The organism is Agrobacterium genomosp. 2 str. CFBP 5494 (assembly GCF_900013495.1).
In the GTDB taxonomy this organism is placed as follows: Bacteria; Pseudomonadota; Alphaproteobacteria; order Rhizobiales; family Rhizobiaceae; genus Agrobacterium; species Agrobacterium pusense.
In genome coordinates this window covers 165,904-223,574 of the sequence record NZ_LT009719.1, presented here as the reverse complement: position 1 = coordinate 223,574, position 57,671 = coordinate 165,904, and the positions used below count along the sequence as shown (strand labels likewise).

Here is a 57,671-nt window from a genome sequence, read left to right as displayed (position 1 = left end):
ACGATGAGGCGCAGATGCCTTTCGGCGGGGTCAAGGCCTCCGGTTACGGCCGCTTCGGCGGCACGGCGGGCATTGCGGAATTCACCGAATTACGCTGGGTCACGCTGCAGGACGGGCCGCTGCATTATCCGATCTGAACCGGACGCCGGGGGCGGCTGCGGCGGCCTCACCGCCGCTCGTCGATCAGCCAGCCGGTGAGTTTTCTCACCGCGCTGTCGCTGCTTTTCGGCCGCATCAACCAGTAGCCGCGCCCCGGTGCATCGAGGCTGGGGCCTGCCGTGACCAGTACGCCAGCCTCGAGCAGTGGATCGACGAGCCCGGCCCAGCCGAGCGCAAAGCCCTGTTCTCCAATGGTCGCCTGAACCACCATGGTGTAATTGTTGAAGCTGATGTCGCCGCCGTCGTTTTCGGGGCCTCTCTGAACGCCGAAATGCTTGAAATAGGAAGGCCAGTCGAACCAGTGCGCTGATGAGGTATTTTCGAGGTGGATGAGTTTCCGCCGCGAAAAATCAGCAACGCCTGCGGGCGCCGGCGTTGCTGCCAAAAACGCAGGTGAACAGACCGGCGTGACTTTTTCCGAAAGCAGCAGTACGGCCCCGTCACCCGCCTCTTGCCGGGTGCCGAAAATGATCATCACGTCGCTGTCATGCTTGCCCTGACCCAACGGGTCCTGCGTGGCGACGATCTGGATGTTGATGTCAGGGTTGAGCGCTCGAAATCCGTGCATCCGCGGAATGAGCCACAATGACGAAAAGGCATAGTCGGTATGCAGGCGGATGGTCTGGCGTTCCTCCGTTCGCCGAAGCTGCTGCGCGAGGAGATCAATGGCATCGACATTGCGGGAGACGATCTCGAACAGCCTTTGTCCCTCTGCCGTCAGATCGATGCCGCGATGTTTGCGGCGGATGAGCGCCACCCCAAGCTCCTCTTCGAGCCTGCGCATCTGATAGCTGACGGCAGGCTGGGTGAGCCGCAGGGAGCCCGCCGCCGCCGTCAGGCTGCCTTGGCGGGCAACCTCGGTAAAGATGCGCATCCATCCGAGATCGAGCGGCCGGTCTGACATCAAATTTCCTTATATCCCTTATCGAAAAATACCTGCTTCACAGGCAAAAACAATGTGGTGTTCAATAAACTGGACTAATACAAGGGGAGCCGCAATGAAAACCGTTTCTCATCTGCACCGCATCGCCGCCGGCCTGTTCCTGTCCGTGGCGGCCTTCTCCACCCCGCTTCAGGCGGCCGATGACGCGTCCTGCAAGCTCGTACGTCTAAGCGATCCCGGCTGGACGGATATTACCGCAACCAATGGCGTCGCCTCGGTACTGCTCGATGCATTGGGTTATGAAGCCGACGTCAAGACGCTTTCCGTGCCCATTGGCTATCAGGCGATGAAGAACGGCGAAATCGACGTTTTCCTCGGGAACTGGATGCCGGCGCAGAAATCCTTCGTAGATGACCTCAATTCGGCGAAAGCTGCCGAGGTCTTGACGAAGAATCTCGAGGGCGCCAAGTTCACGCTGGCGGTGCCTTCCTACATGGCGGAGAAGGGCGTGAAGGATTTCGCCGATCTCGCCAAACATGCCGATGAATTCGAGAGCAAGATTTACGGCATCGAGCCCGGCGCACCCGCCAACCAGAATATCCAGAAGATCATAGACGCCAATGATTTCGGCCTTAAAGGCTGGCAGCTCGTCGAATCCGGTGAGCAGGCCATGCTGGCGCAGGTGGAACGGGCGGGCCGGGATAAGAAGGCCGTGGTCTTCCTTGCCTGGGCGCCGCATCCGATGAACGAGAAGATCGATATCGCCTATCTCTCCGGCGGTGACGCCTATTTCGGCCCGAATTTCGGCGGCGCAGAGGTTTATACGCTTGCCCGCACCGGCTGGCCGGAAAAATGCCCCAACGCGGCGGCGCTCTTCAAAAACCTGAAGTTCGATATCGGCATGGAAAATACCCTCATGGGTTCGATTCTCGGCGGAGAGGATTCCAAAGCCGCGGCAGCGGCCTGGGTGAAGGCCAACCCCAAAGCGCTGGATGGCTGGCTGCAGGGCGTTACCACGCTGGATGGAAAACCGGGTGCGGATGCCGTTAAGGGCAAGCTTGGTCTCTGAGCCGGAAAGTGGAAATGCCGCGTCCCAATATCCTCATTCTGATGGTCGACCAGTTCAACGGGACGTTGTTTCCCGATGGACCGGCCGATTTTCTCCATGCGCCGCATCTGAAAGCCTTGGCGGAGCGGTCTGTACGCTTCGCCAATACCTATACGGCCAGCCCGCTTTGTGCGCCGGCCCGCGCCTCCCTGATGTCCGGGCAATTGCCAAGCCGGACGCGGGTTTACGACAATGCCGCCGAGTTCGCCTCCGACATTCCGACCTATGCGCACCATCTGCGGGCAGCCGGTTATTACACCGGTCTCTCAGGCAAGATGCATTTCGTCGGGCCTGACCAGCTGCACGGCTTCGAAGAGCGCCTGACGACCGACATCTATCCCGCGGATTTTGGCTGGACGCCCGATTATGCCAAGCCGGGCGAGCGGATCGACTGGTGGTATCACAATCTGGGTTCGGTGACGGGTGCAGGGGTTGCCGAAATCACCAACCAGATGGAGTATGACGACGAGGTAGCCTACCACGCCACCCGCAAGCTCTATGACCTGTCTCGTCGGCTCGATGACCGGCCGTGGTGTCTGACGGTCAGCTTCACCCATCCGCACGATCCCTATGTGGCGCGGCGGAAATTCTGGGATCTCTATGAGGATTGCCCGGCGCTCGATCCGCAGTCGGAGGCCATTGCTTTCGATCAGCAGGACCCGCATTCGAAACGGTTGCTGGAAGCCTGTGACCACAATGCCTTCGATATTTCGCCGGAGCAGATACGCCGGGCACGCCGCGGTTACTTCGCCAACGTCTCCTATATCGACGAGAAGGTCGGCGAAATCCTTGGCGTCCTGAAGGCGACGCGGATGGAGGAGGACACCATCGTCCTCTTCCTTTCAGACCATGGCGATATGTTGGGTGAGCGCGGCCTGTGGTTCAAGATGTGCTTCTTCGAGGGCTCGGCCCGCGTACCGCTGATGATCGCCGCGCCAGGATGGCAGCCGGCATTGATCGATACGCCGACCTCGACACTGGATGTGACGCCGACGCTGTGCGGTCTGGCAGGGCTTGATATCACCTCGCTTAAACGCTGGACGGATGGCGAGGATCTGGCGCCGTTGGCTGCTGGCACCGGCGGGCGCGGCCAGGTGCCGATGGAATATGCGGCCGAAGGCTCGATCTCGCCGCTCGTCGCCATCAGGGACGGTCGATACAAATTGTCCGTCTGTGAGGCCGATCCGCCGCTGCTTTACGATCTGGATGCCGATCCCGAAGAGCGCACGAATCTCGCTGGCGATCCCGCTTTCAGCGACGTGCTCTCGTCGCTTTCCGCCGAAATTGGCCGGCGGTGGCAGTTGCCGGTGTTCGACGCCGCCGTTCGCGAAAGTCAGGCGCGGCGCTGGGTGGTCTACAAGGCGCTGCGCAACGGCGCCTATTACCCGTGGGACTACCAACCCTTGCAGAAGGCTTCGGAACGCTACATGCGTAACCACATGGACCTCAACGTGCTGGAAGAAAACCAGCGTTTTCCGCGCGGCGAGTGAGGCGGGCAAGGTGCCTCAAGCGGTGGTCGACACCCTCGGCGCGCCGCCCGCCGCCTGCACGGCAAGACTGCCCGCGGCAACCCCGGCTGTGAGGCATTGCTGTTCGTCCCTGCCTTGAAGCCAGGCATCAAGAAAACCGGCATTAAAGGCGTCGCCGGCGCCGGTCGTATCGACGACGGGTACGTCCTGGGCTGCCAGATGCTGCAAGCCCCTTCGACAAGATATCCACGCGCCCTGCGCGCCGCCTTTCAGCGCCACGACGGGAAAGGCCTCTGACAGGGCGTGGATGGCTCGTTCCGGGTCAGAATGCCCCGTGATTGCTTCCGCCTCTTCGAGATTGGGCAAAAACACGTCGACACCGGCACAGGCCTTCAGCAGCCCCTTGTCGTAAATCAGCGAAGCATCCCAGCTTGGATCGAGCGATACTGACAATCCGCTTGCCTTGGCGCGTGAAACCAGATCAGGCATCTCATGCAGCGTGGCGAATTCGGCGATGTGCAGATGCCGGGCGTTATCCCACGCGAAGGCGGCATCGAGCGTCGAGGGACGGGCGGCACCGGCGCGTCGCGTCAAAAATGCCCGGTCCTGGCCAACCACCGTCGCCACCGTCACCTGCGGTCCGGCATCTGCTGCATGTTCCAGAAACCGCAGGTCGACGCCGCTTTGCGCCATTTTCTCACCGATATCGCGCGAAAATGTATCGGTGCCGAGCCTTGCGAGCAGAGCAACCGGGCGTCCGACGTGGGCAAAATGGGCGGCGGCAATGAAGGCTCCGCCGCCGGGGGCGATTTCCATGTCTCGGGCAAACAGTTCCCGGCCGAGCACTGGCAGTTCATTAAGACCGGTGAAAATGAGGTCACAATAGATCCGGCCGATGCTGATGACGGCAGTTTTTTCCGTTGTCATCATGCGCGGCCCAGAAGCTTTTCCGTCTTGGCGTCAAAAAGATAAAGCGAACCTCGCGCCGCCTGGCATTGCAGCCTGCCGCCGACGGCCGGAATGGTTTTGCTTCTCGCCGTGGCGATTACCGAACTGGTGTCGGTGTCCAGATGGACAAGCGTCTCCGGCCCGAGCGGCTCGACTGCCGTTACCGTTCCTTCCAGGGTAAACGTCCCCTGAGCGGACCCAGACTCGCCAACAAGCAGATCATGCGGCCGGACGCCGATCAGAAGCTCACCCGTGGCGGACGGCGCGACGCTGTCGCCGGCTCTGGTTCCGCGCAGCAGGTTCATCGAGGGGCTGCCGATGAAGCGTGCGGTCAAGATATTGACGGGTGTTTCATAAAGTTCCGTTGGCGTGCCGACCTGCAGGATGTGGCCGTCCTTCATGACGACGATCCTGTCGGCCATGGTCATGGCTTCCACCTGATCGTGGGTGACATAAACGGTTGTCGTCTTAAGACGCTGATGCAAGCGCTTGATTTCAATACGCATCTGTGCGCGCAGCTGGGCGTCTAGGTTAGACAGTGGCTCATCGAACAGGAAGGCGGCGGGATCGCGCACCATGGCGCGGCCGATGGCGACACGCTGCCGCTGGCCGCCTGACAGGGCCGCCGGCCGCCGGTCGAGCAGGGCCTCCAGACCGAGCACCCGGCCGGCCTCCTCGATGCGGCGGTTCTTTTCCTCGCGGTCAAGCTTCGAGGTGTAGAGGCCAAAGCCGATGTTCTGGCGAACCGTCATATGCGGATAGATCGCATAGTTCTGGAAGACCATCGCGATGTTGCGCTGTTTCGGTTCCTTCTCATTGACGATGTCGCCGCCGATCTTCAGCGCTCCGTCGGAGATTTCTTCCAGCCCGGCGATCATTCTGAGGGTGGTGGATTTGCCGCAGCCGGACGGGCCGACAAAAACGACGAACTCGCCGTCTTCAATGGCAAGATCGATGCCCTTGACCGCCTCGACCTTGCCATAGCGCTTCACGAGTTTATTGAGTTCGATTGTCGCCATCATCGGGCTCCCGTCAGGGCGGTGAATTTCTCTGTGAGTTCCGCGGCCTTTGCCGCTTCGTGATCGGCGGATCGCCGTGCTTCCGCCTCGAATGCAGCAAGCCTGTTGCGATAGGTGGCAATCGCCTCCCGCATCGGTTCGGGGGCAGGGCCGCCGAAACGGCTGCGTACGGCAACGAAGTGCTCGGGCGAAACGATCTGCCTGAATTTTTCCTCATCGATCCCGGTTTGCCGCCCTGTCAGCTCATGGAACGCCTTGAGGAACGGCTGGTAACCGTCGTTCGGCAGATCGCCTTTCAGCGCGACGACGCTCTTGGCAACAGTCGCGGCAATCTCATGGGCCTGGCGGAAAGACAGGTCTTCGATGCGGACAAGCGAATCCGCCAGTTCCGTGATGGTGATACACGACCGGCGGATGTTCTGGTCGACCCTTTCGGGATCGATGCTGATCTGGCCAACGAGGCTGGCAAGAAGATCGAGAACCCGGCCGGCAGAGGCGAAGGCTTCGTAACCCATGCCCTGCGTTTCGCCCTCACTGTCATTCATGTCGGTGAAGGGCGTATTATGCATCACATCCAGCACCGTGCGCGCCCGCCCGAATGTCTGGCTGGCGAGGTGGCGCAGATGTTCAATCGGCACCGGGTTTCGCTTCTGCGGCATGATCGAGGAAATCTGCACCAGCGCATTCGGCACGTAGATCTGGCCAACCTCGAAACTCGTCCAGAACTGGAAATCCTGGATGAGCCGTCCGAGATGCAGGAACATCAGCTCGATCGCGCCATAGGTCGCGGTCGTGTAATCCACGGCGGCGATGCAGGAATAGGAATTGCGTAAGGGTGCAGCAAAGCCCAGCAATTCGGCGACCCGCGCCCGATCGATGGGAAAGCCCGAGGTGGTGATGGCGGCAGCGCCCATCGGCGAAAGATCGACGATGCGGCGCGCCTCCGCAAAACGTTCGATATCCCGGATCAGCACCTCGATCGCTGCCGAAAGGTAGTGGCCGAAGGTGGTGGGCTGGGCCGGCTGCCCATGGGTGTAAGCCACGATCAGCGTGGCTTGATTGCGTTCGGCGGCATCGATCAGCGCTTTCAGCAGGACACGCGCCTTGACGGTGAGCGTGTCGATCTTTTCCTTGAGGCCGATCTTGAACAGCGTGTGATCGATATCGTTGCGCGAACGGGCCGTGTGCAGGCGGCCGGCGACGTCAACGCCGATGCGGGCTTTCAGCTCTTTCTCGATCAGGAAGAAGAAATCCTCGACTTCGCCGGTATAAACAAGCTCCGCGGGTTCGATGGTTTTGTCGATGTCTTCGAGTGCGCCGGCGATCTTGGCCGCCGTCTCGGCATCAAGAATGCCGGTTTCGCGCAGCATGACGAGGTGGGCGCGGTCTATGCGGCGGAACCCATCTACGTGGTGGTTCTTGGCGCCGTCGAAAAGCGGGCGCAGCACGGTTTCCTTGTAGACGGGGTCGGGAAACTTGCTGGTATCCGACTGGCGCGGGTTGATATCGGTCATGATGTTATCCTTTCAGACCCGCCAGCATCACACCGCGAACGATGTAGCGTTGCAGGACGATGAAGACGATGAGGGTGGGGATGGTCGCAATCGCTGCGCCCGTCATGATCATTTCCCACTGGATCTGCTGTTCCACGGCAAAGCTCGAAAGGCCGACCGGCAGGGTGTAGAGCTCCTTGCTTGTCGTGACGATCAATGGCCAGAAGAATGCTGTCCAGTTCCCGAGGAAGGTGAAGATCGCGAGTGCGGAGAGTGCAGGCGTCACCAGCGGCAGGGCGACTTTCCACCAGATCTGGAATTCGTTCAGCCCGTCGACGCGCGCGGCCTCGATAAAGTCGTTGGGGACTGTCTCGAAGAACTGCTTCATCAGGAAGGTGCCGAAGGCCGTCATCATGCCCGGGAACATGATGCCCCAGTAGCTGTCGAGCCAGCCCAGCTGGCTGGACATCAGATACCAGGGAATGACGAGCATTTCGGTCGGGATCATCAGCGTCGACAGGATGGCGAGGAAAATGAAATAGCGGCCGCGAAACTCGAACTTCGCCAGCGTGTACCCGACCAGACTGTCAAAGAAGCAGTTGGAGACGGTAACGATGACCGCAACCAGCATGGAGTTGAAGAACCAGCGCAGGAAACGGCCGTCGGCCATGACCGTGATATAGTTGGCAAGCGTCGGTGCTGCGGGAATGAGCCTGAGATCATAGACTTGGTCCGCCGTCTTGAACGAGGTCGAGAACATGAATAGTAGCGGCGAAACCATGATCAGACCGCCGATGAACAGCAACGTCCAGGCGAGAATGCGACCGGGGCGGATACGGGCGTGGGAAAGTGGCTTTGCTTCGCTCATTTCTTTTCCCTCAGGACCCAGAGCTGGATCAGCGATACGACGAGAAGAATGGTAAACAGGACGACCGTCTGCGCTGCGGCATAACCCATGGCATAGGAATTGAACGCCGTCTGATAGATCATCAGCACAAGCGGTTTGGTTGAGCCGAGCGGTCCGCCCGGATCATTGGTCGTCATGTTGTAGACCTGGTCGAAGATGCGCAGGAAACCGATGGACGAGAAGACCACGAGGAAGACCGTGGTGGGTTTCAGAAGCGGAAGCGTGATCTTGCGCAGGATCGCCCATTCGCCCAGCCCGTCGATGCGGGCGGCTTCGTAAAATGTCGTTGGAATGGCGCGCAGCCCGGCCATGAAGATGATGATCTGGAAGCCAAGGCCTGCCCAGATGGCTGTCACCATGATCGAATAAAGCGCCTGGTCCGTAGAGCGGATGAAGGGTTGCTGCGGAATGCCGAGAATTGCGAAGACGTCGTTGATGATGCCGATGGGCGGCGGTTGATAGAACCAGCGCCAGACCCAGGCCATCGCGGCCGCCGTCGTCAGATAGGGCAGGAAATAAAGCGCGCGGATGAAACCGTGCAGGATGCGTACGCGGTCGAGATAAAAGGCGATGACGAAGGCGAGCACGAGGCTGATCGGCGTGCCGACGATGAGATACGCAAAGGTGTTCTTGAACACCTTCCAGAATTGCGGGTCCTTGAAGAGCTTGACGTAATTGGTGACGCCAATGAACTTTGCCGGCCTCAGCAGGTCCCAGTTGGTGAAGGACAGGTAGAAGGCCTGCAGCGTCGGGTAAAAACGGATGATGCTGTAAAACAGGATAGGGATCGCCAGAAAGCTCCATATCCATAAGAGCCGTTTCGTGCGCATGGAAAGACGGTCCCCAAAGGAGCCGCCGGGGCGGCCGGATACCGCCCCCTGTTGATCTGTCGCTGTCATGGTTGGACCTGCGGTTTTCAGGGTTTCGCCGCGTCGATGATTTCCTGCTCGGCCTCGGCGGCCTGCTTGATGGAATCTTCAACCGACTGGCCCTCGAGCAGGACCCGGTTGGTCATGTCAATGGCGTTCTGGCGCTGGGCGGCCTCATCCATGAACAGTGTCGTGTGGGCATATTCCAGACCCTTCAGGAACGGCGCGTAGATCGGATCCTTAAGGTTTTCTTCGGTCAGCGCTGCGGAGCGTCGCGCCGGCAGTTCGCCGACTGTCTTCAGCCAGATCGCCATGGCTTCCGGTGAAGAGATATAGGCGAGGAACTTCTTGGACGCCTCAAGCTCTTCACCCGTTGTCTTGGCGCTGATGCCGTTGGCGAAATAGCTCGCATAGTTGGAGCGGATATTCTTGTCATTGGTCGGAAGTTCGGTCACGCCCCACTCGAAATCCTTGATGGTGCGGAACGAGCCCAGCCGGAAAGTGCCGTCGATGGTCATGCCCGCCTTGCCCGCACGGAAGGCGGCCTGGCCCTCATCCATGAAACCCGCCTGACCGATCTTTTTTTCGAGCTGCAGACTGGTGTAGAATTTCAGAGCCTGGATGCCGGGCTCGCTATTATATGCGACCTTCTGGTCGTTGTCGGTATAGGGCTCGCCACCATATTGGCGGATGAGCACCTCACGCCACCACTGGTGATCCTGTCCGCCCATATCGAGCGTGGAACCGGCGACGGTGAGATTGCCGGCGGCATCGTGCTTGGCGATCTTTTGCGCGGCGGCGACGAATTCATCGAGCGTCTTCGGCGGATTTGCGGGATCGAGACCCGCCTCGGTAAAGAGCTTCTTGTTGTAGAACAGTGCAAGCGAACGAACCGCGGTCGGCAGGCCGTAATAGTCCTCGCCGCGTTTCATGGCGCTGACGATCGGGAAAAATTCGCTTTCGATCTTGTCATGCGGGAAAGCGTCTGTTGGCAATGGCTGCAAAATCCCGCCCGCTGCGAACTTGTCGAGCCAGCCGTAAAACAGCTGCATCACGTCCGGGCCCTTGCCGGACATATTGGCGGCAATCACGCGCGTCTGGTAATCGGCATAAGGGAAGGTTACCTGCTTGACGGTGATGTCGGGATTGGCCTTCTGGAACTGTGCGATCAGCTCGTCCATGGCCTTCACGCGGGTGTCGAAGACATATTGCCAATATTCGATTTCAACCGCGTGCGCGGCGTTGAATGCAAATGTGCTGAAACCGGCAACCAAGCCGGCGAACAGAGTTGCCCTGCGCATGTAAGCCTCCTTTTCCTCCGCCCGGTCTTCCGGATGCGGAGCGATCGTTCCCTTTTCCGCGCTTTCGCGCGCGCTCATCGATTTGCCGGTGGCGGAGTTTCCTCTTCCGCCCGGGCAAGCCTGACCCCCGGTCGCTCTTACGGTTCTCTGAAGGCAGGCATTTGTCAATAAGATAATTTACTTGAATTATTATATTGCGCTTATCGTCGGTTCGACGCTATTAATTTTCTAACAGACGGGAAGTTGAAGAGATGACGGTGCACACGGTGGACGCTTATCCCGTAGCAATCGGAAAAAACCCTGAGCGGAGCCGCGAACATAACAGGCGAGTCGTCCTCGATATTGTCCGGCGGCACGGCTCCCTCGGCCGCGCCGAGATCGCCAAGATCACGCATCTGACGCCGCAGGCGGTCGCCAATATCGTCGATGAACTCATGGGCGAGGAGTTGCTGAAGGAGCTCGGCCGTCGTCGCTCCGGTCGCGGCCAGCCGCCGATCCAGTTTTCGGTCAACCCGGATGGCGGGGCGACGATCGGCGTGGAAATCGCCGCCGACCATATGGTCACCGTCGGTCTTGATCTCGCCGGCGTTCTTCGCACGCAGCGCATCACGCCGCTCTCGGACACGACACCGGAAGCCATATTCAAGACCTTTGCCGCCGAGCATGACGCCGTTGCCAAAAATCTAGGCTGCAGGCTGCTCGGCACCGGGGTCGTCATGCCCGGTCCCTTCGAGATCGATGGCATGACTTCGGTGGGACCGACGACGCTTTCCGGCTGGGGCGGCATTGATGCCCGGCAGATGCTGGGCGAAGCCTGCGGCCAGCCGGTCGTGGTTGAAAACGATGCCACGGCCGCAGCAGTCGGGGAACGGCTGTTTGGTGCTGGTCTGGCGATCCCGATTTTCTGCATGATCTATTTCGGCGTCGGTATCGGCCTCGGCATCATCCAGGATGGCGCGCCCTATCGCGGTGCATTCGGGAATGCCGGCGAAATCGGCCATGTGACTGTTTCGCCGAGGGGAAGGCCTTGTCCTTCCTGCGGGCAGAGAGGGTGCCTGGAGGCTTATGCCTCAGTCTATGTACTGAAGGAAAAGCTTGTATGCGCCGGTGTTGCGGATACGGAACTTGATGATCTGGAGGCCCTGTTCAAGGCAGGCCATCCCGTGGTGAGGGAATGGATCGACGAAGCTGCGGCGCATCTGGCGCCCATGGTGGCGATGCTCGAGAATATTCTCGATCCGCAGACAGTCATTCTCGGCGGCGCTCTGCCTGAGGTCATCATCAGTGAAATCATTGCACGGATGGGGCCTTTGCCGACCTCGGTCGCAAGTCGCAGGCAGCGGGAACTTCCGCGTGTCATCCATGGCAAGTCCGGGCAGTTGACTGCTGCCCTCGGCGCTGCCGCCTTGCCGCTTTTCGATATCGTCACGCCAAAACTTGAGACATCCATGGGAGCCGCAGCGCAGGCACCCGGCTGAATATTGGAGGAGACCGCCCATGCTTACCCCCCGGGAGCGCATCGAACGGCAAATGGCCGATCCGTGGCTCATACGCCTGCATCGCAGGCTGAGCGCGCTGAAGTCCACGGTGACCGTCATGCATACCGGCGCGCATCCGGACGACGAGCAGAACGGGTTGCTTGCCTATTTCCGCATGGAGCTTGGCATGCGTACCATCATCGCCTGCTCGACACGTGGCGAGGGCGGTCAGAATGCGCTGGGGCCGGAAAGGCTTGGCGCGCTCGGCGTCATCCGCTCGCGGGAGCTGGAGGAGGCGGCCCGCGTCATCGATGCGGATATCAGCTGGCTCGGCCATGGGCCGGCGGATCTCATTCATGACTTCGGGTTCTCCAAGGATGGCGACCAGACCTTTGGCCGCTGGGGGCAGCAGCGCATCATTGAGCGGCTGGTGCGCGCCTATCGCAAGGAGCGGCCGGATATCGTCATCCCGACCTTTCTCGATGTGCCGGGACAACATGGGCACCACCGCGCCATGACGCGTGCGGCAAAGAGCGCCATCGCGCTGGCGGCGGACCCTGCGGCCTATCCTGAACATCTTGCAGAGGGGCTGAAGCCGTGGCAGGTGGCGAAATATTACCTTCCCGCGTGGTCGGGCGGTGGTGACACCTATGATGACGAAGTGCCGCCGCCGGAGACGACCGTAACGGTAAACGCTCGCGGCAGGGAGCAGGCGACCGGCGCGCAATATGACCGGATCGGCGAATGGTCGCGTTATTATCACGCTTCTCAGGGAATGGGACATTGGCCTAAGCTGGCGCAGGAGGTCTGGCCGCTGCATCTCGAACTCGCCAGTGATGCAAGGGGCCAAGAACACTCGATCCTCGACGGGCTGCCGTCTTCGTTGTCAGACCTTGCGGTGTTCCCGGGCCTGGATACCGAATTGGCAAGGGCGCTGGTCAAGGCGGAACAGGCGATAAGCGAAGCGATATCAGCCTTTCCCGACAGGCAGCGGATCACGGCGTCACTTCTTGCGGCGGCAGCGCTTTTGCAGACGGTGGACGAATCCGCCACTGCGGATTTCAGGGAAGTGCACGGACATCGGATCGGGCGCAAGCGGGCGCAGGTCGATGCCGCCATCCTGACGGCGCTTGATGTTTTCGAGCGGGCCTACGCCGAGCCGGCGGAGATCGTTCCGGGCGGAACGTCGGTTCTTTCCGTGGAGCTTTCAGATAAGGCGGCTCACATTGACGTTGAGGTCACCCCGGTCCTGCCATCAGGTGTATCGTCATCCATCCAGTCGCTTGGCGAGAGGCGGGTCTTTACGCTTGTCGCGGATCAGGATGCACCTGTTTCCGGGCTGTATCAGCCTGACTGGAAAGCCATGGGCGGCAATGGCCATGCCTCAGTGCGGCTTTCCGCAAAGGTTGAAGGCAGAACGGTTTCGGCCGCCTTCGACCTTGGGGAACCGTTTTTTGTGACGCCGGCGCAGTCGCTGACGATTGCGCCGGACGCTCTTCTGGTTCCCCTCGGACAGCGGCAGGAGGCGCATGTCTTTCAGGCGCATATAAAGGGCGCCGATGCGTTGCTGTCGTTCAGTAATTCGGGCGGCTGGAACCTGCGCAAGAACGGCGGCGACTGGATTGCCGAACGTAACGGCGAGGCTCGGGTGGGCCTTGCCCAGATCGAGGCGCTTGTCGGTGCGCAACCCGCTTTTCAGATAACGCCGATCGCTTATCCGCACATCGGTCGGGCAAGATTTCTGGCGCCGTCCGTTCTGAAGATCCTCTCGCTGGACCTGAAGCTGCCCGAGAAGGCGCGGATCGGCTATGTCGGTGGTGGTGCTGACAGGGTGGGTCTTTGGCTGTCGCGAATGGGACTCGATGTCACCGACCTCGACGCTCAGGCGCTTGGCGGGGACCTGTCTTCCTTTACGACGATCGTTATTGGCATCTTCGCCTTCGGCATCCGCAGGGATCTCGCTGCCGAGACGGAGAAACTTCACCGCTTCGTCGAAAACGGCGGTCATCTGGTCACGCTCTATCACCGGCCGACTGACGGATGGAATCCGGAAACGACACCAGTCCGGCGTCTTGAGATCGGCAAGCCTTCCCTGCGCTGGCGTGTGACCGATCCGCAGGCGGAGGTAACGGTGCTCTTGCCCGACCATCCGCTGCTTGCCGGGCCCAACAGGATTGATGCCGCCGACTGGGGGGGCTGGGACAAGGAGCGCGGGCTTTATTTCGCCTCGCGCTGGGATGATGTCTACGAGCCATTGCTCGCCATGCATGATGTCGATGAGCAGCCGCTGAAGGGTGCGCTGGTTTCGGGCGTCATCGGCAAGGGTAGGCATACCCATACCAGCCTCGTGCTGCATCACCAGATGGACAAGCTTGTGCCTGGCGCTTTCCGCCTCATGGCCAATCTTGTGCAACCGGCGTGAATGGCGACGATCAAAGCGAAGAACAGCAAGGCCCTCGCGAAACGGACACCCGCGCGGGCATAGGCTGGCTGTTGCTGGACATGACCCTTGTTGCGGGCGGTATGACCGCGCTCGTCAAGGCGCAAGGCGTCACCTATCCCGCCTTCCAGCTCGTCTTCATCAGGGCGATGATTGGCCTGATGTTCATCCTGCCACTCATCTGGCGGCACCGGGGAGAAATGGCGCGCATCCAATATCCCTGGCGTAACATTTTCCGCATCTGCTGCAATGCCATCGCACTCACCAGCAATTTCATCGCCATCACCCTGTTGCCGCTTGCGACCGTCAATGCCGTTGGTTTTTCCCGGCCATTGGTGACGATGGCGATGGCTGTCGCCTTTCTTGACGAAAGCGTGAGCCGCTTTCGCTGGGCGGGAGCCTGTCTTGCATTTGTCGGCGTTCTGGTCGTCATTGGGCCGGGCGGCGCGGAATTTGGCGTGGGCGTGATCGTTGTGCTGATATCGGTGGCGTTCGGTGCGCTTGCGGTTATCCAGACACGAGCGCTGCGGCGGGAGAACACCACTGTCATGATGGTGTTCTATACGGTGGGCCTCGCCGTCATCACCGCCATTCCGGCAATCTGGACATGGAAGCCGGTTGCGTCATTTGACTGGGTTCCGTTGCTCGGCATCGGATTGCTGGCGCAGATCGGACAATATTGCTTTCTGCGGGCCTATCGTATCGCGGATGCAAGCGTCCTTGCGCCGGTCAGCTATCTGTCGATCCTGTTTGTGACTGCGGTCGGATATTTTCTGTTCGACGAAGTGCCTGAAGCCCGCGTTGTGTTCGGCATCGTCATCATTCTCGTGTCGCTGCAATCGACTGCGCTTGCGGAATATCTCTTGAAAAGGCTGCGCCGCAAAAGATGACGGGCAGGTTCTATCGCGATTGTGCAAGGACCCGAAGCTTAATCCAGCTCAGCGCCGCAAGTTTCAAACGGTCGTAAAACGAACGGGCAAAACGCACATAGCGCATGATCCAGGCGAGCCAGCCATAGGTGAGAAGCTTTTCCCGGCCGGCATGGTAGATGCGTTCGACAATCAGGAAGGTCGAAAGATGGGCAATGATCGTCAGAACCACCCCCGACTTGAAAGCCCCATGGGCGAAGAGGACGAGGCCTATGATCTTCATCGGTTCCGCAATCGCGAAGGGAACGGCGAGACAGAGTAGAATGGCAAGGCGCGGCAGCTGCGCTATCCGGCTTTCCAGCCGCTGGATGATTTTCAGGTTCGACAGGGCCCTGATGACCGGCCGGTAGAGCGGGCGGAAAATGCCGTCGAGGACCATGGCGAAAACGATGATCGCCCTGAGCGGAAAGACGAGAATCGTCCGGATTTTGCTGTTCACCTCTGCCAGCCTCCAAAGAAGGTGTAACGCCTATTCTTAATCGCCTGAAACATGTCAAAACCAAGTCCTGTTTCGCGTCAGCCCTGCCTGACACTGGCATACATGCCGGTGGTGCGGAATTCGCTCGGATTGGTGCCGTAAAGCCTGCGGAACACCTTCGAGAAATAGTTCGGATCCTCGAAACCGCACAGCACCGAGACTTCCTTGATTGGAATGTTGGCTGCAGTCGTCAATAGCTTGGCTGCCCGTCTCAGGCGTCTTTGCAAGACGAATTCCGCCGGCGGCAGGCCTTCGCTTGCGGTGAAGATTCGGGAAAAATGCGCGCGGCTGAGACCCGCCACGGCGGCCAGGTCGCTGACGGAAAGTCGATCGCCAAGGTGGCTGTCTATATAGCTCAGCACCTGCTGCATCGTGCGATATTCGCCGCCAAAGGAAGGATGCGAGCCGAAACCATCGTCATAAAGCGTCATCGCCGCCTCATAGGCGACAGCCGACGCCGCCCCCGGTGTCTCGGCACCGTTGACGAGACGTGAGCAGCATCCGGCGAGATGATCCACCGTTTCCGGCTGCAGCTTGAGGATCGGGCCGGTGACGGAAAGAATGTTGCGGTGGATGCGGAGCGCTTCCTCGCCATTCATTGAAATCCAGAAGAACTCCCACTCCTTGCCATCTTCCAGCCAGTAGCGGTGATTGTGGGGGATGAGCAGCAGCAGGGTTTCGCCGGGCCTCACCACGTAATGACGGTTCTCATAGCGCAGGTTGCCCTGACCGCCGATGCAATATTGCAGGACGGTAAAGGGCGTCTGGCCGCGCTTGCGACCATCCCAATCATAATTGCCGCCACGGCGGATTTCATAACCGCTGCTGGTCGGCATGGTGTGCAGCGTCTGGCGGCCGCGCGGCAGCGAGACGGTTCGCATGCCGGGTCCCTGATCGATCAAATCCTGCAGCACAAAATTACCCATGAAAGCATAATCCTTCTCTGGTCCTCGCCGGTATTATACGCATAATCCCGATCCGAGGAGACAGCCAGCAGGATATTGTTGCTGAAAAATTGGAGAGGAAGGCCGGTTTTCCGGGATTCTCACGGGTATTTTTCTGCAATGCCATTTTACGATCCGTAGGCCCGTTTCACCCGTTCGATTTGCAACAGAGGTGGCGTTATGAGTTTCAAAATCGCTATTATTGGCGCAGGCAGCGTCGGTTTCACGAAAAAACTGTTCACGGATCTCCTGTGTGTGCCGGAGTTTCACGATATTGAAGTCGCGCTCACGGATATCAGCCAGCACAATCTCGATATGATCAGGGCGATCCTTGACAAGATCGTTGAGGCAAATGGTTTCCCCGTGAAGGTGACCGCCCATACCGACCGCCGCCGGGCGCTGGAGGGCGCGAAATACATCATCAGCTGCGTGCGGGTCGGCGGGCTCGAAGCCTATGCGGACGATATCCGCATTCCGCTGAAATACGGCATCGACCAGTGCGTAGGCGATACAATCTGCGCCGGCGGAATTCTCTACGGTCAGCGCAACATTCCCGTCATTCTCGATTTCTGCAAGGATATCCGCGAGGTCGCGGCACCCGGCGCAAAGTTCCTGAACTATGCCAACCCGATGGCCATGAACACTTGGGCAGCCATCGAATATGGCAAGGTGGATACGGTCGGTCTCTGCCATGGCGTTCAGCACGGGGCGGAACAGATTGCCGAAATCCTCGGTGCGAAATCCCCGGCAGAACTCGATTACATCTGCTCCGGCATCAACCACCAGACATGGTTCATCGATCTGCGGCTCAATGGCCGCAAGATCGGTAAGGAGGAGCTGGTTGCCGCGTTTGAGGCGCATCCGGTCTTCTCGCAGCAGGAGAAGCTTCGCATCGACGTGCTGAAGCGCTTCGGCGTCTATTCGACCGAAAGCAACGGCCATCTCTCTGAATATCTGCCGTGGTATCGTAAGCGGCCAGAGGAAATCGTCCGCTGGATCGACATGTCCGACTGGATTCACGGGGAAACCGGCGGTTATCTCCGCCACTCCACCGAAACGCGCAACTGGTTCGAAACGGAATTCCCGCAGTTTCTCGCCTCGGCCGACAAGCCGATCGATCCGGCAAAACGCTCCAACGAACATGCAAGCCATATTCTTGAGGCGCTGGAGACCGGGCGTGTCTATCGCGGCCACTTCAACGTCAAGAACAATGGCGTCATCAGCAATCTGCCGGCGGACGCCATCATCGAATCGCCCGGTTTTGTCGACCGTTTCGGCATCAACATGGTTTCCGGCATCACGTTGCCGGAAGCCTGCGCGGCCACCTGCATGGCGTCCATCAACGTGCAGCGCATGTCGGTCCATGCGGCAGTCACTGGCGATATCGATCTTTTGAAACTCGCCGTGCTGCATGATCCGCTGGTCGGCGCCGTCGCCACGCCGGAGGAGGTCTGGCAGATGGTTGACGAGATGGTTGTCGCTCAGGCGCGCTGGCTGCCGCAATATGCCGATGCCGTTCCGGCGGCGAAGGAGCGACTTGCGAAGTCCAGCGTCAAGACCCGTGACTGGGCGGGTGCCCTGCGCCGCAACGTGCGTTCCATCGAGGAATTGCGGGCCGAGAAATCGGCACTGAAAAAGGCCGTTTGAAGGAAAAGACATGGGAAAAGGCCGGCGGCGGAAGGGAGTTCGCCGTCCGGTCTCAACGATGAGAGAGGGTCGGCGGTCGAAGAGCTGCCATTTGGGAGGAATGACGATGTTACTTCAACGCAGGATTGGTATCATCTCGGCACTGGGGTTCGGTGTTTCGATGATCGCACTCAATGCGAATGCCTTCGAGACCACGACGCCGCCCGAGCCGCCGCAATTTCCGGCCGAAGGCAAGATCAACTATGTGGCGCGCGAGTCGATCCTCGAATTCAAGGCGCTGCCAAGCTACAGCGAACCCGGCTGGATTACCGAGAAATTCGAAAAGACCGGCAAGCTGCCGCCGCTGAAAGAGCGCCTGCCCGAGGAGCCGCTAGTCTACAAAACAGGCAATATGCCCGACGGCATGGGCGTCTACGGCGATACGATGCGCCATGTGGTCGGCGGCAGGCCGGAGGGCTGGAACTATATTGCCGGCCAGAGCCAGGGCTGGGGCGGCATCGATATCGCCCTTTCCGAGTGCCTGACGCGCACGGCGCCACTGTTCCAGGTAGATGCCAAGGATACCGAGCCGCTGCCCAATCTGGCGAAAAGCTGGGAGTGGTCGGAAGATGGCCACAAGCTGACGATGCATCTCGTCAAGGGTGCGAAATGGTCGGATGGCGAGCCCTTCAACGCCGATGACGTGATGTTCTACTGGGAAGACGCCGTCATCGATCCCAATGTCTCACCGCTTGGCGGTGGTGCATCGCCTGAGGCTTTCGGTGAAGGAACGACGCTGAAGAAGATCGATGACTATACCGTCGAATGGACCTTCAAGGCGGCGTTCCCCAAGCAATATCTCTACACCATGGCCTATCCGAGCTTCTGCCCCGGGCCGTCGCATATTCTGAAACCCCAGCATCCGAAATATTCCAAGAACACCTATAACCAGTTCAAAAACGCGTTCCCGCCTGAGTATATGAACATGCCGGTCATGGGCGCATGGGTTCCGGTTTCTTATCGGCCGGATGATCTCATCGTGCTGCGGCGCAACCCCTATTACTGGAAAGTGGACGAGAAAGGCCAGCAGTTGCCCTATCTCAATGAAGTCCATTACAAGCTTTCTACCTGGGCGGACCGCGATGTGCAGGCCGTAGCGGGATCTGGCGATTTCTCCAATCTCGAGCAGCCGGAGAATTTCGTCGCCTCGCTGAAACGCGCCGCTGACCCCAATGCGCCAGCCCGCCTTGCCTTTGGACCACGCCTTATCGGCTATAATCTGCAGATGAACTTTTCCGCCAATGGCTGGGGCAATCCGGATGAGCGCGGACAGGCCATTCGTGAGCTGAACCGTAACGAGGTGTTCCGCCAGGCCGTCACCTCTGCTCTTGATCGCAAAGCGATCGGTGACTCGCTCGTCAAGGGGCCTTTCACGGCGATCTATCCGGGTGGCATTTCGTCCGGGATAAGCTTCTATGATCGTGCTTCGACGGTCTATTACCCCTTCAACCTCGAGGCTGCCAAGGCTGCACTGGCTTCGATTGGCCTGAAAGACACTGACGGCGACGGTTTCCTGAATTTCCCCAAGGAAACGCTTGGCGGCCGTAATGTCGAGATTACCCTTCTCGTCAACAACGGTTACGCGACAGACAAGAGCCTTGCGGAAGGTCTCGTCGGCCAGATGGCGAAACTTGGGCTTCGCGTCGTCATCAATAGCCTCGATTCAAACCAGCGTGACGCTGCCCATTATGGCGGGCAGTTTGACTGGCTGGTGCGGCGCAATTCCACCGAGCTTTCATCCGTGGTGCAGAATACCGAGCAACTGGCCCCTGTCGGGCCGCGCACCAGCTGGAACCATCGTGCACCCGAAGGCAAGGAACTGGACCTGATGCCGTTCGAGAAGGACATGGCCGACATTGTGCGCAAGTTCATATCTTCGCAGGACAATGCCGAGCGGGCCGAGCTGATGAAGCAATACCAGAAGGTCTACACGCAGAACCTCTACACGATTGGCCTCACCGAATATCCCGGTGCGCTCATCGTCAACAAACGGTTCTCCAATGTGCCGCAGGGTACGCCGATCTTCATGTTCAACTGGGCCGAAGACGCCATCATCCGCGAACGCCTGTGGGTCGCGGCCGACAGGCAGGGCAAATATGAACTTTTCCCTGAGCAGCTTCCCGGCAAGCCGGGCGAGGGCGGGCCGATCAACTGAAGCTTCCGGTAAAGGTGCGTAACGCCATTATGTCCGGAAGTACAAAAACCTGAAGAACTCCTCCCGGAGCACACCCGGTACCGGTCGCGCGTGAAGCGCGGCCGGCAACACACGGCCAATCCAAACCGAGGAAGACCGTTCGATGCTGAGATTTCTGACGATACGCGTGGCATCCGCCATTCCGGTGCTGTTGATCCTGAGCGTGGTGACTTTCGCCATCATCCAGGCGCCGCCCGGCGACTATGCCGACTACATCCGCTCGCAGCTGATGAACCAGGGCGGAGCATCCTTCGAGCAGGCGGAAGCGCAGGCGCAGGCATACCGTATCGAACACGGACTCGATAAGCCGCTCGTTATTCAATATTTCAACTGGATCGGCGGCATCTTCGCCCGCGGCGATTTCGGCTACAGCTTTTATTACAACAAGCCGGTCGCCGATGTGGTTGGCGAACGCCTGCCGCGCACTATCGCTCTGGCGCTGGTCTGCCACATCTTCGCATCGGTACTTGGCATCGCCTTCGGCATATGGGCCGCCACACGGCAATATTCCTGGGTCGACAACCTGCTCTCCACCATTGCCTTCCTCGGCATGACGATCCCGCGCTTCCTGATGGCGCTGATCCTCGTTTATCTCATGGTATTTCATTTCGATGTGTCGGAGATCGGAAGCTTCTTTTCACCGCAATATGGCGGCGCGCCGTGGTCGTGGGCGAAATTCGTCGATCTGGTCAGCCACGTCTGGCCGGTGGTCGCTATCGCCGTCTTCGGGGGGCTGGCCTACAATATGCGGGTGATGCGTGGCAATCTGCTCGATACGCTGAATGCGCAATATGTCGAGACGGCGCGTGCCAAGGGCCTTTCGGAAGGCGCTGTCATCATGCGCCATGCGGTGCCGAATGCCGTGCACCCGCTCGTCATGTATCAGGGCGTGGTGCTGCCCTACATGCTGAGCGGCGAGATCGAGACCGCGATCATCTTCGCGTTGCCGACCGTCGGCCCGGCCATCGTCGGCTCCATGGCGGTGGGGGACGTCTATGTCACCGCGACCTTCATGATGGTGCTGGCTGCCACGCTGATCGTCGGCAACATCATCGCCGATATGCTGCTCGCCATGCTCGACCCGCGCGTCCGCGAATTCGGGAGGGCCTGAGATGATGGCGTTTGACGAGATGAAAACCGAAACGGCCGCCGCGGCAAAACCCGACCGCTCCGCCAATGGCAACGAGACCTATCTGGCGCTTGTCTGGCGGCGTCTCAGACGATCCTTCACGGGTATGGTCGGGCTAGTACTGGTGGTGCTGCTGATCCTCATCTCCATTTTTGCGGACTTCTTCGCGCCGATGAACCCGCTCGAAACCCATGGCAGCTTTTCACCGCCGCAGGTGGTCCGGTTCACCGACAAGGACGGCAATTTAAGCCTGGCGCCACGGGTCTATGCCATTGCGGAGACGGAAGAGCTCGATCCGGTCACCTTCCAGCCGATCGTCGGCCCGGATTACGACAATCCCGTCTATCTCGGCTTCTTCGTGAAGGGTGCGGAATACAAACTTCTGGGTCTCATTCCGATGAACCGGCATTTCTTCGGCTCTACCGATAGCCAGCCCGTGCATTTTCTCGGAACAGACAAGTTCGGGCGCGACGTGCTGTCGCGCGCCATCTACGGCTCGCGCATCTCGCTTGCCATCGCATTGAGTGTCGTCGCCATCGTTACCGTCATCGGCACCAGCGTCGGGCTGATTTCCGGCTATTTCGGCGGGCCGCTGGATGCCTGGGTGCAGCGTTTCGTGGAGGTGGTGCTCGCTTTCCCGCAATTGCCTCTCTATCTCGCGCTGACTTCTCTTATTCCGGTCACCGCACCAACCACCGTGTTCCTCGTCTTTGTGGTCGGCGTCATGTCGGCGCTGGGCTGGGCGCAGATGTCGAGGGAGGTGCGCGGCAAGACGCTGGCACTGGCGCGGATCGATTATGTCCGGGCGGCGATCGCTGTTGGCGCCACCGACAGGCGCATCATCTTCCAGCACATCCTGCCGAATGTGATGAGCCATGTGATCGTCGCGGTGACCTTGCATATTCCAAGCGTCGTGCTGCTCGAATCCTTCCTCGGTTTCCTCGGCTTTGCGGTAAAGCCGCCGCTGATCTCCTGGGGGCTGATGCTGCAGGATACCGCTACCTATTCGGTCATAGGTTCCTATCCCTGGATTCTTGCACCGGTCGGTTTCGTGCTGGTCACCGTCTTTGCCTTCAACGCACTGGGCGACGGCCTGCGCGATGCCGTCGATCCCTATTGAGAGGAGCGTGACATGGTAGCTGCCCTGAACAACACCTTCGCCCCCGCCATCCGCTTCGACGCGGATGATCGTCAGGATAACGCCATCATCGATGCCCGCAACATCGCCGTGACCTTCAAGGTGGAGCACGGAATGGTGGAGGCCGTGAAGGACATTTCCTTCCAGCTTTACCGGGGTGAGACCATCGCCATCGTCGGCGAATCCGGTTCGGGAAAATCGGTCACCGCCCGCACCGTCATGGGCTTGTTGACCAAGCGCGCCACAGTCGCGAAATCGGCAGTCGTCCGGTTCAACGGCGACGACATCCTGAAATTCTCGTCGCGCCAGCGCCGGGCGCTGCGCGGCAATCGCATCTCGATGATCTTTCAAGAGCCGATGAGTTCGCTGAACCCGATCTATACGATCGGCAGCCAGATTGTAGAGGCAATCCGCGTCCACTCGAAATTGAGCAAGAAGCAGGCAGAGGCGAGGGCGCTCGATCTGCTGCGTCAGGTGCAGATACCGGAGCCGGAAGCGCGGCTCAAACAATACCCGCACCAGCTTTCCGGCGGCCAGCGCCAACGCGTTATGATCGCCATGGCGCTCTCCAATGATCCTGACGTGCTGATTGCCGATGAACCCACCACTGCGCTGGATGTGACGGTACAGGCGCAGATACTCAACCTCATCCGGGATCTCCAGAAGAAGCGCGGCATGGCCGTGGTCCTCATCACCCATGATCTGACGATCGTGAAGCAGTTTTCCGATTACGTCTATGTCATGCAGCATGGCGAGATGCGTGAGCACAATACCACGGAGCGGCTGTTTGCAGCGCCGCAGCATCCCTACACGAAAAGGCTGCTTGCTTCCGAACCTCGGGGCAAAGCAAAGCCGCTGCCGGAGAACTCCGGCGTCCTCCTGACGGCAAGCGGCGTGCGCGTTTCCTTCATGATGCGATATGGCGGCCTGTTCAAACCAGAACTCAAGGAGCTGATAGCGGTCGACAGTCTCGGCTTGACGCTCAGGCGGCACGAGACACTGGGGCTCGTGGGTGAATCCGGCTCCGGCAAGACGACCTTCGGCCAGTCCCTGCTCCGGTTGAACGAGCCTGTCGGAGGCGAGGTTGTTTTTGACGGTCAGAGGGTCGATGGCCGTTCCCGGGCTGAAATGCGGCCTCTGCGGTCGCGTATGCAGATCGTCTTCCAGGATCCGTTTGCCTCGCTAAACCCGCGCATGACCATTGGCCAGATCATCGAGGAAGGTCTCATCATCAACGGTCTTGGCAAGACAAAGGCCGAGAGGCTGGACCGGGTGCGTGACGCGCTGGAGGCGGCGGGCATGCCCGGCAACATCCTCTCGCGTTTCCCGCATGAGTTCTCCGGCGGCCAAAGACAGCGCATCGCGATTGCGCGTGCCGTCGCGCTGGAGCCGGAATTCATCCTGCTCGATGAGCCGACCTCCGCACTCGATCTTTCCGTGCAGGCGCAGATCATCGATCTCCTGCGCAAGCTGCAGGATGAGCGTGGCTTGAGCTACCTGTTCATCTCCCACGACCTGAAAGTGGTCCGCGCTCTCTGCCACCGCGTCATCGTCATGCAGCGCGGGCGGATTGTCGAAGAGGGGCCTGTCGAGGACGTGCTCAGTCAGCCAAAAACTGAATATACACAGCGGCTTGTGCGAGCCGCCTTCGAAATCGCTTGAATTCCCAATTGCCGGAGGTAGACATGGCAAGAGATCCCAAGATTGCATTCATCGGCGCAGGTTCCACGGTGTTCATGAAGAACATCATCGGTGACGTGCTGCAGCGTCCGGCCCTTTCCGGCGCCACAATTGCGCTGATGGATATCAACCGTGAAAGGCTGGAAGAAAGCGCCATCGTCGTCAACAAGCTGATTTCGACGCTCGGAGCAAAGGCGAAGGCCGAGACCTATACCGACCAGAAAAAGGCGCTTTCCGGCGCGGATTTTGTTGTCGTGGCGTTCCAGATCGGCGGATACGAGCCGTGCACGGTCACTGATTTCGAAGTGCCGCGTAAGTATGGGCTGCGCCAGACCATTGCTGACACACTTGGCGTCGGCGGCATCATGCGCGGCTTGCGCACCGTGCCTCACCTCTGGAAGATTTGCGAGGACATGCTGGCCGTCTGCCCGAATGCCATCATGCTGCAATATGTGAATCCCATGGCGATAAACACCTGGGCGATTGCCGAAAAATACCCGACGATCCGGCAGGTGGGTCTTTGCCATTCCGTGCAGGGCACGGCGATGGAACTCGTCCATGATCTCGATATTCCCTATGAGGAAATCCGCTACCGTTCGGCCGGTATCAACCATATGGCGTTTTTCCTGGAATTCGAGCATCGCCAGCCCGATGGCAGCTACAGGAGCCTCTACCCCGATCTCGTGCGCGCCTATCGCGAAGGCCGCGCGCCAAAACCCGGCTGGAACCCACGCTGCCCCAACAAGGTGCGGTACGAGATGCTGACGAGGCTCGGTTATTTCGTCACCGAAAGCTCCGAGCATTTCGCCGAATACACGCCCTATTTCATCAAGGAGGGGCGCGAAGACCTGATCGAGAAATTCGGCATTCCGCTCGATGAATATCCCAAGCGCTGCATCGAACAGATCGAGCGCTGGAAGGGCCAGGCGGCCGCCTATCGCTCGGCCGAAAAGATCGAGGTCAAGCAGTCGAAGGAATATGCCTCCTCGATCATCAATTCGGTCTGGACCGGCGAACCCTCCGTCATCTACGGCAACCAGCGCAATAATGGATGCATCACCTCGCTGCCATCGGATTGCGCGGCGGAAGTGCCGTGCCTGGTCGATCATAACGGCGTGCAGCCCACCTTCATCGGCGAGTTGCCACCGCAGCTCACTGCGCTGATGCGCACCAACATCAATGTTCAGGAGCTGACCGTGCGGGCGTTGATGAGCGAAAACCGCGACCACATCTTTCACGCTGCGATGATGGACCCGCATACTGCGGCGGAACTCGATCTCGATCAGATTTGGTCGCTGGTGGACGATCTGCTGCTGGCCCATAGTGACTGGCTGCCGGAATGGACGCAGGCGGAGGTGAAACGGGCGCGGGCTGTGTAAACATCATCGCCCTCAATAACGGATCGGAGGTGTGCAGCGAGCCCACATCATCCTTTCGCAAGCGCTATCGAAGACCCTACTCTGTCATCCTCGGGACAAGCTCGAGGATGACGTCCGATTGTCGAGGGGATGGCGCGGCATCGGTATGATCGCTTGGTGCCGTCGGTGTTCTCAAAGATGAGCCGGTCTGCCGGCGAACGGTGGGCGCCTTGATGACGCTCTCCATTAAATCCTTTCGCCGCTTGACTTGTGTCAAGGTTGCAGGCCGCTCTCTGGCGTAGACAGTCCCCGAAACCGGTTATTCCGCTTTCAGTGCGGGAAATACCAGGTACGAATTATGAACGTGATCGTGGCTGGCTTCTTCGGTTTTATCGTACTACGGTTGAAACCTGAAGGGTTCATGGGGAAGACGGATGTCTAAAAAGGGCTTGCTCATTGGTCTGGCGGTTGTGGTTCTGGCCGTGGCCGCCTATTTCGCCTGGTCGAAGCTGACGGCCGAGGGCCTGCCTTCGGGTTTCGCGGCCAGTAACGGCCGCATCGAGGCCGTCGAGATCGATATCTCCACCAAGACCGCCGGCCGCCTTCAGGATATTATGGTCCGTGAGGGTGATTTCGTGAAGGCCGGACAGGTTCTGGCGCAGATGGATACGGCCCAGCTGGAGGCGAGGAAACGCCAGGCGGAAGCACAGCTTCGCCGTGCGAAAATAGCAATCGACACGGCCCACAGCCTTGTCGCCCAGCGTGAAGCCGAAAAGACGTCGGCGCTTGCGGTGGTGGAACAGCGCAAGGCCCAGCTCGATTCCGCCTCCAAGACCAATGCACGCTCGAAACAATTGCTGACGGGCAATGCGGTCTCGCAGCAGATCGTCGATGACAGCGAGGCTGCCGAGCAGTCCGCCCGCGCAACGCTCGCCTCTGCGCAGGCCTCGCTTGCGGCTTCCGACGCCGCGATCAACGCCGCCAAGGCGCAGATCGTCGACGCCGAAGCGGCGGTAGACGCCGCACAGGCTGACATCGAGAGCATCGAGACTGACATAGCCGATGCGACGCTGAAATCGCCCCGCGACGGTCGCGTGCAATATCGCATCGCCCAGCCCGGAGAAGTGCTTTCCGCCGGTGGACGGGTTCTGAACCTCGTCGATCTCGGCGACGTCTATATGACGTTTTTCCTGCCGACGGCCGAGGCTGGCCGCACGTCCATGGGGTCTGATGTTCGACTGATACTGGATGCCGCCCCCCAATACACCATTCCGGCAAAAGTGTCCTTCGTCGCGGATGTCGCGCAGTTCACGCCGAAAACGGTGGAGACCGAAGAGGAACGCCAGAAGCTGACATTCCGGGTAAGGGCGCAAATCCCCCAGGAACTTCTGCAGAAATATATTCAATATGTGAAAACCGGGCTGCCCGGCATGGCCTATGTCCGGCTTGATCCGGAGGCCGCCTGGCCGGAGAATCTCGAACGCAATCTCGTCAAGTGAGGGTGGCCGCTATGGTCGCGCCTCCAGAAACGAATGACAGGAACGCACCCGTTGCGCGATTGACCGATGTGCGGTTGACCTTCGGAAGCACGGTTGCGCTGGACGACATATCGGTCGAGATACCCGCCGGGCTGATGATAGGGCTCATCGGGCCTGACGGCGTCGGCAAATCGAGCCTGTTGTCGCTGGTCTCGGGCGCGCGCGCCATCCAGAAGGGCAAGGTGGAGGTTCTGGGCGGCGACATGTCCGATCCGCGCCACCGCGAGGATACCTGCCCGCGTATCGCCTATATGCCGCAGGGCCTTGGCAAGAACCTCTATCCCACCCTGTCGGTCTTTGAAAACATCGACTTTTTTGGCCGGCTGTTCGGACAGGACGGAAGGGAACGGCAGGCGCGTATCGCCGAATTGCTCAAGAGCACCGGCCTCGAACCTTTTGCCGATCGTCCCGCGATGAAGCTCTCCGGCGGCATGAAACAGAAGCTGGGGCTCTGCTGCGCGCTCATCCACGACCCGGACCTGCTGATCCTGGACGAGCCGACGACAGGCGTTGATCCTTTATCGCGGCGGCAGTTCTGGGAACTGATCGACTCTATCCGTGCCGGGCGTCCGGGCATGAGCGTCATCGTCGCAACGGCTTATATGGAGGAGGCCGCCGGTTTTGACTGGCTGGTTGCCATGGATGGCGGCAAGATTCTTGCCACCGGCTCGCCCGCCGAACTTCTCGACCGCACCGCGGCACCCAATCTCGACGCCGCCTTCATCGCGCTTCTTCCCGAAGAAAAGCGCAAGGATTACCACGAAGTCCATATCGCGCCACGAAAGCCGACCGGTGAGGGTGATTATGCCATAGAGGCATCGCACCTTAGCATGCGTTTCGGCGATTTCACCGCCGTCGACAATGTCAGCTTCAAGATTCCGCGCGGCGAGATTTTTGGCTTTCTCGGCTCCAATGGCTGCGGAAAATCCACCACCATGAAGATGCTGACGGGCCTTCTGGCCGCCAGCGAAGGAGAGGCGAAGCTCTTCGGACACAAGGTGGATGCGAGCGACATGGCGATCCGCCACCGCGTCGGTTACATGAGCCAGGCCTTCTCGCTCTATTCCGAACTGACGGTGCGGCAGAACCTTGATCTGCACGCCCGCCTGTTCAAGCTGCCTGAAGAGGCAATTCAACCGAGTATCGCCGAAATGGCGGAGCGTTTCGATCTTGGCGCGGTCATGGACACGCTGCCGGACGACCTGCCGCTTGGCATCCGGCAGAGGCTGTCGCTGGCGGTGGCGATGATCCATTCGCCCGATATTCTCATCCTCGATGAGCCGACCTCTGGTGTCGACCCGGTGGCGCGGGACGGCTTCTGGCAAATCCTCGCCGATCTCTCGCGCAACGATAACGTCACCATCTTCATCTCCACCCATTTCATGAACGAGGCGGAGCGCTGCGACCGGATTTCGCTGATGCACGCCGGCAAGGTGTTGATCAGCGATACGCCCGAGGCGATCACCAGAAGCCGTAATGCCGCAACACTTGAAGAGGCTTTCGTCGCCTATCTGGAAGATGCTTCCGGGGTTACGAGGGACGCGCCTGCGACAGCATCTGTGGCAGCAGCGGACGTGCAGGTGACGCAACATGCGGCGCCCACCCGCAAGAGATTTTTCGATTTCAGGCGCATGTTCAGCTATACGCGCCGCGAGGCACTGGAACTGCAGCGCGATCCCATTCGCGGCACGCTGGCCGTGCTCGGCAGCGTCATCCTGATGTTCGTCATCGGATACGGCATCAATCTCGATGTCGAGGACCTGACTTTCGCGGTGCTGGATCGCGACGATTCCACTATCAGCCGCGATTACGTGCTCGACATTGCCGGCTCCCGTTATTTCATCGAGAAGAAACCTATCCGGGACTATGCCGATATGGACCGGCGGATGCGTGATGGCGAACTGAGCCTTGCCATAGAAATTCCTCCTGGCTTTGGCCGCGATGTCTTGCGCGGCAAGACTGTGGAGGTAGGGGCCTGGATAGACGGCGCCATGCCGCAGCGGGCGGAGACCGTTCGCGGTTACGTGCAGGGCATGCATCAGACATGGCTGGCGCGGAAGGCCGCCGAGATTTACGGCAGCGCGGCCACGCAAAGCAGCTTCAGCATCGAAACGCGCTATCGTTACAATCCCGACGTCAAGAGCCTTGTCGCCATGGTGCCGGCGGTCATTCCGCTGCTTCTCATGCTCATCCCCGCAATGCTGGCGGCCCTCAGCGTCGTCAGGGAAAAAGAGCTCGGTTCGATCGTCAATCTATACGTGACGCCGACCACGCGGCTGGAATTCCTGATCGGCAAGCAGCTTCCCTATGTCGCCCTTGGCATGCTCAATTTCGTGCTTCTGACGGCATTTGCGGTCTTCATCTTTCAGGTGCCGTTCACCGGAAGTTATCTCGCTTATGCGACGGGCGCGCTGCTCTATGTCATCATCGCCACATCCATCGGCCTCCTCATGTCTTCCTTCATGAAGAGCCAGATTGCGGCAATCTTCGGCACGGCTCTTCTGACGCTCATTCCGGCGACGCAATATTCGGGCATGATCGATCCCGTCTCGTCGCTGCAAGGGGCGGGCGCCTTTATCGGCAACGTCTATCCTGCCACCTATTTCATGACCATTTCACGCGGAACTTTCTCCAAGGGCCTGGATTTCGCCGGACTTTCCGGCTCGTTTCTACCGCTTCTCATCGCCATTCCACTGCTCCTCATTGCCGGCGCTGCACTTTTGAGAAAGCAGGCGTCATGAGGCTTTTTTCGTCCAACATCTTCCAGCTCGGCATCAAGGAACTGCGCGGTCTCGCGCGAGACGGAATGCTGATGCTGCTTATCGTCTATGCCTTCACGCTGCAGATCTATACCGGTTCCAGCGCGCTGCCGGAGACGCTGAACAACGCGGCCATCGCCATTGTCGATGAGGATCAGTCGCCGCTTTCCAGCCGCATCAGCACGGCGTTTTATCCGCCCTATTTCTCCCCGCCGAAGCAGATTTCCATCGCTGAAATGGACAAGCGCATGGATGCGGGCCTCGATACCTTCGCGCTCAACATTCCCCCGGATTTCCAGCGCCGGCTGATGGCCGGACAGCAGCCGGCCATCCAGCTCAATATCGACGCTACCCGCATGAGCCAGGCTTTCAGCGGTGGCGGTTATGTGCAGAGCATCGTGACGAGCGAAATACAGGAGTATGTCGACCGCTATCGCGGCGCGACCTCGGTGCCGGTGGACCTCACGCTACGTTCCCGCTTCAATCCGGAACTGGACAAGTCCTGGTTCGGCTCGATCAACAACATCATCACCGCCATTACCATGCTATCCATCGTACTGACGGGGGCGGCGCTCATTCGCGAGCGAGAACACGGAACGGTCGAGCATCTGCTGGTCATGCCAGTGACGCCGCTGGAAATCATGCTCAGCAAGGTGTGGTCCATGGGGCTGGTCGTGCTGGTGGCCTCTGCATTTTCGCTGTTCGTGGTGGTGAGGGGCCTGCTTGCCATTCCCATCGAAGGCTCGCTTTCTCTTTTCCTGCTCGGAACGGCATTGCAACTCTTCGCCATGACTTCCATGGGAATTTTTCTCGCGACAGTCGCCGGGTCCATGCCGCAATTCGGCATGTTGCTGATCCTGTTTTTGTTGCCGTTGCAGGTGCTTTCCGGCGCCATGACGCCTCGCGAAAGCATGCCTGATATCATCCAGTACATCATGCTTCTTGCGCCGAACACCCATTTCATCATCCTGGCGCAATCGGTGCTTTTCAGAGGGGCGGGGCTGGATGTGGTCTGGCCGCAACTGCTGGCGCTGCTGGCCATCGGCTCGGCTCTTTTCGTTCTTGCGCTTCGCCGGTTCAGGCGTTTCCTGCGCTGACAGCATCGGGATCACGCGCATGTTTCAGCCGATTCCGCGCAAGTTGAATTAATTGTGTTCGGTAACGGTATGTTCGCCCTCCGCGTTTATGCCTATGAGGACGGCTGGGTAAAGCGGGCTTTGTTCAGGAGTAGCACGATGAATATTGCAGCACGTCTGTCGACGGCAGCCATGGTCGCACTGGCTGCCACGTCATCTTTCGCGTCTGAGGATATGACCTCTGAGACGAGTGAGGCGATATTCGGCTTCGCTGGCGCCATGACAAAAGAAGACATGCTGAAAAGCGCGGCGCTTATTCCCGTGGACTATGAGAGCAACGCTGTCATCGGCGGCGGCTATCAGTTCTATCCTTACCGTATCGGCAATATAAAACTGGGCGGTGAGGTCGGCATGGCCGTCAGGTTCGGCAAGGGCTTCACCGGCGAGGTGTGGGCGGGCCCGGTCGCGCGTTATGAACAGATCAGGCTTGGAGAGCGACTGTTCATCACCCCAAGTTTTACAGCAGGGCTCAGCCTTGTTACGGATGCGCAGCCGGGCCGCGAGCGCGAACAGGAAATCAAGGACGACGGCAACGCCAATGTCCTGTTTTATCTGGGGCCGGAAATAAACGTGTCATTCAGCGAGGGTTCCTCGACGGAATTCTTCTGGCGCGTCCACCACCGTTCCGGTGGCGGCAAAACACTTGGCAACATGAAGGGCGCCACAAACGCCAACGTGTTCGGAGTCCGCTACAAGTTCTGAGCCGCCGCGACTTTATAAGGTCCTGCGAACTGTCTGAATCTCAGCCACGTTGCTGTTTCAACGCAAACCGGCGCCGGCAACCCTTGCGTCTGATGCATGGGTGGATTGCCTTATTCTGCCTGTTAAATCCCCATTGGAAAGCGCATATAGAGGTCATCGAAAGACGCCGGAACGAAAACGTTACTGACGTCACCTAAACCTCAGAAAGGGTAATGTCATGAACGTAGCACGCAGCTTCAACAATTGGCGCAAATATCGTCAGACCATCACCGAACTCGGCCGCATGAGCACCCGTGAACTGCACGATCTCGGTATCGATCGCAGCCAGATCACCAGTGTCGCTCGCGCCGCTGTTGGCAAGTAAATAGGGCGATACCGCCACATTCTGAATGCTTCAACGCCCGCTTTGCGGGCGTTTTTGTTTGGTTTGAAAATGAAGGCACTTCATTGGGGGTGTCTGACAGCGAGGCGGCGCTCCCACCGGATGCGCCGCATTCTTCTCGATTGCTGTCGAGGTTCCGTGCAGGTTGGGAAATCGGAAAGGCCGGGTCCGCGAGAAGCGGGTAGTTGCCCGGTATCGTCCTTTGTGACGGACGCCATGCGCTCAGCGCATATCTGTGCTGCAACCTTGTGCCTGTCAAATGCGCAGGGAAATGGTATGTTCCTCTCATCGAAACGGATGTACCTCCTCCCACATCCTTTTCGTAAAGCGGGTGATCCTACTCCTCCTCCCAAAGGATTGCCCCGGGGACAGCGGTTTTCCTCCTCCCATATCGCTGTTCATCTTTTCAGAAAGCCTGCCGCACCTCCTCCCGCGGCAGGCTTTTTTGTTTTTGGCCGTTTTCCTTGTTGGTATATCTCAGTCGAAAGCCATCATGCCGATGGGCGTCACGGCACGGGTGCCTGCGCGTCTGGCGAGCGCATAAGTGAGGCATTGTTCGACTGCATCCTGCGGAACGGGCTTGGCGATGACTCCGGCGCCGATGCCGAGATTAACCACGACCTCGGGGTTTGCGGTCATGAAGATGACCACCACACCGTGCTCTTCGGAAAGCCGTCGCCCGATTTCCGGCCCGGTTTGTCCATCGGCAAGATTGACGTCGACAAAGGCAATATCGGCGCGGCGGCCAAGTGCCACGGCATCATCCAGCTTGTTGGCGATGCCGATGACGTCTGCCTCTTCATCCGCCTGAAGAATGGAATCCTCTATGTCCATGGCGATGAGGAACTCGTCTTCCACGATCAGTACCCGCGGCTGCTCCATGCGGAAGCCGGGTTCACTCTGCAAAACGTCTGCCAACATATGCCTGCCTCCATTGGGTACGCTACCAAGCACCGAACTGAAAAAATACGCCGCGGTCTGGGGTCGTCTGGTGCTTCGACAATATCTGGAGCGTCGGGACTGTTTGATCTTATCACCCGCCGCCTCAGCACGGTCGGCAAGCAAACACCCGGCGGGCCAACTCGTTCCAAAGTGAGATAAACATAGTGAATGGAGTGTAAACAACGTGCCTTTTGGGCTATCACCTCTTGATAGCGAAGCAGTTGATTCGGTTTGGTTTTCATCCGGGGGAAGGGTGGAGGAACGTCGCCGTAGCGCATCTTTCGCCGCTGGAGCACCAGTCTTTTGGCCGCAATCGGTCCTTAAGGCTTACATGGAAATTCAAGACGTTACGGCCTCCTTCGCGCGCCAGGAAGGAAGAGCGGGAACGCCACCGATCAATCGCGTGCCGCGGTCAAAACCGGCGCGGGACCCTATGAATTTGGAAAGAGAATTAGACGATGACACAGTCTCCGCGCGCCACCATTGCCCGCAACACTCCCAACATCGCCGTCGTCGGAGTTGGTGGCGGTGGCGGAAACGCGATCAACAACATGATTGCCGAGGGTATTGGCGGCGTCGATTTCATCGCGGCCAATACGGATGCGCAGGCGCTGAAGAAGACCAATGCGCCACGGCTCGTGCAGCTCAGCTCAGAACTGACGGGGGGGCTTGGAGCGGGTGCTGATCCCGAGGTTGGCCGGCAGGCTGCGATCGATTCCCTCGACGAGATCATGGATCACCTGAGCGGCTATGATATGTGTTTCATCACCGCCGGCATGGGCGGAGGCACCGGGACGGGTGCGGCACCCGTTATTGCCGAAGCCTGCCGTGCAAAGAACATTCTCACAGTTGGTGTCGTCACGCTTCCTTTCAGCTTTGAGGGCGTGCGCCGCATGCGGGCTGCTGAGTACGGTTTCGCCAATCTGCTCAACACGGCCGATACCGTCATCGTCATTCCCAACCAGAACCTGCTGCGCATTGCCGATGCCGGCACCACCTTCGAAAATGCGCTCAAAACCGCCGACAAGGTGCTGTCGCTCGGCGTGCGCTGCATCACCGATCTCATTTTGCGTGAAGGTCTGGTCAATCTCGATTTCGCCGATGTGCGATACGTCATGAAGAATGGCGGCCGGGCGCTCATGGGCACCGCACAGGCCAAGGGCGAAAAGCGTGCTTCGGAAGCAGCGGCAGCGGCCATTGCCAATCCGCTGCTCGGTGAGCCCTCGCTGAAGGAAGCCCGTGGCGCGCTGGTCTCCATTTCCGGCGGCAACGACCTGACGCTTTACGAGATTGATGAAGCGATGACGCTGGTACGTGAGGCTGTCAGCGAGGAAACCGATGTTGTGATGGGCGCTTCGTTCGACCCAACGCTGGACGGCGCTTTCAAGATTTCCGTCGTGGCCACCGGCCTGCGGAACTGATCTCCGACTAAGGCGTCGCGCCGTCGTTGGAAGCCGCTACTCGCCGCTTCGGCCGTGAAAGCGCGATGAAGACGTCTGCGCCACAAACCGAACGATCGAAAGCCGTCGCGGGCAATTTTCGCGACGGCTTTTTGTTGTTTTTGAACAATTATTCCGTCATGCAAGCCAGCGACCCGGTGACACGTCGTTGATAACGAAAAAATATAATAGTACTCTTTATGTCGACAAGAAGGATTTGATTATGACGGATATAATTGCTTCTGCCGAGCGCAAGCGCGGCTCCGGTGTGAAGATGGTCTACGATCTGCTGCGCGACGAGATTCTTGATCTCGTCCTGCCACCCGGCAGTCCAATCGATGAAGTGCAGCTTGCCGAACGATTCAAGATGTCGCGAACGCCGATCCGTGAGGCGCTGGTACGGCTTTCGGGCGAGGGGCTGATCGATACGCTGCCGAACCGCTCCACCATGGTGTCGAACATCGATTTCCTCAACATGCACACCTATTTCGATGCGCTGGTCTTGATGTACCGGGTAACGACCCAGCTTGCCGCGCAATATCACCGTCCGGAAGATCTGGCTGGCATTCGCGCCCATAATGCGGAATTCGCCGTTGCGGTGGAGGAGCAGGATGCGCTGGCGATGATTTCCACCAACGCCGCCCTTCATCTTTCCATCGCGGAGGCCGGGCGCAACCCCTATTTCACCAGCCTGTTCAAGCGGCTGCTGGACGAGGGGCGGCGCATTCTCAGGCTTTATTACCAGTCCTATGACGATCGTCTGCCGAAGCGCTTTGTCGATGATCATGAAGAGATGATCGAGGCGATTGCCGCACGCGATATCGCTCTTTCCGAAAGGCTGGCGCGGGAGCACGCTGAACAGATCGTCCGGCAGGTGCAGAAACTGCTGGTGCGAAACGAACGGCTGGAAATAAATCTGTAGCTTGTCGATTTCTTGTCGACAAATAAAATACAAGATAGTAATGTCCCTCTCGAAAGGGTGGCGCGGACGTGCGTCCATTCCCGAAAAACATGTCCCTTAGGAGCTAGTAATGACGGCCAGCATTTTTTCCGGCGTGATTCCCGCCTTGATGACCCCCTGCAAGGATGATCGCACCCCCGATTTCGATGCGCTTGTTCGCAAGGGCAAGGAACTGATCGCCGATGGCATGTCCGCCGTGGTCTATTGCGGCTCCATGGGCGACTGGCCGCTCCTGACGGACGAGCAGCGCATGGAAGGCGTGGAGCGTCTGGTGAAGGCCGGTGTTCCCGTCATCGTCGGTACCGGAGCGGTCAACACGGCGTCTGCCGTTGCCCATGCCGCCCACGCCCAAAAGGTTGGCGCCAAGGGCCTGATGGTCATTCCCCGCGTTCTGTCGCGCGGTTCGGTCATCGCCGCCCAGAAGGCTCACTTCAAGGCAATCCTCTCGGCTGCACCGGAAATCCCTGCTGTCATCTATAACAGCCCCTATTATGGTTTTGCGACCCGCGCCGATCTCTTCTTCGCGCTGCGCGCCGAGCACAAGAACCTCGTTGGTTTCAAGGAATTCGGCGGCCCGGCGGATATGCGTTATGCGGCTGAAAACATCACCAGCCGTGACGATGAAGTCACGCTGATGATCGGTGTCGACACCGCTGTCTTCCACGGCTTCGTCAATTGCGGCGCAACCGGCGCCATCACCGGCATCGGCAACGTGCTGCCGAAGGAAGTCATCCACCTCTGCAAGCTGTCGCAGGCTGCCGCCAAGGGCGACGCCGATGCCCGCGCACGCGCCTTGGAACTGGAACAGGCGCTGGCCGTTCTTTCGTCCTTCGACGAGGGCCCGGATCTGGTTCTCTATTTCAAGCACATGATGGTGCTGAAGGGCGACAAGGAATACACGCTGCACTTCAACGAAACAGATGCACTGACGGACAGCCAGCGCGGTTATGTCGAAGCACAGTTCAAGCTGTTCAACAGCTGGTACGCCGACTGGAGCGAGCTGCCGGGCGCAGTGCAGGCCTGCAAGGCCGCCTGAGATATTGCTGCTGTGAAAAAAGGCCCGCAACTGCGGGCCTTTTTTGCATGCGATGAGGTTTGATGTCTCTCCTCCGTCATGCCGGACTAGATCCGGCATCCAGCCACGGCGCGTCTGCGCCGTGAAAGGTCTCTTCCGCGATCAAGGACTTGATCGTGCTGGACCCCGGATCTAGTCCCGGCTGACAGGGCGGGGATGCTATGCAGTCGCAAAAAAACGCTGAGTGACGTTGTCGTTATGAAGGCCCGCGATTGCGGGCCTTTTTTCCATTGCCCCATCCAAATGGTCAGGAAACCGCGTCCAGCCCCTTTTCCAGCAGCCGGTCGAGCCCGGCCATTTCGGCGGCGGTAAGCGTGATGCCTTCGCTTTCGGATTTGGCGCGGGCAGTGAAGCGGCGGCCCGACGGCAGGCGGGCGCCCTGGCCGATAATTGCGTCGAACAGCACTTCCGCGCGCTGGAAGGGGTCGCCGGGGCGGCCCTTGGCAAAGGCTTCAGGTGAAAAAGCGACGATCAATTCGCCATGGGTGGGGGCAAGCGTGGTGGTGCCGAGAAATTCGAGCGCTTCGGGGCTGGTGAGATCGCCGATCATGATGCCGGCGAGAAGCTCGATCATGGTGCCGATGGCCGATCCCTTGTGGCCGCCAAATGGCAGCATGGAACCGGCGAGGGCCGCCTCTGGGTCGGTCGTCGGCTTGCCTTCAGCGTCCAGAGCCCAGCCTTCCGGCAGGGGCTTTCCGGCCCGCCGGTGTAGTTCGATTTCACCGCGGGCCGCAACCGACGTCGCAAAATCGAAGACATAAGGGGAGGTGCCCTTGCGCGGCCAGCCGAAGGCGAAGGGGTTGGTGCCAAGCAGAGGCTTGGTTCCGCCGGTGGGCGCGACGGTGGAATAGCTCGGGCACATGACCAGCCCGGCGAGACCGTTTTCGGTCAGCCCTTCGACTTCCGGCCAGAGCGCCGAGAAATGCGTGCAGTCATTGACGACGAGTGCTGCGATGCCCGAGCGTCTCGCCCGCTCCACCAGAACCGGCAGACCAAGTTCGAAGGCGGGGTTTGCAAAGCCGCCATGGGCATTGACCTTGACGACGGCCGTGCCGTCGTCTTCGGCCACTTCAGGTATCGCATCCGGATTCACCTTGCCGGCCTTGACGGTGCGGAGCGCGCCTTCGATACGGTAAATGCCGTGCGATTTGCAGGCATCGCGCTCACCGGCGGTGATGACGCGTGCCAATGCTCCCGACTGCACCTTATTGAGGCCCGCCTTGCTGAAAATCGCCTCGACCCGCGTCGAAAGCTCTTCAATGGTCAAGGTGGTGGTGTCGCTCATAATTATCCTCCGATGTCGGGCTCGCACATTTTGAATACATAAAGTATACAAAGGTGCGAGTATTGCAACGTGTCTTTTCGATGAAGCTCAGTCACAGCAGAAGGCCACCGTCTCAAACACGAAGATACCTTAAGCCCTCATTCCTGTGCTTGTCACAGGATTGCAGTCGACGCGCGTCTGCGAGTCTGAAAGCCTCTTTCAGCCCAAAGACTTGGGCTGGCTAGATTCCTGTGACAAGCACAGGCATGAAGGAGGCTGAATGTTTCGCCCACCTTGTCCGCTCCCCGCGCGCCGGCTGGCGTAATCATCCGCGACACCTCATCAGTTCGCAGATGCAAAAAATTCTTTTTGTATACTCATTGTATTTTTCTATTGATTTCTCAGGCCCACAGGGAAATAGTGACCGCGCCTTCAAGGGCAGACCAATTCTGGGAGCAAATCAAGAATGAAAAAATCGGTCATTTTCGCCGGCCTGCTGGCCGCCACTTCCGCTATCACCCCGGCCAAGGCCGACAAGCTTGACGACATCATCTCGTCTGGCACGCTGCGTTGCGCGGTTGTGCTCGACTTCCCGCCCATGGGCGCGCGCGATGACGCCAACAATCCTATCGGTTTCGACGTCGATTATTGCAACGACCTCGCCAAGGCGCTCGGCGTCACGGCTGAAATCGTCGAGACGCCGTTCCCCGAGCGTATTCCGGCACTGATGTCCGGCCGCGTCGACGTTGGTGTCGCTTCGACCTCCGATACGCTGGAGCGCGCCAAAACGGTTGGCATGACCGTGCCTTACTTTGCGTTCGAAATGGCCGTTACCGCCAACGACAAGTCCGGCGTCAAGTCCTTCGAGGACATGAAGGGCAAGACGGTCGGCGCAACCGCCGGCACGTTCGAAGCCATTGCGCTTGAAAAGTCGGTCAAGGAGTGGGGCGTCGGCGAATTCCGTCCTTACCAGACCCAGGCTGATGTATTCCTTGCCCTGAGCCAGGGGCAGATCGATGCCACCGTTTCCACGTCGACCGTTGCGCAGTCCAACGTCAAGAGCGGCAAGTTCGCCGGTATCTCGGTGGTCGGCAAGGCGCCTTACGACATCGATTACGTCGCGCTCTTCACCAACCGGGATGAATACGGCTTCATCAACTACCTGAACCTCTTCATCAATCAGCAGGTTCGCACCGGCCGCTACGCCGAGCTCTACAAAAAATGGGTTGGCGGCGAAGTGCCTTCGCTCACCGTCAACGGCGTTTATCGCTGATCAGGACTTTTCGGAAACGGCGCGGTCGAATGATCGCGCCGTCGATCGTTTCTGAAAGGTGAGACGGTTATGTTCAACTACACATTTCACTGGAATCAGGCGCTGAAGGCTTTGCCGCAGCTTCTGGACGGTGCGGTGGTGACGCTGCAGATCGCCATCCTGTCGATGGTCATCGGCGTGTCCTGCGCCATCGTGCTGACGTTGTTCCGGCTTTCGGGCAACCGTATCCTCGGCGCCTTCGCCTCGGTCTGGGTGGAAATAGCCCGCAATACGCCGGCGCTGTTCCAGATCTACATGGCCCATTTCGGGCTCGGCAATTTCGGCATTCATCTGAGCCCCTATACCGCGCTTCTCGTTGGCATCGCCTTCAATAATGCCGGTTATCTCGCGGAAAATTTCCGTGGCGCGCTGAAGGCCATTCCGGATACGCAGACGCGTTCGGGCCGCTCGCTCGGCATGACCTCGATGCAGACCTTCAGGCTGATCATCCTGCCGCAGATGCTGCGGGTTGCTTTCCTGCCGGCCACGAACCAGATGGTCTGGGCAATCCTCATGACCTCGCTCGGCGTCACGGTCGGCATGAACACGGACCTCGCCGGTGTCACGCAGGCCTTGAACGCCCGTTCGTTCCGCACCTTCGAATTTTTCGCGCTCGCCGCGGTCATCTATTACGTGATCGCCAAGATCGTCACGCTCGCCGCCAGATTGCTGGCCGCGCGTCTGTTCCGTTACTGAGAGAGGTGAGTCATGTTTGAAACCGCTCTCACCTGGAGTGATCTTGCCTTCCTGGCCAAGGGTGCCGGCATGACGCTTGCCGTCACCGCCGTCGCCGTCACGGCAGGCACCATCATGGGGATCATCTTCGGCGTCCTCCGCTTCCAGCTCGGGCCTTACTGGGCCCTGCCGCTCACCTTCGTTCTGGATGTCTTCCGTTCCGTGCCGCTGCTTATCCAGCTGGTTCTCGGCAATGCCTTCCAGTCGATCGCAAAGCTCGGCTGGCCACCCTTTACGACCTCCTGCGTGGTTCTGTCGCTTTATACCGCGGCCTATTGCACGGAAATCGTGCGTGGCGGCATCGAAGCGGTGCCCTCGAACACCCGCCGCGCCTGCCGGTCGCTCGGTATGACCTGGTCGCAGGACATGCGGTACATCGTTCTGCCGCTTGCCACGCGCGTGTCGCTGCCGGCCTGGATCGGCCTGACGCTGGGTGTCATGAAGGATTCAGCGCTCGTCCTTTGGCTCGGGCTCATCGAGCTTCTGCGTGCCTCGCAGATTCTCGTGACCCGCCTGCAGGAACCGCTGACCATCCTGATGATCTGCGGCGCCATCTACTTCCTTATCAGCTTCCCCATCGCCCGTTTTGGCGGGTATCTCGAAAGACGGTGGTCCCCCAATGATTGAGATCGAAAACGTCCGCAAATCCTTCGGCCCGCTGGAGGTTCTGAAAGGGATCAACCTCACCGTCAACAAGGGCGAGGTCGTCACCATCATCGGCGGCTCCGGTTCCGGCAAGTCGACGCTGCTCACCTGCATCAACGGCCTCGAGCCGATCGACAGCGGCAAGATCGTCATCGATGGCACCGAGGTGCATGCAAAGTCGACCGACCTCAACAAGCTGCGCCGCAAGGTTGGAATCGTCTTCCAGCAGTGGAACGCCTTTCCGCATCTGACGGTGCTTGAAAACGTCATGCTGGCGCCGCGCAAGGTGCTCGGTATTTCGAAAGAGAAGGCCGAAGAAATTGCGGTCAAGCAATTGACCCACGTCGGCCTTGCCGAAAAGCTGAAGGTCTATCCGAACCGCATGTCAGGCGGTCAGCAGCAGCGCATGGCGATCGCCCGCGCGCTCGCCATGTCGCCGGAATACATGCTGTTTGACGAAGTCACCTCCGCGCTCGATCCGATGCTGGTCGGCGAGGTGCTCGACACGCTGAAGATGCTCGCGGATGAGGGCATGACGATGATCTGCGTCACGCATGAAATGGCCTTCGCCCGTGATGTCTCGAACCGCGTCGCCTTCTTCCATCAGGGCGTGATGGCGGAGATCGGCACGCCAGACCAGCTGTTCGGCGCACCACAGCATCCCGAGACGCAGAAGTTCCTGGCGAGCGTTCGGTAATGCCTGCAAATGATGTCATCGTCATCGGGGCCGGCGTTGTCGGCCTCTCGGCGGCAATCGCGGCACAGGGCCGCGGTCTTTCGGTCACGGTGATCGACCGTGAGGGACCGGCGGCGGGCGCTTCGGCTGGCAATGCCGGCGCCTTCGCCTTCACCGATATCCTGCCGCTCGCGTCGCCCGGCATTCTCTGGAAGGCGCCGAAGTGGCTGCTCGATCCGCTTGGGCCGCTCAGCGTGCCGCCGGCCTATGCGCTGAAGATCGCGCCTTGGATGTTCCGGTTCTGGCGGGCCTGCGCCGCCTCGAAGGTGGAGCACTCAACTGCAGCGCAGACGGCACTGATGGACCTTTCCAGGGCCGAACTGGAGCCGTTCCTCAAAAGGACCGACACCATTGCCATGCTGCGCAAGGAAGGCAACCTCCAGGTCTATGAAAGCGATGCGGAATTCGAAGCGTCACTCGGCGGCTGGAAGGCGCGTGAGCGCCACGGTATCGAGTTCCGGCATCTGAACGCAGAGCAGATGGCCGAGATACAGCCCGGCGTCGCACCGCGCTTCATCTGCGGCACGTTCACGCCTGGCTGGTATTCCATTGCCGATCCCAGGCTTTACACGCTGGCGCTGGCCGACCATTTTCGCACCATGGGCGGGCGTATCGAATGCCTCGATATCGCCTCGCTCCGGCCGTTGGAGGATGGGGTCGAGGTGGTTAGCCATGACGGCCGCACGCGCAAGGCAGGCCGGGTGGTACTGGCGGCAGGCGCCTTTTCGCACCGCATTGCCCGTTCGCTCGGGGAAAAAATTCCGCTGGAAACGGAACGGGGCTATAATACAACCCTGCCTTCAGGCGCATTCGATCTGCGGACGCAGGTGACCTTCGGCGGCCATGGTTTCGTCGTTACCCGGCTTTCCTCCGGCATCCGCGTCGGCGGTGCGGTCGAGTTGGGCGGGCTGGAGCTTCCGGCCAATTTTGCCCGCTCCGAAGCGCTGCTGGCCAAGGCGAAAGCCTTCCTGCCGGGCCTGAAATCCGAAGGCGGCAAGCAGTGGATGGGCTTTCGCCCCTCGCTGCCGGACAGCCTGCCGGCCATTGGCCATGCGCGACACACGGCGCGGGTGGTCTACGCCTTTGGTCACGGACATCTGGGACTGACGCAATCTGCGGGTACGGCGCGCATCGTCGCCGACATTCTGACGGGGCAAAAACCCGCCATCGACACAAGCGCTTTTTCGCCGCAACGTTTCTAGAGGATTTCGGCTTTTCCCCGAAACGCAAAAATTCTCTAGCACTTTTTCACGCATTTACCGGGGCGCACAGCGCGACGCGCTTTTACTGGAAATGCCTTAGGGAGATTTTCGATGTCTTCTGCCGTTCCGCAAGCCCGCAGCATTCTTACCGGTGCGGCCGAAGGCCCCCTGATCGCTACGACGGAAGCGCTGAGTTTCTGGGGCGGTGTCGATCCCGCCACCGGCAGGGTGATCGACGTGCATCACCCGCTGCACGGCGTCAGTCTCACCGGCGGCGTGCTCTTCATGCCGACCAGCCGGGGCTCGTGCACCGGGTCTGGCGTTCTGCTCGACCTTATTCTAACGGGCCGGGCGCCATCCGCTCTCGTTTTCTGCGAGGCGGAGGATGTGCTGACCTTGGGCGCACTTGTCGCGGCGGAAATGTTCGAGCGGGCGCTGCCGGTCGTCCGTCTCGACCCCGAAAGTTTTGCCCGCTTTTCCCGCGCGACCCATGTTCGCATCGATGAAAACAGCATCGAGGCCGGTGGCCTTTCGCTTGCCATAGCGCATCCCGCGACTGCCCGTCTCGATCTGACGGGTGACGACCGCGCGATGCTGGAAGGGCGCGACGGCATCGCCGTGCGCCAGGCCATGCGCATCATCGTCGCCATGGCAGCCCAGCAGGGCGCTTCCGCGCTCGTCAATGTCACACAGGGCCATATTGACGGCTGCATCTATGCCAGCCCCGCCAATCTCACCTTCGCGGAAAAAATGGCTGAGATGGGTGGCAGGGTCCGGGTGCCGACGACCATGAACGCCATTTCGGTGGACAAGGCCAACTGGCGGGCACAGGGCGTGCCGGATGATTTCGGCGATCCGGCGGCCAGACTGGCGGATGCTTATGTGCGCATGGGCTGTCGGCCCACCTTCACCTGTTCGCCTTACCTGCTCGACAGCGCGCCGGGCGCGGGTGAATCGATTGCCTGGGCGGAATCGAACGCGGTGATTTTTGCCAATACGGTGCTTGGTGCACGCACTGCCAAACATCCCGATTTCCTCGATCTATGTATCGCGATGACGGGCAGGGCGCCGCTTTCGGGTGTTTACCTGGAGGAAAATCGCCGGCCGCAGCGCATCGTGGACGTGGTGCTGCCGCAAGGGATCGACGATGCGTTCTGGCCGCTCGTCGGTTATCTCGCCGGCAAGGCGGCCCCCGATTGCATACCGCTGCTGCGCGGGCTTGGGGCTGCGAAACCCTCGCGGGATGATTTGAAAGCGCTCTGCGCTGCCTTCGGCACCACCTCAGCAGCGCCCATGCTACATATCGAGGGCGTTACGCCGGAAGCCGGCATTGCGCCTCTGGAAACGGCCGAAACGGTCAGCATTTCGCTTGCCGATATGGCGGCCGGGTGGTCGCTGCTGAACGAGGGACCGGAGGAGGTGCAACTGGTCGCCATAGGTAGTCCTCACGCGTCGCTGGAGGAGTGCCGTGCCCTCGCGGCTGTTTTCGACGGTCGCAGGCGCCGTGCGGATGTCGCCGTCATCGTCACAGCCGGCCAGCAGGTCATCGATGCAGCTGCCCACGACGGCACGTTGAAAAGCCTGAAGGATAGCGGTGTACAGGTACTGCCTGACCTCTGCTGGTGTTCTATCTCCGAGCCGGTCTTCCCGACGAAGACGCGCGCCTTGATGACCAATTCCGGCAAATACGCCCATTACGGACCCGGCCTCAGCGGCCGCGCGGTGCGCTTCGGCAGCCTTGCCGATTGCGTCGAGTGCGCGTTGACCGGCCGTGCCGCTTCCCGTCTTCCCGCCTGGCTTTCCTGAGGAGAATTCAATGCGCAGTATCAAGACCGTTCATGTCATTTCCGCCCATGCGGAAGGCGAGGTGGGGGATGTGATTGTCGGTGGCGTCAAGCCGCCACCAGGCGAAACGATCTGGGAACAGAGCCGTTTCATCGCCCGTGACGAGACGCTGCGCAACTTCGTGCTGAATGAGCCGCGCGGCGGCGTATTCCGCCACGTCAATCTGCTGGTTCCGCCGAAACATCCTGATGCGGATGCCGCCTTCATCATCATGGAGCCGGAGGATACGCCGCCCATGTCCGGGTCTAACTCCATCTGCGTGTCCACCGTCCTTCTCGATGGCGGTATCGTGCCGATGCAGGAGCCGGAAACCCATATGCTGCTGGAAGCTCCCGGCGGGCTGGTGAAGGTGCGTGCCGAATGCCGCAACGGCAAGGCCGAGCGTATTTTCGTGCAGAACCTGCCAAGCTTCGCCGCGAAGCTTGATGCCGAACTCCAGGTCGAAGGCCTTGGAAAGCTCAAAGTGGATACGGCCTACGGCGGCGACAGTTTCGTCATCGTCGATGCCGAAGCAATGGGTTTCAGCCTGAAACCGGAAGAGGCGCACGAGATTGCCCGCCTCGGCGTGCGCATCACCAACGCCGCCAACAAGGCGCTGGGTTTCGATCATCCCGAAAACCCGGACTGGCGGCATTTTTCCTTCTGCCTGTTCGCCGGCAAGGTGGAACGCACGGCCGAAGGCCTGCGGGCAGGGGCGGCCGTCGCCATCCAGCCGGGCAAGGTGGACCGCTCGCCTACCGGCACGGCGCTTTCAGCCCGTATGGCCGTGCTGCATGCACGCGGCGAAATGAAGGAAGGTGAAACGCTGACGGCGGTGTCGCTGATCGGCTCTACCTTCACGGGCCGTATCCTCGGAACCACAACAGTCGGCGACCGCCCGGCCATCCTGCCGGAAATATCCGGCCGCGGCTGGATCACCGGAATACACCAGCACATGCTCGATCCGTCGGATCCATGGCCGGAGGGGTATCGGCTGACGGATACCTGGGGTGCGAGGTAAGGGCGTTACAGGTCACTCAGGTGGAATGGTGAGTACGCCACAGCGGTACCGCATCTTTCTTCTCCCCGGCGGGGAGAAGAAAGATGCGGTACCCGCTCGTTCCAACAGGGCTAAAGCTTCACCGGCCCAACCGCTTCGTCGTCTCCCGCACGATCAGCTCGAAGCCGACATCCACCCGCGCACCCTCGGGAATGGCAGCGTCCTTTTCTGCCTCCAATATCGAAAGCAGCAACTCGCCCGCCTTGCGGCCGATCATCTGCGCGTCGACCCGTATCGTTGAAATCGCCGGATAGCATTGTCTGCCAATGTCAAAATCACCGAAGCCGAGAATGGAAATCTGATCTGGTACATGAATGCCGCGGCGATGACATTCCATCAGCGCACCGACAGCGGAAATATCCGACACGGCGAAGATGGCTTCGACATCGGGCGCCTTGGCCAACAGGGAGCCCAGCGTTTTCGCGCCGTGATCGTATGAGACCGGCGCGCTGCCCTCGCGGATGATGAGATCATCGGCGATGCCGGCTTCGCGCAGGGCAGCCCCGAAACCGAGCAGGCGGCTTTCGCCGCGCCAGTCCTTAACGTCGCCATCGGCTCGGGAGCCAAGTGCGCCTATGCGCGTGAATCCAAGCGATATCAGGTGTTTGGCGGCGGTTCTTCCCACTTCGTAATTGGAGAAACCGACCGCGTGGTCGATCGGATGTTCGGGTACGTCCCAGATTTCAACGATCGGGATACCGGCGCGCATCAACACTTCGCTAGCCATCTTGGTATGAACCGTGCCAGCGACGACAATCGCGTCGGGACGGCGCTCCATCATGGTGCGGATGACGCGCTCTTCTTCCTGCAGGTCGTACATGGTGTAACCGATCAGCAATTGGTAATCGGCGGCGCGTAGCGCATTGGCGAGGCCTTGAGCGCTGTCGGCGAAGTTTGAGTTGGTGAGTGTCGGCAGGATGGCGGTGATGAAATTGGTGCGGCGAGAAGAAAGCGAACCGGCGATTCGATCAGGCACATAACCAAGCTTCTCGATGGCCTTCATCACCCTCTGGCGCGTCTCCTCGGACACCAGAGCGGGATCGGCCAGCACCCGCGAGACGGTCATCTTGGAGACGCCCGCAAGTTTTGAAACGTCGCTCATGGTTGCTTTTTTTGACGTGACTAACGCTGCGGCCAAAGGCGTGCGCTCCACCAAAGCATGTCTCCCCAGTTACAATCCGGCTGAATGAAGACCGGTTCACGACAAGACATACACGAAGATACCAAGGGAAAGCACGCCGTATGATTGCAGATCAATGCGACGTGCACCGGATTTATGCGACGCGGCTATAGACCAGATGGTAGAAACGCCCGTCACACATGCTCATCATCTCATCCGTCAGTACCCGGCCTTCCAGCCGGACCGGAGACACCAGCGCTTCCTCCACGGCCTCCATCGACGGATAGTCGATTTCCTGCACCATGATGATCTGGGCCGCGTCCGGGTCCGTGCGCTCCGTACGCATCACTCGCACCGCCTGCGCATTCGGCATGCGCTTCCAGACAGGCAGTAATTTTTCCTCGACGATGCGAAAAAACTCCTCCTCCCGGCCTGAATGAATCCTGCCTTCGAAAATTGCCGAGCGTGTGTACATGTTTCCTCCCGAAATGAATGCCGATCGAAACAGTTCTGTAGATCGGACTTGCAATGATACCGATAACATGCATTATTGATCCTGCCAAGAACGTGAAGCGATGTCGAAGAGAGGAAAATCGATAATCTTGCTAACTGATTGAATCTCATAAGAAGTTCATCTGGTTCTGTGTTTTCACAGTTTCTTGGGAGGAGTTTTTAGTCAAGCGCCTAGAAATGTTATCGAGAACATTTTTCGGTTTGCGAAGGCCGCTGTTCTGCATTGGGCAGCTACTATTTGGGTTGGAGGAGAAACCATGAGCATATCCAGATTTCTGAAAAACATGACCGTTGCTGTTGGCGTTGCCGCAGCTTCGCTTGCGGCTACAACGTCCGCCCATGCCGTCTCGCTCAGCGAGATCACGGCGCGCGGCAAGGTCAAGATCGGTGTCCTCACGGGCGCGCCGCCGATGGGCATGGTGGATGAAAAGGGCAACCCTTCCGGTTATGACGTCGATGTTGCCAATCTCATCGGTTCCTACCTGTCGCTGCCGGTGGAACTGGTGCCGCTGACGCCTCCAGCGCGTATTCCGGCCCTTCAGACCGGCAAGGTCGATTTCCTCGTTGCGACGCTTGCGCCGACCGGCGAACGCGCCAAAACTGTGATGTTCACGCAGCCATACAGCGCCTTCAACATGGATATCATCTCCGGCAAGGACCAGAAATTCGAAAATCTCGACAGCCTCAAGGGCAAGCGCGTGTCGGTCAACCGCGGTTCCTCACAGGAAACCGCGCTGCGCAAGGCCAACGTCGAAGGTCTCGAAATCGTCGTTTACGAAGACGATTCCACCAGCGCCCAAGCTTTGCTTGCGGGTCAGGTGGATGCCGTCGCCCTGCCGTCCACGGTTGGTGAAGCAATCATCAAGCAGCGCCCGGAAGCCGGTCTCCAGGTCGGGTTCACCTTCTTCCAGCAGGGCAATTCCATGGCGACCAAGCTTGAGGATTTCGAGCTGCGCCAGTGGCTGAACACCTCCATTTACCTGATGAAGATGTCCGGCGATCTCGACCGCATCTCGGTCAAATGGACCGGTCGCCCGCTGCCGCAATTGCCAAGCTTCTGATTGAGCCTTTCAACGCGCCCGCCGGGAATACGTTCGGCGGGCCGGGAAATGTCAACGGAGTGACGCATGTCCTATACATTCCAATTCGGCGCGCTCGCCCAATATCAAAATGAAATTTTGAACGGCATATGGCTGACGATCAAACTGTCGGTCCTCTCCATCGTGCTCGGCTGCGCTTTCGGCATTCTTCTCGCTTCATTGCGCTCCATCAATGGTGGCATCGTCCGCATCATCGTGGATGCTTATGTCGAAGTCATCCGCAACACGCCGTTCCTCGTGCAGCTGTTCATCGTCTATTTCGGCTTGCCGGGTCTCGGCTTTCGCGTCGGGGCGGATACGGCGGCGCTGATCGGCATGACGATCAATCTTGCCGCCTATTCGACGGAGATCATCCGCGCCGGCATCGAGGCGGTGCACAAGTCGCAGATCGAGGCGGGTGAGGCTCTGGGCTTCACCAAGTACCAGATTTATCGTCACGTCATTATCGTGCCCGCCATTGCCAAGGTCTATCCATCCCTCTGCAGCCAGTTCGTGCTGATGATGCTGGCATCGAGCATATGCTCGGCCATCTCCACCCATGAGCTTGCCGCCGCTGCAGCCTTCGTGGAATCGCAGACCTATCGCTCCTTCGAGGTCTACATCGTCGTCACGCTCATCTATCTGGCGCTGGCGCTCAGCCTGCGGCTCATCCTTGCCCTTGTCGGCATGTGGCTGTTCGGTCGCCGCGTGGCCCGTAAGACGATGACCGCTTTGCCGGAGGTGCAGTCATGACCCTTAGAACTTTCGGCTGGAACGAATTCGGCTTCCTGCTGACCGCCCTGCAATGGACCGTGCTTCTGACGATCATTGCGCTAATCGGCGGCGGTATCGTTGGCTTCTTCGTGGCGCTCGCCCGCACCTCGAATTTCAAGGCGCTGCGCATTGCCGCCGGCACCTACATTCAGGTGATCCAGGGCATTCCGGTGCTGATGATCCTGTTCCTGTCCTATTATGGCCTCAGCCTTGCCGGGCTGGAACTGCCGCCACTTTTTGCCGCCGGCGCGTCGATGACCATCTATACGTCAGGTTATCTCGCGGAAATCTGGCGCGGCTGCATCCAGGCGGTGCCGAAGCAGCAATGGGAAGCGTCGGAATCGCTCGCTCTCACCCGCGCCCAGCAATATCGCTACGTCATCCTGCCGCAGGCGATCCGAATTTCGCTACCGCCGACCGTCGGTTTTGCCGTCCAGGTCGTCAAGAACACGTCCATCGCATCGATCATCGGTTTCGTCGAACTGGCGAGAGCGGGGCAGCTCATCAACAATGCCACGTTCCAGCCGTTCCGCGTCTTCGTGGCGGTGGCCGTACTTTATTTCATCGTCTGCTACCCGTTATCCCAGCTGTCGCGTTGGCTGGAAAGGAGGCTTCATGCCGGAAGTAATCGTTGAAAACGTTCACAAGAGCTTTGGCGCTCTGGAAGTCCTCAAAGGCGTGTCGCTGACGGTCGGCCGTGGTGAAGTCTTCGCCCTCATCGGCCGCTCGGGCTCGGGCAAGAGCACGCTGCTGCGCTGCATGAACGGGCTGGAAAAGATCAATTCCGGGCGCATCGAAATCGCTGGTCATGCGATTGGTGAAGACGCCAAGGCCCTGCGGAAGCTGCGCACCGATGTCGGCATCGTGTTCCAGAGCTATAATCTGTTCCCGCATCTGACGGTGGGTGAAAACATCATGCTTGCGCCGCGCATCGTCAAGGACGTGGCAAAATCGGAAACCAAGGATATCGCCCGTGAGGTTCTGCAGCTCGTCGGTCTTTCGGAGAAATTCGATTCCTATCCGGACCAGCTGTCCGGCGGCCAGCAGCAGCGTGTGGCGATTGCCCGCTCGCTTGCCATGCGGCCGAAGGTAATGCTGTTCGACGAGGTGACGTCTGCGCTCGATCCGGAACTCACCGAAGAAGTGCTGACTGTCATGGAAAACCTCGCCAGAGACGGCATGACCATGATCCTGGTGACGCATGAGATGGCCTTTGCGCGGCGTGTGGCGACCGAAACGATCTTCATGCACAAGGGCAAGATCTGGGAGCAGGGCCGCTCGTCCGAACTCTTCGCCAATCCGCAAACGCCGGAACTCCGGCAATTCGTCAAGGCCGATGTGAAGTAGTTCACAGGCACAAAGGAAAATCCATGACCACTGAAATCGTGCAGCTGTGCCCGCTCATCCCGGCACTGGAGGAAGAACTTGCGCAGCGCTTCACCGTGCATCGCCTGTTCGAAGTGTCAGACAGGGCCGCCTTCCTTGCTGAAAAAGGCGGCGCGATCCGCGGCGTCGTCACCGGCGGTCATATCGGCCTGCCGGCTGATATTGGTGCAGCGTTACCAAAGCTTGAAATCGTTGCCATCAACGGCGTCGGCTTCGACAAGGTTGATCTGGCTGAAGCGAAGCGGCGCGGCTTTCGTGTTTCCAATACGCCTGACGTGTTGACGGCCGATGTCGCGGATCTTGCTCTGGGCCTTATTCTGGCGCAGGCGCGCAGGCTGCCGCAGGCAGACCAATATGTCCGCACCGGGCAATGGCTGAAGGGCGACATGGGCCTTTCCACCCGCGTGGCCGGTCGTCGCTATGGCATATTCGGTTTCGGCCGCATCGGTCAGGCGATTGCCAGGAGGCTCGAAGGTTTCGATGCGCATATCTCCTACACCGCGAGAAATCGTCGCGATGTCGCCTATGATTATTATGACAGCATCGAAGCTCTGGCCGCTAATTGTGACGTGCTGATCATCGCCGCAGCGGCCACCGCCGAAACGCGTCATATCGTCAGCGCCGAGGTTCTGAACGCGCTTGGCCCGCAGGGTGTGCTTGTCAACGTGGCTCGCGGCTCGTTGGTGGATGAGAAGGCGCTCATTGAGGCACTTTCGAATGGCGTGATCGCAGGTGCTGCGCTTGATGTCTTCGAGGATGAACCGCGTGTGCCGGAAGCGCTGTTTGCTTTCGAAACCGTCACGCTCGCCCCACATATCGGCAGCGGCACGCATCAGACGCGACGGGCCATGGCAGACCTCGTTCTTGCCAATCTCGACGCGCATTTTGCCGGCAGGGAGCTGCCGACGCCGGTGGTGTGACGGGGCCTTGCTGGATGCCAGAATTCTTGCGGCGCGGCTTCTATCCGCGCCGTTTCCCTGAGACAGGCGCTATTTCATCGCCGCAAGCGTACAGACGGCTACCGGCCACCCTATCTCCGCCCCTCGTTCATATTTATATAATATGTATAATCCTACTATTCTGCTCTCTTATAAAGTGATGAGGCGGATAGGTGCGTTCCAAGGGCCCGAAGACACCCGTGCAGAATCGGATATCGCGAAAAAAGCGCGAAACAGGGCCATCTGCCTCTACCCCAACAGATGAAAATAGTAATCCATCCGACCGGCATGTGTTGTTGGAAGCGATGATCGACCACGTGCCGGATTTTATCTATGCCAAGGATCTGGAAGGTCGTTTCCTGTTTGCGAACCGCGCAATCGTCAAGGAAAATGGTTTTGACACGGTGGAGGAGCTGATTGGCCTCACCGATTACGATATTCACGGCGAAGCAGCACGGCGGGCGGGCATTCCCGACACCGAGGCACGGGTGATGCGCACGGGAGAACCGGATCTCGGTTATGAAGAGCGGGCCATGCGCGGCGATATCGACCGCTGGCTGATGATGTCGCGCGTGCCGCTGCGGGACAAGTCCGGCAACATCATCGGGGTGGTCGGCGCTTCTAGGGACATAACCCAGAAAAAGGCTTCCGAAAGGCTGCTGCAGACGCAGGCGCGCATTCTCGAAATGATTGTCGCGGCGGCGCGTATCGAGGATTTCCTAGAGGAATTCGTCAAGGCGATTGAAAATCTCGCCACGGGGCTTGCCTGTGCCGTACGGGTGTTCGACGCCGCTACGGGTGAACCTTCGGTTTATGCATCGCCGGCACTCGCTCCGCATGCGGGGCTGACGGCGATGATTTCCTCGGTCAGCGATCCTGACATCATCACTTCCCCTGCCGATAACACGGCCTTCAGCTTCGATATTCCCGCCAGCGACGGCAAGGCGCACGGTTTTGTCTGGTGCATGCTCGCGGCCCGCCAGCCAGATCCGGCACTGGTGGAATTTATCGGTGCGGCTGCACGCATGGCGGGGCTCGCGATCGACCGCAAACGTGCTGCCGAACATATCGCCTTTCTGGCCGATCACGACATGCTGACCCGGCTCCCCAATCGCCGTTTTCTCGATACACGGCTGCCGGAAGTTCTTGCGGCCGCGGCAAAAGCCAGGCGGACGATCGCCGTCTGCTTTCTCGACCTCGACAACTTCAAGCAGATCAACGACACGCTGGGCCACAGCGTCGGTGATGCGCTGCTTTCGAAGACGGCGGCGCGCATCGCAGGGACCCTGGGTCGGAACGATCTCGTGTTGCGGGTGGGCGGGGATGAGTTCGTCGTCATTCTGGAGAAGCAGCGTGACGGTTTCGAAAACCGGCTTCGGAGCATCCAGGCTGCGGTCTCACAGCCGCTGCGCATCGGCAATTATGATATCAAGGCGACATCCAGCATCGGCGTGGCGTTTTTTCCGGAACATGGGGAAACCACGGCGGAGATCGTCGCCGCTGCCGATCTTGCCATGTATCAGGCGAAACATAATGGTCGGGACGGTATCGCCACCTTCTCGCCGCGCATGGCAGACGATTTGAGAAAGAAGGTCACGCGTATCGAGGAATTGCGCAGGGCCGTGGAACGGGATGAATTCATCCTGCATTTCCAGCCGCAGGTCGATCTACTTACCGGCGGCATCAGTGGGGTGGAGGCGCTGGTGCGCTGGCAGCACCCGGCGGAGGGACTGCTTGGGCCTGCGGAATTCATCGGCCTTGCGGAAGAAACCGGCCTCATCGTGGAGCTTGGGGAGAGCATTCTGAAAAAAGCGTGCCGTCAGGCGCGAGACTGGATGGCTGCTGGATTGTCGCCTGTCAAAATGGCAGTCAATATCTCCCCCCGGCAGTTTCAGGCCGGCCTGGCGGACCAGATCAGTTCGGTGCTGAAGGAAACCGGCCTTGCACCTTCGCTGCTGGAAATCGAGATTACCGAGACGCTCATCATTCAGGATGTCGACACGTCAGTGCGCATCATGCGCGCCATCAAGCAGATGGGCGTCAGCCTGGCACTGGATGACTTTGGCATCGGCTATTCCTGTCTTGGCATGCTCAAGACATTCCCTCTTTCGTGCATGAAGATCGACCGGTCGTTCCTCACGCATCTGCCGGCAAAAACCAAAGACAGCGCCATTGTTTCGATCATGATCCAGCTTGCCGGTTCACTGGGCATCGATGTCATTGCCGAAGGCGTGGAAACGGCCGAGCAGGCTGACTTTCTGCGCGCTGCCGGTTGTCCCTACGGGCAAGGTTACTATTTCGGCCGCCCCGTGGCGGCTGGCGAGATCGAGGGCATGCTGAAGGCGATGTCCACATTTGCAACCGGTTCTTCCAGCCAACCGCTGTAATCGCCGATCCACCGCCCGCTGCGTTATCCGAACGGAATTGAAGCACCACGCGCGAGTTCCGGGTCGGGTATCGCCGCCTCGCGCACTCACTGCACCAGCCCTCTGCCATTGTCACATCACCGTTGTTATTCAAGGTGAGCTGTTGGGCTCCTGCTGCAGAAATATTGTTACTAGTTTCGCATATTAGAATATCATCGGAAATTAAATATACAATAAAGCCTATTTTGCAAGTGTATATAAGTGTATTTATATATTTTAAACTTTATAATTGTTGTAATTTTACTACTTAGTGTGATTGCGTCATCGTGTTGTATTTTAAATCCGGAGATTTGAATTGCGACTCCCCCGCGATTTCTGTCATTTGCTGATCAGCGCAGGGAAGCGGGCGGCAGGGAAAAGACCAGCCCACAAATTTGCGCATTCGTTGAAAAATTTTTGACTGGAGATTACAAATGAACATCAAGAGCCTTTTGATCGGCTCCGCTGCGGCTCTCGCAGCAGTATCCGGCGCACAGGCCGCTGACGCCATCGTCGCCGCTGAGCCCGAGCCCATGGAATATGTTCGCGTCTGCGATGCTTTCGGCACCGGCTTCTTTTACATCCCCGGCACCGAAACCTGCCTGAAGTTCGACGGTTACGTTCGTTTCCAGACCGACTTCGGTCGCAACCAGTCCGGTACATCTGACTGGGACTCTTTCACCCGCGCCCAGTTCAACATTGACACCCGCACCGACACAGAACTCGGCGCCCTGCGTGGCTACATCGGTCTGCGCGGTCAGGCCGACAACGATACTGACCGCAACTTCGTTCTTGATCAGGCTTTCATCGAACTCAGCGGCCTGAAAGTCGGTTTCTACTACAACTGGTGGGACGACGGTCTCTCCGGTGAGTATGACCAGCTCAGCTCCAACCGCACCCGTCTGAACGCTATCCGTTACACCTACGACGCCGGCTCATTCTACGTGGGTGCCGCTGTTGAAGAGCTCGAAGGTTCGCGTAAGGGCACTTCCGAACTCGGCGTTACGAAGGACGGCAAGTTCCAGACCAACACGAACGATGTTGGCATCAGCGCCATCATCGGCGCAAAGATCGGCGGCGTTAAGGCCAACCTGCTTGGCGGTTACGACACGAACCAGGAAAACGGTGCAATCCGTGCAATCATCACTGCTGACATCGGTCCCGGCACGCTCGGCATCTCCGGTGCTTGGGCTTCCGGCGCCAACTACTACTACGAAGAGTCCGAGTGGACTGTTGCTGCTGAATACGCCATCAAGGCAACTGACAAGCTGACCATCACCCCCGGCTTCCAGTATTTCGGCACGATCGACATCGGCGCTAACAACGACTTCGTTGGCAGCCGCGATGCATGGCGCGCTGGCGTCGCTGCCGGTTACAAGATCACCTCTGGTCTCTCCACCAAGGTTGCGGTCACCTATCAGGACGTCGATGGCAAGAAGGGCGTAAACGGTGGTGGCGACAGCTGGACCGGTTTCGTTCGTCTCGAGCGTTCGTTCTAACAGAGCCTGACAAAAAGCATAACCGGGTTAGACAACTCAGATCCACCCCGTTTCTTGAACGGGTGAGTGCTAGCTCCAGTCAAAGTTCCTGACATGATGTCAGGTTTGCTCCCCGGTCCTCTCCTGGCCGGGGAGTCTTTGTCGTGATGTTGGCAAGAAGTCCAAGGGGACCTTGCCGACCCCAGTCGATTAGTGATCCCGCGTCGATTTGTGATCCTGAACAGGCCCTTGGTCGGCGGCGCGGTATCTCCCATCCGCCGGCGGACGTGGAGGGAGCACGGGTTCGTCGAACGTGCGCAGCAGGCAGCCCCAGCCCGGATCGTGCATGTGTGCTTTCAGACCCGCCCGTTCTGCCAGTGCCATGGCTTCCTGTTGGCCGAAGGAAATGGCGGCGTCTACATCTGATGTCAGTACCCGGCCATTTTCCATCAGCAATTTACCGTCTACAAAGACGGTATCGACATCGCTTCCAAGAACCTGATGGACCAGACGGTGGACCGGCATCCACATGGGCATGAGATGCGGCTTCCGCATGTCTATGATGACGACATCAGCCTTCTTGCCGATCTCGAGCGAACCGATCTCGTCCTCCATGCCGATAGCGTGGGCGGCATCGATCGTGATCATCTCTAAGATCTTGCCCGGCGGAAGCAGGTAGCGGTCGTGATTGTGCAGGAGATGCTGCGTAAATTGTGCCAGGCGCGCCGTCTGCAACATGTCGAAATGGCGGCTTGGAGCTGCGCCATCGGTGGTGATGGCGACACGAATCCCTTTTGACATCATTTCCATGATGGGAGTTGCGCGGCCCGGCGGCGCATGGGTCACGCATGTGCCTGTCTCGGCCAGTATATCTATTTCGTCGTGGGAGATACCCCAGCAATGCTGAAGGTGAATGTCAGGGCCAAGCAGGGCATTTTCCTTGTCCTGAAACGCCATGCGAATTTGCCCGGCAAAGGCGTCGGAATGAAGCCTGACACCGGTCTTGCGCGCCATCTCGCGTATCCGGCGGGCCTGCATTCTGTCACCCTCTGTCAGTTTCACTGCCTGGTCCGGCGTAGATGCATTGGAGGGTTCGACCGACGGTGCGATGGTGAAAGGCGTCAGGAAAACGCTGATGCGGCCATCGGCGCTGCCGTGCAATGCTTCGATCACCGCTTCGCTGCCATCCATCATCTCGTCGAAGCTAACGTCGCGACGTTCCGGTAGACCGCTCTCCCACCTTGTGACCGGATGAGGCCATGGGAGGCCTGACGGCCCGACGCAGATGATTTCGCGAAGGCCGAGTTCGCTATAGGCGCGGGCGTGGTTGATGGCGAAGACGGGGTCATCCGCGCGTGGCATCGAAGTGATGATGCTGGCCCCGGTCGTCACCCCGGCGCGCAGCCGTTCAATGCCGGAAATCAGCCCGTCGGCATACCAGTAGTCGCGGGTGACGTAGTGGTAATAGGTCGGGGTGATGATTTTCATCCACATCGCATTGGTGTCCGCTGCGATGCTGCGAAGAAGGGCGTGGCCCGCGTGGCCATGGGCATCGATCAGGCCAGGAATGAGAAGCTTTCCTCTGCAGTCGATAACCACCTTATCACCGTGGAGCGGGTCCAGTTCATCCACAGTGCCGATGTCGACAATCCTGTCGCCTTCTATCGCCAGTGCGCCGTTCTCAATAATACGCCGCTCCTTGTCGACCGTAACGATCGTTCCGTGCCGCAGCAGAAAGCCTGTCATATTCTCTCCTCCTCGCTTAAACTCGTATTCAAAAACTTGCGATTTTGAGTACGATAATTGTCAACAATATTATTGACAATAAGCCTCAGCGAAACAATACTCCTTCTGCCTGACCGGACCCGTGCCGGTTTCCAACGATCAATAAAAAGGGGGGATCAAATGTCCCGTATCAGAAGTTTTGTCCTGGCGGCCATGGCTGCTACCGCCATTGCCGTTCCCGCCAGCGCGGAGACCCTTCGCTGGGGCGGTCGCGCCGATCTCTATTCGCTCGATCCCTATTCGGTCCCGTCCACATCCAACCTCGCTTTTCTCAATCATATCTACGAGGGTCTCGTCCGCTACGGACCGGACTTCCAGATCGAGCCGGCACTCGCCACCGAGTGGAAGCTGATTGATGGAAAGACCTGGCGCTTTACCCTTCGCAAGGGCGTGAAATTTCATGACGGTGCAGACTTCACCGCCGATGATGTCGTCGCATCCTTCACGCGCGCTTCGGACGCGACGTCGCCGCTGCGGGGCAATATCCCGATTTACGCTGGCGTCAAAAAAGTTGACGACTACACGGTGGACCTCGATGTCAACGCGCCGACTTCTCTCTTTCTGAACGACATAACCAATATCTTCATTTTTAACGCCAAGTGGTTGAAAGATAACAATAGCGAGAAGCCTACCGACTTCGCGTCGAAGGTCGATGGCTACACCACCATGCACACCAATGGCACAGGCCCGTTCAAGCTCGAAAGCCGCGTTCCCGACAGCAAGACTGTTCTCGTTGCCAATGAAGGCTGGTGGGACCAGAAGAAGCACAATCTCGACCGCATCGAATTCGTGCCGATCGCATCTGCGGCAACACGCGTCGCGGCACTGCTGTCAGGTGAAATCGACCTGATCGACTCCGCCCCGATCCAGG

Annotated in this window: 49 protein-coding genes (2 of these 49 only partly in view); 35 read left to right on the top strand and 14 right to left on the bottom strand. The window is 59.3% G+C overall.

Annotation, left to right across the window (positions count from 1 at the left end):
• Positions 1-137, top strand: partial view of an aldehyde dehydrogenase gene (locus AGR2A_RS15935; RefSeq protein WP_080823146.1) — the 3' end only. Its footprint begins 1,315 nt before the window's first position; the window shows 137 of its 1,452 coding nt (coding positions 1,316-1,452); the start codon falls outside the window, past its left edge; its stop codon occupies positions 135-137.
• A gap of 29 nt (positions 138-166) precedes the next feature.
• On the opposite strand, the gene AGR2A_RS15930 is transcribed toward AGR2A_RS15935, so the two are convergent.
• Positions 167-1,063, bottom strand: coding sequence for a choline sulfate utilization transcriptional regulator (locus AGR2A_RS15930; protein ID WP_004444701.1), 897 nt, complete (start codon positions 1,061-1,063; stop codon positions 167-169).
• 94 nt (positions 1,064-1,157) lie between these two features.
• Here AGR2A_RS15930 and choX point away from each other — a divergent pair, with 94 nt between their 5' ends.
• The gene (choX, locus tag AGR2A_RS15925) at positions 1,158-2,111 is read left to right on the top strand and encodes a choline ABC transporter substrate-binding protein (protein WP_080823145.1); all 954 of its coding nucleotides are present in this window, start codon (positions 1,158-1,160) and stop codon (positions 2,109-2,111) included.
• Between the two features lie 14 nt (positions 2,112-2,125).
• A complete protein-coding gene (gene betC / locus AGR2A_RS15920) occupies positions 2,126-3,640 on the top strand; it encodes a choline-sulfatase (protein WP_080823144.1) in 1,515 nt (504 codons plus the stop codon).
• Positions 3,641-3,655: 15 nt separating this feature from the next.
• Here the strand turns inward: betC and AGR2A_RS15915 are convergent, their stop codons facing one another.
• From AGR2A_RS15915 to AGR2A_RS15890, 6 genes are read right to left on the bottom strand one after another with little or no spacing between them, the layout of a single operon-like run.
• On the bottom strand, positions 3,656-4,549 hold the full coding sequence (locus AGR2A_RS15915; RefSeq protein WP_080823143.1) for a carbohydrate kinase family protein: 894 nt from the start codon (positions 4,547-4,549) through the stop codon (positions 3,656-3,658).
• A complete protein-coding gene (locus tag AGR2A_RS15910) occupies positions 4,546-5,586 on the bottom strand; it encodes an ABC transporter ATP-binding protein (RefSeq protein ID WP_080823142.1) in 1,041 nt (346 codons plus the stop codon). Before AGR2A_RS15910 ends, AGR2A_RS15915 begins: the two co-directional genes overlap by 4 nt.
• Positions 5,586-7,100, bottom strand: a complete 1,515-nt coding sequence (gene argH / locus AGR2A_RS15905; protein WP_080823141.1) for an argininosuccinate lyase — start codon at positions 7,098-7,100, stop codon at positions 5,586-5,588. The genes AGR2A_RS15910 and argH overlap by 1 nt, the downstream gene beginning before the upstream one ends.
• Positions 7,101-7,104: 4 nt before the next feature.
• Positions 7,105-7,947, bottom strand: a complete 843-nt coding sequence (locus tag AGR2A_RS15900) for a carbohydrate ABC transporter permease (protein WP_006697289.1) — start codon at positions 7,945-7,947, stop codon at positions 7,105-7,107.
• On the bottom strand, positions 7,944-8,885 hold the full coding sequence (locus tag AGR2A_RS15895; protein WP_080823140.1) for a carbohydrate ABC transporter permease: 942 nt from the start codon (positions 8,883-8,885) through the stop codon (positions 7,944-7,946). The genes AGR2A_RS15900 and AGR2A_RS15895 overlap by 4 nt, the downstream gene beginning before the upstream one ends.
• Before the next feature lie 17 nt (positions 8,886-8,902).
• Complete coding sequence (locus AGR2A_RS15890) at positions 8,903-10,156, bottom strand: extracellular solute-binding protein (protein WP_080823410.1); 1,254 nt, start codon at positions 10,154-10,156, stop codon at positions 8,903-8,905.
• A 251-nt stretch (positions 10,157-10,407) separates the two neighbouring features.
• On the opposite strand from AGR2A_RS15890, the gene AGR2A_RS15885 reads away from it, so the two are divergent.
• Genes AGR2A_RS15885 through AGR2A_RS15875 form a run of 3 tightly spaced genes read left to right on the top strand, consistent with a single transcriptional unit; the run spans position 10,408 to position 14,964 of the window.
• The gene (locus tag AGR2A_RS15885; RefSeq protein WP_080823139.1) at positions 10,408-11,634 is read left to right on the top strand and encodes an ROK family transcriptional regulator; all 1,227 of its coding nucleotides are present in this window, start codon (positions 10,408-10,410) and stop codon (positions 11,632-11,634) included.
• 19 nt (positions 11,635-11,653) lie between these two features.
• Complete coding sequence (locus AGR2A_RS15880; protein ID WP_080823138.1) at positions 11,654-14,056, top strand: PIG-L family deacetylase; 2,403 nt, start codon at positions 11,654-11,656, stop codon at positions 14,054-14,056.
• The gene (locus AGR2A_RS15875; RefSeq protein WP_080823137.1) at positions 14,053-14,964 is read left to right on the top strand and encodes a DMT family transporter; all 912 of its coding nucleotides are present in this window, start codon (positions 14,053-14,055) and stop codon (positions 14,962-14,964) included. Before AGR2A_RS15880 ends, AGR2A_RS15875 begins: the two co-directional genes overlap by 4 nt.
• A 10-nt stretch (positions 14,965-14,974) precedes the next feature.
• Here the strand turns inward: AGR2A_RS15875 and AGR2A_RS15870 are convergent, their stop codons facing one another.
• Both AGR2A_RS15870 and AGR2A_RS15865 read right to left on the bottom strand, forming a co-directional pair.
• Complete coding sequence (locus tag AGR2A_RS15870; protein ID WP_080823136.1) at positions 14,975-15,442, bottom strand: hypothetical protein; 468 nt, start codon at positions 15,440-15,442, stop codon at positions 14,975-14,977.
• A gap of 77 nt (positions 15,443-15,519) precedes the next feature.
• Positions 15,520-16,407, bottom strand: coding sequence for an AraC family transcriptional regulator (locus tag AGR2A_RS15865; RefSeq protein ID WP_080823135.1), 888 nt, complete (start codon positions 16,405-16,407; stop codon positions 15,520-15,522).
• A gap of 198 nt (positions 16,408-16,605) precedes the next feature.
• Between AGR2A_RS15865 and AGR2A_RS15860 the strand changes: the two genes are divergently transcribed.
• From AGR2A_RS15860 to AGR2A_RS15810, 11 genes are all read left to right on the top strand, one after another.
• Positions 16,606-18,072, top strand: coding sequence for an alpha-glucosidase/alpha-galactosidase (locus AGR2A_RS15860; RefSeq protein ID WP_080823134.1), 1,467 nt, complete (start codon positions 16,606-16,608; stop codon positions 18,070-18,072).
• A gap of 106 nt (positions 18,073-18,178) precedes the next feature.
• Positions 18,179-20,266 (top strand): ABC transporter substrate-binding protein, encoded by a 2,088-nt coding sequence (locus tag AGR2A_RS15855; RefSeq protein ID WP_080823133.1) that lies wholly within the window; start codon positions 18,179-18,181, stop codon positions 20,264-20,266.
• 142 nt (positions 20,267-20,408) lie between these two features.
• On the top strand, positions 20,409-21,416 hold the full coding sequence (locus AGR2A_RS15850) for an ABC transporter permease (RefSeq protein ID WP_035209539.1): 1,008 nt from the start codon (positions 20,409-20,411) through the stop codon (positions 21,414-21,416).
• Between the two features lies 1 nt (position 21,417).
• Entirely contained in the window at positions 21,418-22,554 is a 1,137-nt protein-coding gene (locus AGR2A_RS15845) for an ABC transporter permease (protein ID WP_080823132.1), read from the top strand.
• Positions 22,555-22,566: 12 nt separating this feature from the next.
• Positions 22,567-24,234: an ABC transporter ATP-binding protein gene (locus AGR2A_RS15840; RefSeq protein WP_080823131.1), complete on the top strand. Its 1,668-nt coding sequence runs from the start codon at positions 22,567-22,569 to the stop codon at positions 24,232-24,234.
• Between the two features lie 23 nt (positions 24,235-24,257).
• Complete coding sequence (locus AGR2A_RS15835; protein ID WP_080823130.1) at positions 24,258-25,631, top strand: alpha-glucosidase/alpha-galactosidase; 1,374 nt, start codon at positions 24,258-24,260, stop codon at positions 25,629-25,631.
• A gap of 413 nt (positions 25,632-26,044) precedes the next feature.
• Positions 26,045-27,109: an HlyD family secretion protein gene (locus AGR2A_RS15830; RefSeq protein ID WP_080823129.1), complete on the top strand. Its 1,065-nt coding sequence runs from the start codon at positions 26,045-26,047 to the stop codon at positions 27,107-27,109.
• An 11-nt stretch (positions 27,110-27,120) separates the two neighbouring features.
• The gene (gene rbbA, locus AGR2A_RS15825; protein ID WP_080823409.1) at positions 27,121-29,889 is read left to right on the top strand and encodes a ribosome-associated ATPase/putative transporter RbbA; all 2,769 of its coding nucleotides are present in this window, start codon (positions 27,121-27,123) and stop codon (positions 29,887-29,889) included.
• Positions 29,886-31,004 carry an ABC transporter permease gene (locus AGR2A_RS15820; protein WP_080823128.1) on the top strand — a complete coding sequence of 373 codons (1,119 nt, stop codon included), beginning with the start codon at positions 29,886-29,888 and terminating at the stop codon, positions 31,002-31,004. Before rbbA ends, AGR2A_RS15820 begins: the two co-directional genes overlap by 4 nt.
• A 138-nt stretch (positions 31,005-31,142) precedes the next feature.
• Positions 31,143-31,745, top strand: coding sequence for an acyloxyacyl hydrolase (locus AGR2A_RS15815; RefSeq protein WP_167378217.1), 603 nt, complete (start codon positions 31,143-31,145; stop codon positions 31,743-31,745).
• Between the two features lie 217 nt (positions 31,746-31,962).
• Positions 31,963-32,109, top strand: a complete 147-nt coding sequence (locus AGR2A_RS15810) for a DUF1127 domain-containing protein (protein ID WP_004444643.1) — start codon at positions 31,963-31,965, stop codon at positions 32,107-32,109.
• A gap of 495 nt (positions 32,110-32,604) precedes the next feature.
• Here the strand turns inward: AGR2A_RS15810 and AGR2A_RS15805 are convergent, their stop codons facing one another.
• On the bottom strand, positions 32,605-33,048 hold the full coding sequence (locus AGR2A_RS15805) for a response regulator (protein WP_006700295.1): 444 nt from the start codon (positions 33,046-33,048) through the stop codon (positions 32,605-32,607).
• A 479-nt stretch (positions 33,049-33,527) separates the two neighbouring features.
• Here AGR2A_RS15805 and ftsZ point away from each other — a divergent pair, with 479 nt between their 5' ends.
• The 3 genes from ftsZ (at position 33,528) to AGR2A_RS15790 (ending at position 36,505) form a co-directional block, all read left to right on the top strand.
• Complete coding sequence (ftsZ, locus tag AGR2A_RS15800) at positions 33,528-34,490, top strand: cell division protein FtsZ (protein ID WP_004444641.1); 963 nt, start codon at positions 33,528-33,530, stop codon at positions 34,488-34,490.
• Between the two features lie 241 nt (positions 34,491-34,731).
• Positions 34,732-35,430, top strand: coding sequence for a GntR family transcriptional regulator (locus AGR2A_RS15795; RefSeq protein WP_004444640.1), 699 nt, complete (start codon positions 34,732-34,734; stop codon positions 35,428-35,430).
• A 109-nt stretch (positions 35,431-35,539) separates the two neighbouring features.
• The gene (locus AGR2A_RS15790; protein ID WP_080823127.1) at positions 35,540-36,505 is read left to right on the top strand and encodes a dihydrodipicolinate synthase family protein; all 966 of its coding nucleotides are present in this window, start codon (positions 35,540-35,542) and stop codon (positions 36,503-36,505) included.
• Positions 36,506-36,791: 286 nt separating this feature from the next.
• Here the strand turns inward: AGR2A_RS15790 and AGR2A_RS15785 are convergent, their stop codons facing one another.
• Positions 36,792-37,829: an Ldh family oxidoreductase gene (locus AGR2A_RS15785; protein WP_080823126.1), complete on the bottom strand. Its 1,038-nt coding sequence runs from the start codon at positions 37,827-37,829 to the stop codon at positions 36,792-36,794.
• A gap of 445 nt (positions 37,830-38,274) precedes the next feature.
• Here AGR2A_RS15785 and AGR2A_RS15775 point away from each other — a divergent pair, with 445 nt between their 5' ends.
• From AGR2A_RS15775 to AGR2A_RS15745, 7 genes are all read left to right on the top strand, one after another.
• Positions 38,275-39,081, top strand: a complete 807-nt coding sequence (locus tag AGR2A_RS15775; RefSeq protein WP_004444630.1) for an ABC transporter substrate-binding protein — start codon at positions 38,275-38,277, stop codon at positions 39,079-39,081.
• A 69-nt stretch (positions 39,082-39,150) separates the two neighbouring features.
• Entirely contained in the window at positions 39,151-39,816 is a 666-nt protein-coding gene (locus tag AGR2A_RS15770) for an amino acid ABC transporter permease (RefSeq protein ID WP_004444628.1), read from the top strand.
• A 12-nt stretch (positions 39,817-39,828) separates the two neighbouring features.
• Positions 39,829-40,482: an amino acid ABC transporter permease gene (locus tag AGR2A_RS15765; RefSeq protein ID WP_006700301.1), complete on the top strand. Its 654-nt coding sequence runs from the start codon at positions 39,829-39,831 to the stop codon at positions 40,480-40,482.
• On the top strand, positions 40,475-41,197 hold the full coding sequence (locus AGR2A_RS15760; protein WP_004444624.1) for an amino acid ABC transporter ATP-binding protein: 723 nt from the start codon (positions 40,475-40,477) through the stop codon (positions 41,195-41,197). Before AGR2A_RS15765 ends, AGR2A_RS15760 begins: the two co-directional genes overlap by 8 nt.
• A complete protein-coding gene (locus tag AGR2A_RS15755; RefSeq protein WP_080823124.1) occupies positions 41,197-42,438 on the top strand; it encodes an NAD(P)/FAD-dependent oxidoreductase in 1,242 nt (413 codons plus the stop codon). The genes AGR2A_RS15760 and AGR2A_RS15755 overlap by 1 nt, the downstream gene beginning before the upstream one ends.
• Before the next feature lie 111 nt (positions 42,439-42,549).
• Complete coding sequence (gene lhpI, locus AGR2A_RS15750; RefSeq protein ID WP_080823123.1) at positions 42,550-44,244, top strand: cis-3-hydroxy-L-proline dehydratase; 1,695 nt, start codon at positions 42,550-42,552, stop codon at positions 44,242-44,244.
• A 10-nt stretch (positions 44,245-44,254) separates the two neighbouring features.
• The gene (locus AGR2A_RS15745; RefSeq protein ID WP_080823122.1) at positions 44,255-45,283 is read left to right on the top strand and encodes a trans-3-hydroxy-L-proline dehydratase; all 1,029 of its coding nucleotides are present in this window, start codon (positions 44,255-44,257) and stop codon (positions 45,281-45,283) included.
• A 118-nt stretch (positions 45,284-45,401) separates the two neighbouring features.
• On the opposite strand, the gene AGR2A_RS15740 is transcribed toward AGR2A_RS15745, so the two are convergent.
• The gene (locus AGR2A_RS15740; RefSeq protein ID WP_080823121.1) at positions 45,402-46,424 is read right to left on the bottom strand and encodes a LacI family DNA-binding transcriptional regulator; all 1,023 of its coding nucleotides are present in this window, start codon (positions 46,422-46,424) and stop codon (positions 45,402-45,404) included.
• Between the two features lie 172 nt (positions 46,425-46,596).
• Positions 46,597-46,917 (bottom strand): hypothetical protein, encoded by a 321-nt coding sequence (locus AGR2A_RS15735; RefSeq protein WP_044458915.1) that lies wholly within the window; start codon positions 46,915-46,917, stop codon positions 46,597-46,599.
• 295 nt (positions 46,918-47,212) lie between these two features.
• Here AGR2A_RS15735 and AGR2A_RS15730 point away from each other — a divergent pair, with 295 nt between their 5' ends.
• The 7 genes from AGR2A_RS15730 to AGR2A_RS15700 all read left to right on the top strand — a co-directional run bounded on the left by AGR2A_RS15730 (position 47,213) and on the right by AGR2A_RS15700 (position 55,036).
• Positions 47,213-48,016, top strand: a complete 804-nt coding sequence (locus AGR2A_RS15730) for a transporter substrate-binding domain-containing protein (protein ID WP_004444612.1) — start codon at positions 47,213-47,215, stop codon at positions 48,014-48,016.
• Between the two features lie 66 nt (positions 48,017-48,082).
• Positions 48,083-48,787, top strand: a complete 705-nt coding sequence (locus AGR2A_RS15725) for an amino acid ABC transporter permease (RefSeq protein ID WP_006700307.1) — start codon at positions 48,083-48,085, stop codon at positions 48,785-48,787.
• Entirely contained in the window at positions 48,784-49,443 is a 660-nt protein-coding gene (locus AGR2A_RS15720; RefSeq protein WP_003521700.1) for an amino acid ABC transporter permease, read from the top strand. Before AGR2A_RS15725 ends, AGR2A_RS15720 begins: the two co-directional genes overlap by 4 nt.
• A complete protein-coding gene (locus AGR2A_RS15715) occupies positions 49,424-50,155 on the top strand; it encodes an amino acid ABC transporter ATP-binding protein (RefSeq protein WP_004444596.1) in 732 nt (243 codons plus the stop codon). Before AGR2A_RS15720 ends, AGR2A_RS15715 begins: the two co-directional genes overlap by 20 nt.
• A gap of 23 nt (positions 50,156-50,178) precedes the next feature.
• On the top strand, positions 50,179-51,114 hold the full coding sequence (locus AGR2A_RS15710) for a 2-hydroxyacid dehydrogenase (RefSeq protein WP_080823120.1): 936 nt from the start codon (positions 50,179-50,181) through the stop codon (positions 51,112-51,114).
• A 230-nt stretch (positions 51,115-51,344) separates the two neighbouring features.
• On the top strand, positions 51,345-53,519 hold the full coding sequence (locus tag AGR2A_RS15705; protein WP_080823407.1) for a putative bifunctional diguanylate cyclase/phosphodiesterase: 2,175 nt from the start codon (positions 51,345-51,347) through the stop codon (positions 53,517-53,519).
• Positions 53,520-53,971: 452 nt separating this feature from the next.
• On the top strand, positions 53,972-55,036 hold the full coding sequence (locus tag AGR2A_RS15700; protein WP_080823119.1) for a porin: 1,065 nt from the start codon (positions 53,972-53,974) through the stop codon (positions 55,034-55,036).
• 189 nt (positions 55,037-55,225) lie between these two features.
• Here the strand turns inward: AGR2A_RS15700 and AGR2A_RS15695 are convergent, their stop codons facing one another.
• A complete protein-coding gene (locus AGR2A_RS15695; RefSeq protein ID WP_080823118.1) occupies positions 55,226-56,761 on the bottom strand; it encodes an amidohydrolase family protein in 1,536 nt (511 codons plus the stop codon).
• A 159-nt stretch (positions 56,762-56,920) separates the two neighbouring features.
• Here AGR2A_RS15695 and AGR2A_RS15690 point away from each other — a divergent pair, with 159 nt between their 5' ends.
• A protein-coding gene (locus AGR2A_RS15690) for an ABC transporter substrate-binding protein (protein WP_080823117.1) crosses the window boundary here: on the top strand, positions 56,921-57,671 show its beginning. It continues 815 nt past the right edge of the window; the window shows 751 of its 1,566 coding nt (coding positions 1-751); the start codon lies at positions 56,921-56,923; its stop codon lies beyond the right edge, outside the window.

Excerpts from the sequence above, each read along its gene's own strand:
- AGR2A_RS15725 (WP_006700307.1), top strand. The coding sequence starts at position 48,083 with ATGTCCTATACATTCCAATTCGGCGCGCTCGCCCAATATCAAAATGAA.
- AGR2A_RS15890 (WP_080823410.1), bottom strand. The coding sequence starts at position 10,156 with ATGCGCAGGGCAACTCTGTTCGCCGGCTTGGTTGCCGGTTTCAGCACA.
- lhpI (WP_080823123.1), top strand. The coding sequence starts at position 42,550 with ATGTCTTCTGCCGTTCCGCAAGCCCGCAGCATTCTTACCGGTGCGGCC.
- AGR2A_RS15805 (WP_006700295.1), bottom strand. The coding sequence starts at position 33,048 with ATGTTGGCAGACGTTTTGCAGAGTGAACCCGGCTTCCGCATGGAGCAG.
- rbbA (WP_080823409.1), top strand. The coding sequence starts at position 27,121 with ATGGTCGCGCCTCCAGAAACGAATGACAGGAACGCACCCGTTGCGCGA.
- AGR2A_RS15735 (WP_044458915.1), bottom strand. The coding sequence starts at position 46,917 with ATGTACACACGCTCGGCAATTTTCGAAGGCAGGATTCATTCAGGCCGG.
- AGR2A_RS15915 (WP_080823143.1), bottom strand. The coding sequence starts at position 4,549 with ATGATGACAACGGAAAAAACTGCCGTCATCAGCATCGGCCGGATCTAT.
- AGR2A_RS15710 (WP_080823120.1), top strand. The coding sequence starts at position 50,179 with ATGACCACTGAAATCGTGCAGCTGTGCCCGCTCATCCCGGCACTGGAG.
- AGR2A_RS15775 (WP_004444630.1), top strand. The coding sequence starts at position 38,275 with ATGAAAAAATCGGTCATTTTCGCCGGCCTGCTGGCCGCCACTTCCGCT.
- AGR2A_RS15835 (WP_080823130.1), top strand. The coding sequence starts at position 24,258 with ATGGCAAGAGATCCCAAGATTGCATTCATCGGCGCAGGTTCCACGGTG.
- choX (WP_080823145.1), top strand. The coding sequence starts at position 1,158 with ATGAAAACCGTTTCTCATCTGCACCGCATCGCCGCCGGCCTGTTCCTG.
- AGR2A_RS15900 (WP_006697289.1), bottom strand. The coding sequence starts at position 7,947 with ATGAGCGAAGCAAAGCCACTTTCCCACGCCCGTATCCGCCCCGGTCGC.
- AGR2A_RS15810 (WP_004444643.1), top strand. The coding sequence starts at position 31,963 with ATGAACGTAGCACGCAGCTTCAACAATTGGCGCAAATATCGTCAGACC.
- argH (WP_080823141.1), bottom strand. The coding sequence starts at position 7,100 with ATGACCGATATCAACCCGCGCCAGTCGGATACCAGCAAGTTTCCCGAC.
- AGR2A_RS15855 (WP_080823133.1), top strand. The coding sequence starts at position 18,179 with ATGTTACTTCAACGCAGGATTGGTATCATCTCGGCACTGGGGTTCGGT.
- AGR2A_RS15840 (WP_080823131.1), top strand. The coding sequence starts at position 22,567 with ATGGTAGCTGCCCTGAACAACACCTTCGCCCCCGCCATCCGCTTCGAC.
- AGR2A_RS15790 (WP_080823127.1), top strand. The coding sequence starts at position 35,540 with ATGACGGCCAGCATTTTTTCCGGCGTGATTCCCGCCTTGATGACCCCC.
- AGR2A_RS15845 (WP_080823132.1), top strand. The coding sequence starts at position 21,418 with ATGATGGCGTTTGACGAGATGAAAACCGAAACGGCCGCCGCGGCAAAA.
- AGR2A_RS15765 (WP_006700301.1), top strand. The coding sequence starts at position 39,829 with ATGTTTGAAACCGCTCTCACCTGGAGTGATCTTGCCTTCCTGGCCAAG.
- AGR2A_RS15745 (WP_080823122.1), top strand. The coding sequence starts at position 44,255 with ATGCGCAGTATCAAGACCGTTCATGTCATTTCCGCCCATGCGGAAGGC.
- AGR2A_RS15785 (WP_080823126.1), bottom strand. The coding sequence starts at position 37,829 with ATGAGCGACACCACCACCTTGACCATTGAAGAGCTTTCGACGCGGGTC.
- AGR2A_RS15730 (WP_004444612.1), top strand. The coding sequence starts at position 47,213 with ATGAGCATATCCAGATTTCTGAAAAACATGACCGTTGCTGTTGGCGTT.
- AGR2A_RS15895 (WP_080823140.1), bottom strand. The coding sequence starts at position 8,885 with ATGACAGCGACAGATCAACAGGGGGCGGTATCCGGCCGCCCCGGCGGC.
- AGR2A_RS15700 (WP_080823119.1), top strand. The coding sequence starts at position 53,972 with ATGAACATCAAGAGCCTTTTGATCGGCTCCGCTGCGGCTCTCGCAGCA.
- AGR2A_RS15865 (WP_080823135.1), bottom strand. The coding sequence starts at position 16,407 with ATGGGTAATTTTGTGCTGCAGGATTTGATCGATCAGGGACCCGGCATG.
- ftsZ (WP_004444641.1), top strand. The coding sequence starts at position 33,528 with ATGACACAGTCTCCGCGCGCCACCATTGCCCGCAACACTCCCAACATC.
- AGR2A_RS15830 (WP_080823129.1), top strand. The coding sequence starts at position 26,045 with ATGTCTAAAAAGGGCTTGCTCATTGGTCTGGCGGTTGTGGTTCTGGCC.
- AGR2A_RS15695 (WP_080823118.1), bottom strand. The coding sequence starts at position 56,761 with ATGACAGGCTTTCTGCTGCGGCACGGAACGATCGTTACGGTCGACAAG.
- AGR2A_RS15715 (WP_004444596.1), top strand. The coding sequence starts at position 49,424 with ATGCCGGAAGTAATCGTTGAAAACGTTCACAAGAGCTTTGGCGCTCTG.
- AGR2A_RS15760 (WP_004444624.1), top strand. The coding sequence starts at position 40,475 with ATGATTGAGATCGAAAACGTCCGCAAATCCTTCGGCCCGCTGGAGGTT.
- AGR2A_RS15720 (WP_003521700.1), top strand. The coding sequence starts at position 48,784 with ATGACCCTTAGAACTTTCGGCTGGAACGAATTCGGCTTCCTGCTGACC.
- AGR2A_RS15930 (WP_004444701.1), bottom strand. The coding sequence starts at position 1,063 with ATGTCAGACCGGCCGCTCGATCTCGGATGGATGCGCATCTTTACCGAG.
- AGR2A_RS15770 (WP_004444628.1), top strand. The coding sequence starts at position 39,151 with ATGTTCAACTACACATTTCACTGGAATCAGGCGCTGAAGGCTTTGCCG.
- AGR2A_RS15795 (WP_004444640.1), top strand. The coding sequence starts at position 34,732 with ATGACGGATATAATTGCTTCTGCCGAGCGCAAGCGCGGCTCCGGTGTG.
- AGR2A_RS15740 (WP_080823121.1), bottom strand. The coding sequence starts at position 46,424 with ATGAGCGACGTTTCAAAACTTGCGGGCGTCTCCAAGATGACCGTCTCG.
- AGR2A_RS15815 (WP_167378217.1), top strand. The coding sequence starts at position 31,143 with ATGAATATTGCAGCACGTCTGTCGACGGCAGCCATGGTCGCACTGGCT.
- AGR2A_RS15910 (WP_080823142.1), bottom strand. The coding sequence starts at position 5,586 with ATGGCGACAATCGAACTCAATAAACTCGTGAAGCGCTATGGCAAGGTC.
- AGR2A_RS15820 (WP_080823128.1), top strand. The coding sequence starts at position 29,886 with ATGAGGCTTTTTTCGTCCAACATCTTCCAGCTCGGCATCAAGGAACTG.
- AGR2A_RS15755 (WP_080823124.1), top strand. The coding sequence starts at position 41,197 with ATGCCTGCAAATGATGTCATCGTCATCGGGGCCGGCGTTGTCGGCCTC.
- AGR2A_RS15860 (WP_080823134.1), top strand. The coding sequence starts at position 16,606 with ATGAGTTTCAAAATCGCTATTATTGGCGCAGGCAGCGTCGGTTTCACG.
- betC (WP_080823144.1), top strand. The coding sequence starts at position 2,126 with ATGCCGCGTCCCAATATCCTCATTCTGATGGTCGACCAGTTCAACGGG.
- AGR2A_RS15850 (WP_035209539.1), top strand. The coding sequence starts at position 20,409 with ATGCTGAGATTTCTGACGATACGCGTGGCATCCGCCATTCCGGTGCTG.
- AGR2A_RS15880 (WP_080823138.1), top strand. The coding sequence starts at position 11,654 with ATGCTTACCCCCCGGGAGCGCATCGAACGGCAAATGGCCGATCCGTGG.
- AGR2A_RS15885 (WP_080823139.1), top strand. The coding sequence starts at position 10,408 with ATGACGGTGCACACGGTGGACGCTTATCCCGTAGCAATCGGAAAAAAC.